Source organism: Halopiger aswanensis (assembly GCF_003610195.1).
GTDB lineage: Archaea > Halobacteriota > Halobacteria > Halobacteriales > Natrialbaceae > Halopiger > Halopiger aswanensis.
On sequence record NZ_RAPO01000002.1, the window covers coordinates 552,590 to 606,551 of the forward strand.

A 53,962-nucleotide genomic window follows, 5' to 3' on the forward strand; every position below is an offset into this window, starting at 1 on the left:
GCCCGCGGGGTCGGCCGCCGAGCCGACCGACGAGCCGATCGCCGAGTTCGAACCCGACGTTCCCGGCGAGTACGCGCTTACGCTCGAGGCTCCCGACGGGACCCACGAGTTGACGGTTCGCGTCTTCCCCGAGGAAGACGAGGACGATCCCCGACCGCAGGTCTCGCTGGACGCGACGGTCGCGGACGACCGAATCGAACTCTCGGCGACCGCGACCGTGGTCGGCGGGGCCGACGACGCTCTCGAGGTCGAGTTCTACGTCGACGATCGCGACGACGCGGCGGTGTCGCCGGACGGGACGATCCCGCTCTCGGACGTGACGGAACCGGTACGCGTCTACGCGGTTGCCGTCGGGGATCGGCACTCAGTGCCCGACGCGATCGAACTGGTTCCCGCGGACGACGGCGGGGGCGAAACGACGGTCCGCGTCGAGCACCCGTTCGAACCGCCGTCGTGGGTCGAGGACGCCGTCGTCTACGAAATCTTCACGCGCCGGTTCCCCGACCAAGATGACCCAACGTTCGAGACGATCGCCGACCGGCTCGATCACCTCGAGGCGCTGGGCGTGGACGTCCTCTGGCTGACGCCGTTTCTCGAGGCCGAGAGCGGATTCGGGACGCCGATGGATCACGGCGGCCCGCACGGCTACAACACGCGGGACTACTTCGCTCCCGATCCGGACCTGGGGACGCTCGAGGATTTCGAGGCGCTCGTCGAGGCCTGCCACGAGCGCGACATTCGGGTCGTGTTCGACCTCGTGATCAACCATACCGCCGATACCCATCCCTTCTACGAGGCCGCGGTCGACGAGGACCACCCTGAGCACGACCGGTACCGCGACTGGTACCGCTGGGAAGACTTCGACGCGCGCGATGCGGACACCTACTTCGGCTGGGCCGACATTCCGAACCTCGATCACGGCAATCCCGCGGTCCGCGAGTACCTGCTCGAGGTGATCGACTACTGGGCGCCGACGGTCGACGGCTTCCGGACGGACGTCGCCTGGGGCGTCCCGCTGAGTTTCTGGACCGAAGTTCACGACCGCGTGACCGGCGCCGACGCCGAGTTCTTCCTGCTCGACGAGACGCTCCCCTCGGACGTCGAGATGGGGGGCGGCCGGTTCCACATGCACCACGACGACGTACTCCACGACGTCCTCGAGGCGATCGGGCAGTGGGCCGGCGACGGCGGCGTGTCGGAGGCGACAGCCGACGCGGACGGGGCTGCGGGCGCGACCAGCCAAGAGGAGGATGAGGACGAGGGAGAAGACGCCGTCGCCGACGAATTCACCGACTCCGCCGCGGGCCTCGACACGACGTCCGCGGACGCGATCCTCGAGGCGATCGCCGAACGTGACCGCCGCGGTGCGCATCCGGACTCGCTGTGGCTCCAGTACGTCGAAAACCACGACACCGATCGCTACCTCGAGCGGTACGGCCGGGAAACCCAGCGAGCCGCCGGCGCGGCGACGTTCACGCTACCGGGCGTGCCGATGTACTACTACGGCCAGGAGACCGGCTTAACCGGTCGCCGAGAGCCGATGAACTGGGACGAGTTCGACGACGACCTGTTCGAGTACTACCGAGGGCTAAGCGACCTCCGGCAGTCCCATCCGGCGCTCCGAACGGCGGCCGCCCTCGAGCGGATCGCGTACGAGACCGACACGGACGCTGCGGTCGCGTACGCCCGAGACGATTCGGCCGGGAACCGCGTCGTCGTCCTTCTCCACTTCGGCGACGGATCGGCGACCCTTCGGATCGACGAGTCGGTCGCGGCGACGGATCTCGTCTCCGGCGAAGCGGTTCCGTGCGTCGCTCTCGAGGACGACGAGTCGTTCGACTACGAACTCACCGTCGAGACGGCGGCCGTGCTCGAGGCGACGGCCGAGTAACAGCGTAGGGGAGCGGCGGCTCGAGGAGTCGTCGCCCGAGTGCTCGGGATGGGCCGAGATGGAGAAACAGGGCGAAAGGAACCGTCGATCGCGTCTCGATTCAGCCTTCCATGCCGCCGAACGAGAGCCCGCTCTCGACGTAGTTCTGCGCGGCGAAGTAGATGATCGCGACGGGGAGCGCGAACATGATCGCGAACGCCGCGAACTCCGTCCACGGCGTCTCGTACTGCCCGCTCGTCGCGAGCGCGTAGAGTTCGACCGAGAGGGTGTAGTTCTCCGGGCGGAGCAGTCGCTGGGCGACGATGAACTCGTTCCAGCCCGCCAGGAAGGTGAAGATGAGGACGACCGCGATGCCGGGTTTCGACAGCGGGAGGATCACCTCGCGGATGACGTCCCACCGGCTCGCGCCGTCGATGAGCGCGGCCTCCTCGTAGGAGACGGGGATGTTGTCCATGAACGTCTTGAGCAGCCACGTGTTGAACGGAATCGCGCTGGCGGCGTAGAACAGCCCGAGGGTGACGAGACTGTTGCTCAGCCCGAGGTTGCTAAACAGCGCGTACAGCGCGATGAGCGTCGCGATGGACAGCCCGGCGCCGACCTGCGTGAACAGGACGTACCCGTACAGGATCTTCGACCGACCCGCGAACTGGCGACGCGACAGCGCGTACGCACCGGGAATCACCATGGCCATCGAGACCGTCACGGTCACCGTCACGACGATGAGACTGTTGACGAGCGCGTCGGTGAACGAGGATTCGTAGATCACCCAGCGGTAGGCGTCGAGATTGTAGGTCGACGGATCGGCGAACACCCCTTCCGAGCTCATCAGTCCGGCCCCCTGCGAGAGGGAGGTCGTGAAGATCCAGTAGACGGGGAACATGAGCACGAGCAGCAGGCTGAGCGCGCCGCCGGTCGCGACCACCGTCTTGAGGACGTCGGCGGGATCCAGTTTCCCGGCTTTGACCTGTTCGATCGTTTGGCGGACGCTCATCAGGCGTTCACCCCCTCGGCGAGGTCGCCTTTCTTCACTGCGAGCCACATGAACATGCCGATGAATGCGATAGCTGTTACCATGATTGCGGACGCGAACGCGTACTGATTGAGTTCGATAGCCTCGCGGTAGCCGTACACGAGGAGGAGTTCGTTACTCCGGGCGGGGCCGCCGTTGTTGAAGACCCACGGGATGAGGAACTGCTGGAACGACGTCGCGGCCGTCAGGATCGATCCGAACATGACCGGCCGCTTGATCGACGGCAGGGTCACGTGGCGGAAGCGGTGCAGGAACCCCGCGCCGTCGACCTTCGCCGCGTCGTGGAGTTCCCCCGGCACGTCCTGCAGCGCGCTGACGATGATGATCACGAGGAACGGGTACGCCAGCCACACTTCGGTCGTCACGTACGCGATGAACGCGCTCCAGCGACCGCTGAGCCAGCCGACCGGCAGCGTTACCAGCAGGAACTCGGGAGCCCCGCTTCCCAGCACCGTCGTCACCGCGTCGTTGTACATCGCGAGGAATTCGTTGAACGGCGCGTATCGAGCACCGCTAAACATGCCGCGCCAGACGGTGATGACGAAAATCCCCGGGAACCCCATCGGAATGATGACGATCGCACGGAGGAACCGCTTCCCCCGAATCCGGTTGTTCGTCAGCAGCACCGCGAGACCCAGCGCGAGAGTCACCTTACAGACGAGGCTCACGCCGACGAAGAACCACGTCGTCCCCAGCGAGTTCCAGAACTGGGAGTCGGTGAACATCTCGACGTAGTTATCGAAGCCGATCAGGTTCGCGCCGCCGATGACCGTCCCGGCGTGAGTCGCGTCGGTGAGCGAGAGGTAGACGAGAAACGCGATCGGGAACAACATGAACGACAGGAAGAGGACGACGCCGGGTGCGACGAGTAACAGGCCGAACAGGCCGATCTCGTCCGCGTCGACGGAGAGGCGGCGCTGACCGCGGCGGGAGACTCGGTCGAGGAATGACGTTGACATAGGCGATAAGGTAGTACGGCGTCGATTACTCCCAGCGGCCGCGGATCTCTTCGGCGGCCGATTCCATCGATTCCGTCGGCCCGGCCTGTCCCTGGAAGACCCGCTCGAGGGCTTCCTCGAACGGTGTCCAGACCTGATCCATCATCGGATGCGACGGCATGGGGACGCCCATCCCGACGGTTTCGGCGAACTGCTGGACGTCGTCGCCGAGGTCCTCGTGCTCCACGTAGTCCTGGTGGACCGGGATGGCTCCGTGGTTCTGGGCGTTACCGATGATCACGTCCTCGTTCGTCGTGTACCACTCGGCCCAGTCGATCGTCGTGCCGAGCGCCGCCTCCTCGGCGTCCTCGAGTTGCGACGTGAAGTACCACGTCTGGATCCCCGTGTAGGGGGACGGTTCGCCGCCCTCGACCCCCGGCAGCGGCGCGACCTGCGCGTCGATTCCGGCGTCGCGGAAGCCGGCGAGCTCCCACGGCCCGTTGATGGCGAACGGCGCGTTGCCGTCGTTGAAAACCGGCACCTGGGACTCGTAGGACGGGTCGTTCGGCACGTACTCCCAGATGGAGTTTTGAACCAGTTCGACTCCCTCGATGAACTCGTCGGCCTCGATGCCCAGCTCCTCGTTTTGCTCGTCGAAGATGTAACCGCCGAACGCCTGCAGGTAGCCGCTCAGGAAGTACGGGTCGATCGCCGGACACGAGAGCCCGTACTGTCCGTTTTCGGGATCGTGGTGCTCCTCCATGATCGACACCATCTCGTCGATCGTCTCCGGCGGCTGGTCGACCATCTCGGCGTTGTACATGAGCGAGACGGTTTCGGCCGCGTACGGAAGGCCGTACACCGCGCCGTCCCACTGCACTGCTTGTGCGGCCGCCTCAGTGTACTCCGAACCGAGGTCGACGCTGACGTCGTCACTCGCGTCGTAGACGAACCCCTGGTCGTCGTAGACGCCGATCCAGTCGTGCGCCCACGCGAACGTTTCCGGGCCGTCGCCCGCGGCGAGGGCCGTATCGAGCTGGTCTTCGATCTCCGAGATGCCCTCGGCGTCCAGCGTGTCCTCGCGCCCCTCGTTGAACGTCTCGAGGTAGGTCTCGAGATCGCTCTCTTCGGCGTCGGTGAAGTCGTGCCAGAGCGTCGTTCCGCGTTCGTCGCCGCCGAGACAGCCCGCGACAGCAACCGTCGTTAGCCCCCCGATCCCGGTCAGAACTTGCCTGCGTTCCATTGACATGGCGTAATCGGTGATGAATTATGTATTCATATATTTAACCATTGGGATATCGAAGTTAGACGGTCCAATACTGGAAGGTTGAGGATAAAATACGAATTTTGCTGGTGGATCTACACTGCCGCTCCGAACATTACATGAACTCGAGAACTATAATGGTTATCCAAGGACATTCGTCAACCTCCTTCGACACGTGTGTTGTAATATTACTTCGTGAATTGGGAAAGGATTTTATGGTCGCTCGCCGAACTCCCGAGGAAATGGCACGTGTTAGGGTGGATTCCCTCCGAAAGGAATACGATGTCGGGACGGTCGTCGCTGTCGACGATCTGGATCTCGAGATCGAGGACGGCGAGTTCGTGACCGTAGTCGGACCGTCGGGTTGCGGGAAGACGACGACGCTTCGCATGCTCGCCGGCCTGGAGGAGCCGACGGACGGACGCATCGAGATCGGGGGCGAGGACGTCACCGACGTTCACGCGAAGAATCGAGACGTCGCGATGGTGTTCCAGAACTACGCGCTGTACCCGCACAAGACGGTCTTCGAGAACATGGAGTTCGGGCTCCGGATGAGCACCGATCTCGAGGAAAAAGAGCGCCGACAGCGGGTCGTCGAGACCGCCGAGATGATGGACATCGAGGAACTGCTCGAGGACAGGCCGGACGAACTCTCCGGCGGCCAGAAACAGCGCGTCGCGCTGGGGCGGGCGATCGTCCGGGAACCCGACGTGTTCCTGTTCGACGAACCGCTCTCGAACCTCGACGCCAAACTCCGGACCTCCATGCGCGCGGAGATCCAGCGGCTGCAGGACGAACTCGGGATCACGTCGGTCTACGTCACCCACGACCAGCACGAGGCGATGACCATGGGCGACCGGATCGTCATCCTCAACGACGGCAAGCTCCAGCAGCAGGGCGAGCCGACCGAGGTGTACGAGAACCCCGCCAACGAGTTCGTCGCCGGCTTCATCGGTTCGCCCTCGATGAATTTCATCGACGTCGACGTCGAGCGGACCGGCGATTCCCTGCGGCTGGTCGGCGCCGAAGGCGGGTTCGCGTTCGACCTCTCGACGTCGTTCCTCGCCGACCGCGGAGTCGACCTCGAGTCGAGTCGGTACACGCTCGGTATCCGGCCCGAGAAGGTCTCGATCGCCGACGCGGGTGCGGACAACTCGCTCACGGCGACGATCGACGTCGTCGAACCGGTCGGCTCGGACAACTACCTCCACCTCGATCTCGGCGCGGAGTTCATCGCCCGCGTCGGCACCGACGTCGACCTCGAGCCCGGCGATCAGGTGACGCTGACGTTCGACGAGGCCGATATCCACCTCTTCGACGCCGAGACCGGCCGCAACGTCTTCGCTCGAGAGCGAACCGCGCCGGCGGCGACGCCACCGTAGCCGGCTCGCGACATTTCCCACCGCGTAGCGGAGTCGATTTTCAGTACGGTTTCGCCGCAGAACTCGTTCTTTCGTCCGCAGAACCCGCTCGCCGTTGCAGTGCGGCCGCGAAAATACCCGTGACTCGTTACTCGCGAAGCGGCACAGTCCCCTCCGCACTCTCGCTCGCGACCGGATCGGCGTCTCGTTCCGTCGCCTCCAGCGCGATCGCCGTCGTCAGCCGCAGCGCGTGGGGCCAGCCCAGCGGCGTCGCGCTATCGGGCGTGCCGTCGTCGAAAAACTGCTCCGGCAGGTACTCGCCGTCACCGCGCAGCGTCCCGCCGGGTTCGACGAGCGCGAGCAACGCCGTCGCCCACTCGTCGAACGCGTCGGCAGCCTCGTGATCTCGAGCGGCCAGCAGGTCGCCGAACTCGGCGGCCGCGTGGGCGCCCCACGCGGTCGTCACCGTCCAGACCTTCGGCTCGGCCTGCTCTTTCACGCGCCACGGGTCGTCCTCGAACCGCGCCAGGCCCTCGATCGGACCGTCAGGATCGCGGTACAGCCCCTCGAGCGTCGTCTCGAGGTGGGAGACGAGTCGCTCGATGCGCTCGTCGTCGATCGTCGTATCCTCGAGCGCCGCGTACTCGGCGTGGGCCGACGCGAGCGCGAAGGTGCTGCCGTCGAGGCGCTCGTCCAGGTCGTCGCCGTCGAGCCGCAGCGCGTAACACGCGCGGTCGGGCACCCACAGCCGATCGATCGCGTCGTAGACGATCCGGGCGTTCTCGGCCGCACGCTCCCGGTACTCGGCGGCGATCGGCGCCCGAGCGATCGCGGCGTAGGCCTCGAGGTAGGTTGCCGCGGTGTGGGTGAACCGGCCGGTCATGTTCTCCCAGGCGTTCTGGACGCGTTCGGGGAGCCCGTCGTCTGCCAGGGTCGCGTCGAGCCCGTCGAGCGCCGCGAGCAGCGCCTCGCGGACCTCGTCGTCCGCGTCGTCGACGACGCGAAGGTACGTCGCGAGGAAGGTCGCGACGCTCGCGCTCTGGTCGGCCTGGTAGTCCGTCCCCGCGGAATCGCCCTCGAGGCGACCGTTCGCCCAGCCGGGTGCGATCTCGCCGTTGTGGGCCCAGACGCGGTGGGGCCACGTGCCGTCCTCGAGTTGCGTCTCGACGTAGAAGCGGGCGCTTTGCCGGTGCCACGCCTCGAGGCCGAGGTCTGCCTCGCGGTCGGCGGCCAGCAGGAAGCCGGCGATCTCGGCGTCGTCGCGGAACCACGTGTAGCCGTAGCCGCCGGAGTACCGGAAGAACGGATCGAACTCGGGGCCGGCGATCCGGGCGCCGTTCGACGCTCGCAGCAGGGACAACGTGCGCAGGTCCTCGACGATGCCGTCAACGCGACCGCCGGTCGCCCCTGCCACGTCGGGTAGTCGCGTTTGCACTTGCGTTCGGCCCGCCTCGAGGATCGACTCGCGGTCGCCGTGATCGGCCGCACCGGTGCGGACCTGCTCGAGGGCGTCGCTTCGACTGCTCCCATCGGCGTCGGTAAGCAGCGTCGCCACCGTCGTGCTCGGCTGTGCGCCGGTCAACTCGATTTCGGCCGTCGCGATCGGGCTGAGCCGCGTCTCCTCGTAGCGACCGTCGCCGTCCGAGCGGGGGAGTTCGATCGGCTCCCCGTCGAGCAGCTCCTCGAAGTACGGCGGCACCTGCCCGTCGATCTCGAGCGCCGTCGACGCGGTGACGTAGTCGCGCTCGCGGTCGTGGTAGATCTCGACGGTGTCGTCGTGGCGGAGTTGCCCAGTGCGCTCGACTCGTCCCTCAGGGGCGAAGCCGAGACAGGCGTAGAGCGTTCCGCCGGAGTCGTCCGCATCCGCACCGTCACCCTCGAGTTCGAAGTGCGTGAGGTGCAACGCGCCGACCGTGACGTCGTACTGGCGAAGCGTCCGGTCGCCGACGTCGTGGACCGTCTCCACGACGGCCGTCTCGTCGACGTAGCGTTGCTCGCCGCCCTCGAGCCAGTGCATGCTGCCGTCGAGTTCGATTCCGAACCGCGAGCGCTCGATTCCGACGAGCCCCGAGAGCGGATAGGAGTAGTCTCTGACCGACCCGTCGGGAGCGACGTGAACGAGCCGTTCGTCGAGCCCCGAGAACAGCCCCGTCGTTGACCGGCGTTCGCCGGGGAACCGACGGGGGTCGCCCTGCGACCGTTTGACGTCGTTCAGGGCGCTGTGAAGTGTCATCGTACGCAGCCGGTACGACCCCCACCGATTAAAATTTGTTGTAATATGTATTCTCACTTTTCGTCAGCCGGCGAACGGGTCGGGACGCTGCGAACGCGCGACGAAGAACCTTTTTACCACCCCCGCCGATGCCGTACGTACTGGGAACTCATGGATACAGACGGGCTCGCCGGACTCCTCGAGCGGTTCGGTCTCTCTGAGAAGGAAATCGACACGTATCTCGCGATTCTCGACCACGGAGAGTCGAAAGCGAGCACGATCGCGGACGCCGCGGACGTCTCCAAGCGCTACGTCTACAGCATCAGCGAGGAACTCGAGGAACGCGGGTTCGTCGAGGTCGACGATCACGCGGTGCCGACGGTGATCCGCCCGGTCGATCCGGAGACGGTCGTCGAGCGGCTCACCCGCAGCGTCGAGGAGATGGAGCCGGAACTGCGATCGCGCTACACCACGACTGAGCGGCCGACCGAACAGTTCGAGGTCATCAAGTCGCGCCAGACCGTCCAAAAGCGCATCGAGAGCCTGCTCGCCGAGGCCGAGACGGAGGTCACGCTCTCGATCCCCGCGTCGGTGCTGCCGCAGGTCCGCGAAACGCTCGAGGAGACCGCCGAGCGCGGCGTACTCGTCTTGCTCCTGCTCGGGACGGCCGACAGCGACGTCGACACGGCGTCGCTCGCCGGCGTCGCGAGCACGGTTCGGACCTGGAACGCCCTCGTGCCGACGATGGTGACGGTCGACCGCCAACACGGCCTGCTCTCGCCGAGTCAACTGCTGACGACCTCGACGAGCGACACGAAGGCGATCGCGCTCTCGCAGGAGCAACTCGTCCCCGTCCTCGCCGGCTCGTTCCTGGCGAACTACTGGCCGATCGCGGAGGAACGGTACGTGACGACGGCCGACGACCTCCCCGCGACCTACGAGGGGTTCCGCCACGCGGTCTTCCAGATCGCGCTCCATCTGGCGACCGACACGCCGCTCGAGGTCGACGTCACGGGCTCGCCGGTCGGCGACCGCGACCTCCCGTCGACGCTGACCGGCGAGGTCGTCGACGTCCGGCAGAGCCTCGTTCGCCCCGCCACGTCGACCGTCCCGATCGAAAACGCGTTCGAGATCGACGTCGACGGCGACCGGTACACGATCGGGGGCGCCGGCGCCTTCCTCGAGGACTTCGAGGCGCAGTCGGTGACGATTCGGCCGCTCGAGGAGTAGCCCGGCCGCTTTTGCTCGCACGCGCATTCCGCCCCGACCTTCTTGCGGATGGGCGGTGGACACCGATTCGATGACCACAAACGCGCTGCGCACAGCGGCTCACGAGTCGAATCGGACGCGAGTTACCGGTGCCGGACGGAGGTGTCGCCGATGACCGATCGCCGGACGGTCGAGGAACGGATCGTCGAGAGCGGCGTCATCGCGGTCATGCGCGGAATCAGCACGGAGCGGATCGTCCCCGTCGCCCGCGCGCTCCACGAAGGCGGGGTCGACGCCCTCGAGATCACGGCCGACGAACCCCACGCCCGCGACAAGATCGCCGCGGTCGACCGGGAACTGGCCGATCCCGACGTGGTCGTCGGCGCCGGCACCGTCCTCGACGCCGCAACTGCCCAATCGGTGATCGACGCGGGCGCGACCTTCGTCGTCTCGCCCCACGTCGACCGGGAGATTATCCGCACCTGCAACCGCCACAACGTGCTCGCCTCGCCCGGCGTCATGACCCCGACGGAGGCGGTCACCGCGCTCGAGGCCGGCGCGGACATCCTCAAGATGTTCCCCGCCGAAACGGTCGGCCCGGGCCACATCGGCGCGCTCAAGGGGCCGCTGGGAAACGTCGAGATCATTCCGACCGGCGGCGTCTCCGCGGACAACGTCGCCGACTACTTCGACGCCGGCGCGCTGGCCGTCGGCGCCGGCAGCGCCCTGATCGATTACGACGCGATCGCGGACGACGACATGGACGGCGTCCGAGAGCACGCCGAATCGTTCGTCGAGGCGGTCGAAGACGCCCGCAGCGAGTAACTCCGACCACCGACTCGAGCCGTTTCCGTAGCGGACGAACGGATCGTCGGTTCGTTCTTGCTGACTGATGACCGGAGGTCCGGTTGCTGGTCCGCTGATACGAATTTCCCGGTAGTCGGAACCAGGGCGTGTGAATCACAACCATACTCGATTATTGTACCTGTGGATCCGAATTAGCGCCTCGAGCGGCGCTGATACGACCGATACCTGATCTCGAATTCTTTACTACGGACTAGGTAAATCTTTTATCCGAGGCGAACCTTGGGAGACGTATGCAAGCGATCGCAGTCGAACCGGGGGCCGGCGAACCGACGCTCGTCGAGCGGCCTCGACCCGAACCCGAATCCGGGGAAGCGCTCGTGCGCACCCTTCGCGTCGGCGTCGACGGAACCGACCACGAAGTCATCGCGGGCCACCACGGCGACGTACCGAACGACGATACGCAACTCGTCCTCGGCCACGAAGCCGTCGGCGTCGTCGAGGACCCCAACGGCACCGACCTCGAGGCGGGACAGATCGTCGTACCGACGGTCCGACGGCGACCGAACGGGCACGGCAACGAGTACTTCGAGCGCGGCGAACCCGACATGGCGCCCGACGGCGAGTACGTCGAGCGCGGGATCGTCGGCGCCCACGGCTTTATGGCCGAGTACTTCACCAGTCCCGCGGAGTACCTCATTCCGATTCCGGAGGAGCTCGCCCACCTCGGCTTCCTCGTCGAGCCGATCAGCATCTCCGAGAAGGCGATCGAACACGCGGTCGCCTCCCGCTCGGCGTTCGACTGGGACCTCGAGTCGGCGCTGGTGCTGGGCAACGGCTCGCTCGGGCTGCTGACGCTCGGGATGTTCGCGGACGTCCTCGATATCGAGCGGACCTACTGTCTCGGACGGCGGGATCGACCGGATCCGACGATCGACATCATCGAGGAACTGGGCGGGACCTACATCGACTCCCGCGAAACGCCAGTGTCCGAAATTCCCGCCGCCTACGAGGGGATCGACCTCGTCTACGAGGCGACCGGCTACGCGAAACACGCCTTCGAGACGGTCGATGCGCTCGCCCCGAACGGCGTCGGCGTCCTGCTCGGCGTCCCCGAACCCTGGGAGTTCGAGGTCGACGGCGGACGGCTCCACCGCGAGATGGTCCTGCACAACAAGGCGCTGCTGGGCACCGTCAACTCCCACCGCGGCCACTTCGAGTCGGCCGTCGACACCCTCTCGCAGCTGCCGACGTGGCTCACGGGCGACCTCGTGACCGGCGTCTACGGCCTCGAGGAGTTCCAGCGGGCGTTCGAAACCGGCGACGGCGTCATCAAGACGGCCGTCGAGTTCTCGGCGCTCTGAGACTGAGTGCGCGCAACGCGGACCCGTTTTCGACCGACCGGATACTCACGAGATAGAAACTATTACTACCGTCGGAGTAAGGGTTCTTCCCATGGGAGTCGATTACTCGCAGTTGCACGATCCAAACGCCGAGTATACGATGCGGGACCTCTCGTCGGAAACGATGGGCGTGACCCGCGACCGCGGCGGCGACCGCGACGTCGAGATCACCGACGTCCAGACGACGATGGTCAACGGCAACTTCCCGTGGACCCTCGTGCGCATCTACACGGACGCGGGCATCGTCGGGACCGGTGAAGCCTACTGGGGCGCCGGCGTCCCCGAACTGATCGAGCGGATGAAGCCGTTCATCGTCGGCGAGAACCCGCTCGACATCGACCGACTCTACGAACATCTCGTCCAGAAGATGTCCGGCGAGGGGTCGATCGCCGGCGTCACCATCACCGCCATCTCGGGTATCGAGGTCGCCCTGCACGACCTGGCGGGCAAGATCCTCGAGGTGCCGGCCTACCAGCTGCTCGGCGGCAAGTACCGCGACGAGATGCGCGTCTACTGCGACTGCCACACCGAGGAGGAAGCCGACCCCGACGCCTGCGCCGACGAAGCCGAACGCGTCGTCGAGGAACTCGGCTACGACGCCCTGAAGTTCGACCTCGACGTTCCCTCGGGCCACGAGAAGGACCGCGCGAACCGCCACCTGCGCGAGCCCGAGATCGAACACAAGGCCGAGATCGTCGAGAAGGTCACCGAGCGCGTCGGCGACCGCGCCGACGTCGCCTTCGACTGCCACTGGACGTTCTCCGGCGGCAGCGCCAAGCGACTCGCCGAGCGCCTCGAGGAGTACGACGTCTGGTGGCTCGAGGACCCCGTCCCGCCGGAGAACCACGACGTCCAGCAGGAGGTTACCCAGTCGACGACGACGCCGATCACCGTCGGCGAGAACGTCTACCGCAAGCACGGCCAGCGCCGCCTGCTCGAGGAGCAGGCCGTCGACATCATCGCGCCGGACATGCCCAAGGTCGGCGGCATGCGCGAAACCCGGAAAATCGCCGATATGGCGGACACCTACTACGTGCCCGTGGCGATGCACAACGTCGCTTCGCCGGTCGCAACTATCGCCGGTGCCCACGTCGGTGCCGCGGTGTCGAACTCGCTGGCCATCGAGTACCACTCCTACGAACTCGAGTGGTGGGAAGACCTCGTCGAGGAAGACGTCATCGAGGACGGCTACATCGAGATCCCCGAGGAGCCGGGTCTCGGCGTGACGCTCGACCTCGATACCGTCGAGGAGCACATGGTCGAGGGCGAGACCCTCTTCGACGAGGCGTAAGCCGCCACAGCGCCTCGAACCTTCTCTCTGCAGTTGTTGCAGCCTCGTCAGCCGCCGCTCTCGACAACGACAACCGTAATTCGTCGGGCTGACGGTGCCGGGACGTGTTTTAATACCGTCGTTGGAGTCGAACGCCGTGATGCCCGACCAACAGCAGACGCGATTCTCTCGACGGCAGCTCATCAGCGCCGCGGGTGCCGCGTCGATACTCGGCGTTGGCGCCGCGAGCACGGCCGCACAGAACGAGTCCGACGACTCGAGCGACATCGGCGGGAACGAGAGCGACGGAGCCGGGACGGACGATCAAACCGGATCGGCTGACGAGAGCCAGTACACCGCGGTGTACCGCGACGTGATCGATTCCGTCGTGCTGGTTTCCGTCTCCCTCGGGCCGACCGACGGTCCCGGTGGCGGCGGCGGGAGCGGCCTCGGCTCCGGGTTCGTCGTCGACGACCAGTACATCGTCACGAACAACCACGTCGTCCAGGGCGCGACCGAGGGCGGCATCGAGGTGCAGTTCAGCAACGAGGAGTGGGCGACGGCGTCGATCGTCGGCACGGATCCGTACAGCGACATCGCCGTGTTGAGCGTCGAGGAGATGCCCGACGAGGCCGAACCTCTGTCGCTCATCGACTCCGAACCCGCAATCGGCCAGGAGGTCCTCGCGATCGGCAACCCGCTCGGCCTCGACGCGTCGGTCTCGCAGGGGATCGTCAGCGGCACGAACCGCGTCCTGCCCAGCCCGGTGGGCACCTCGATCCCGGCGACCATCCAGACCGACGCGCCGATCAACCCCGGCAACAGCGGCGGCCCGCTGGTGAATCTCGAGGGCGAGGTGCTGGGAGTCGTCTTCGCCGGCGCGAGCCAGACGATCGGGTTCGCGATTTCCTCGCGCCTCGCCACCCGGGTCATCTCCGCGCTCGTCGAGGACGGCACCTACGAACACTCGTACATGGGCGTCGGCGTCGTCCCTGTCGGCCCGGAGATCGCGGAGACGGTCGGGCTCGAGGAGGCGACCGGCGTGCTGGTCGCCCAGGTCGTGCCGAACTCGCCCGCGGACGGCGTACTGGAGTCGGCCAGCGCGGGCCAGCCGGGAACCGGCGACGTTATCGTCGCGATCGACGGCCAGGAGGTGACGACGCAGGCCCAACTCCTCTCGTATCTGGCGCTCGAGACCTCGCCGGGCGACACGGTCGAACTCGAGGTCGTCCGCGACGGCGAGCGACAGACCGTCGAGTTGGAACTCGCCGCACGACAGGAGTTCGACCGACAGCAGACCCCGATCGGCGGGCAGCCCGGGAGACCGCCGGGTGAACAGCCGCCGTTCCCCGACTCGTAGCGATGACTGACGTCGGCTACAAACTCATCTGCGAGGAACACGGCCCGAACGATCTCGTCGAGTACGCTCGACTCGCCGACGAGTCGGCCTTCGACCACGCGCTGATCTCCGACCACTACCATCCCTGGCTCTCGAGCCAGGGCGAGAGTCCGCTGGTCTGGAACGTGCTCGGCGGGATTTCGCAGGCGGTCGACGACATTCCGCTGGGGACCGCGACCACCTGCCCGATCATTCGGGTCCACCCTGCGATCGTCGCGCAGGCGGCCGCGACCGCCGCCGCGATGGCGCCCAGCCGGTTCTCCCTCGGTCTCGGCACCGGCGAGAAACTCAACGAGCACATCACCGGCCAGCGCTGGCCGGAACACGAGGTCCGCCTCGGGATGCTCGAGGAGGCGCTCGAGATCATTCGCGCGCTCTGGACGGGCGAGACGACGAGTTACCACGGCGAGTACTACACGGTCGAAAACGCGCGCCTCTACACGCTGCCCGACGAGACGCCGCCGATCCCGATCGCCGCGGACGGCCCGAAGACGGCCAGATTTGCGGGCGAGATGGGCGACGGCCTCATCGCGGTCCGGCCCGACGAGGAGTTGATCGAGGCGTTCGAAGCCGGCGGCGGCAGCGACAAGCCCCGATACGGCGAAGTCGGTGTCTGTTACGCCGACGACGAGGCCGACGCGATCGAACAGGCCTACGAGAACTGGACGATCGAAGGGCTGCCCGGCGACCTGATGTGGGAACTGCCGACGCCGGCGCACTTCGAGCAGGCGACGCAGGCGGTCTCCGAAGAGGACATCGCGGACCTGCTCACCTGCGGGTCGGACCCCGACGAGCACATCGAGACGATTCGGGAGTACGTCGACGCCGGCTTCGATCACGTCGTCGTCCACCAGATCGGCTCGAATCAGGCCGAGTTCGTCGAGTTCTACGAAAACGAGGTGTTGCCGGCGATCGAGTAGGGCGGCAAAAAGCGGGGTAGGGTGTGACGCCGGCGTTCAGGCTTCTTCTTCCTCCTCTTCCTCCCCTACCGGTTCTGCCTCCTCGAGATCCTCGAGGTCCTCAGCCTCTTCCCGCGGGGCGTTCTGCGTGCCGAGGTCGCTGTCGCCGTCGTCGACCTCGTCCGGATCGCGGTCGACGCGCTCCATTTCCTCCTCGATTTCGGCCTCGTGCTCCGCTTCCTGTTCGTTCGTGCGGTCGACGTTGTCCTCTGCCATGGCCGGTCGTTCGCGCTCCGACGGTTTGGCCCTCGGGCCGTCGCATGCAACGTCGACCGGCAGATCGGGTGGCGCCCTCGAGCAGTGCGGGCGACCGGCGTGGCCGATCGAACCGATAGTCCGCAAAACACGAAAGACAGATAAAAGACGCCGCGTTGTGAACAGACAGATATGGATATCCCCTACGACCTCTCCTCGTACGTCCGGGTGCTGAAGATGGCGACGACACCCACGACCGAGGAGTTCACGCAGGTAGCGAAAATCGCCGGTGCCGGAATCCTGTTCGTCGGTCTCATCGGGTTCGTCATCGGCGCGATCATGCTCCTCCTCCCGGCGGGTGGTGGCGTCTAATGGGCATCTACGCTGTCAAGACGACGGCGAGTCAGGAGCGCACCGTCGCGGACATGATCATCAACCGCGAGGAGCCGGAGATCCACGCCGCGCTCGCGCCCGACTCGCTGACGTCGTACGTGATGGTCGAAGCCGACGGCGACGCGGTCCTGAACCGCGTCCTCGAGGATATCCCACACGCGCGGAGCATCGTCCCGGGCGAGTCCGACATCTCGGAGGTCGAGCACTTCCTCTCGCCGAAGCCGGACGTCGAGGGCATCGCCGAGGGCGACATCGTCGAACTCATCGCCGGCCCGTTCAAGGGCGAGAAGGCGCAGGTCCAGCGCATCGACGAGGGCAAGGACCAGGTGACCGTCGAACTGTACGAGGCGACGGTCCCGATTCCGGTCACGGTGCGTGGGGATCAGATCCGCGTGCTCGACAGCGACGAACGCTAATGCGCTCGTCGAGCAGTCAGCGCGGCGCCGCCGCGCTGAATACAGCGACGAACGGTAGTTCGTCGGACCGTGTGAACGGGAATTTATGCCCGTATACAGACAGCGACGAGCGCCGTGCTCCCGCCGTTCCATTCGCTCAGCAGTTCGGAGCTACCGGCAGGAAACTCCATATCGCGGCTGCGTCCCGAGTCGAGTGCAAATCGGCGTTCCATCGTGACCGCCGAATGGTCGTAACGGTCGGTGAGGAACGTGTCAGCAGTCGCGTCGATGCTGGCCTGGACCCGCCCTATCGCAGTTCCGTGACGATCGACTCTAGATCCGCAACCTCCTCGATCTCCTCGAGGAGTTCCTCCCGTTTGCGGACGTCTTCGGAGTTCGCGCCGTAGGCGCGGACGTACTCGGCGCGGCTGTGTTCGGTGAACGCGTGGCGGATCGCGAGGTAGCCGTCGGGAACGACGGTGCCACAGACCTTGCACTCGCGGCGCTCGTGTTCGGTCGCCTGGTGGATGACTGCCGACTCGACGTCCGCAAACATCGACCCGCAGCCGCTGATTCCGCATTCCCACGCCATTTGATACGACATCGAGCGGCCGTCCTAATGGTCTTTTCGCCGCGGTCGTCGGTGGACAATACCCCAGCAAGCTGGTATCTCCCGACAGAGCGTCTGTCCCGTTCGGATACAGAATCAGAATGCATAACTCGCCCGTCGCGAAAGGGGCGACTGTGAGCGACGGCACGACGTCGGCGGTCGACTGTCACGTGAAGGCGCTCGACGAACGCGTCGTCGAGCGAGCGACGCGAGCCGGCCTCGACGCGATCGTCTACGCCCCCCACTTCACCCGTCTCCCGGATATCCGCGAGCAGGCCGCCGCGTACTCGAGCGACGACCTCCGAGTGATTCCCGCCCGCGAGGTCTTTACCGGTGCGTGGCACGAGCGCAAGCACATCCTCGCCCTCGGCCTCGAGGAGCCGGTGCCGGATTTCATCCCGCTCGAGGCGGCGATGGCCGAGTTCGAACGGCAGGACGCGGTCGTTCTCGCCCCGCATCCCGGGTTTCTGAACGTCAGCCTCTCCGAATCGGAGCTGCGGCGGTACCGGGACGTGATCGACGCCGTCGAGATTTTCAACCCGAAACACCTGCCACACCACAACCGTCGCGCCCGCCACCTCGCCGAACGGCTCGAGTATCCCCCCTTCACGTCGTCGTACGCCCACATCTCGCGCACGGTCGGCGTCGCCCACACCGAATTCGACGCCGCCATCGAGAGCGAAGCCGATCTCTGTCGGGCGCTCGAGGACGACGTTTCGCGGCGCATCGTCCACGAGAACGGCCTCGCACACTGGGGAGCAACGGCGGGCGAACTGGCCCACCTCGGCTACGAGAACACCTGGAAGAAAGCGGATCGGTTCTTCCTCTCGGGGACCGAACCGACGCATCCGCGACACATCGCCTACGACGGTCGGTTCGACGACGTCGCGGTCTACTAACCTGTCTCGTTCTCCGTGTCCGTCTCCGATTGTGTCTCTTCGAGCGCGTCCGCGATCCGCTCGAGTTGGATGCCGACGTAGCAAAGCGCCTGCGTCTGCATGATCGCGGGGTCGTCGCTCCACTCGTTGGTGATGTACGCCGCCTGACGGCCGGCACGGTCGAGGGGGTCGTTGTCGTTCGGCATCGTCCCCCGTTCATCACAGAGGGGTGAAACGGTTGTGCTGGGATGTGTCGGGGTAGCATGGTCCCGAGGAACTGGCCGACCGGCGGGGGATTTCCTTGTTACTCGTCCTCGCGGCCCTCATCGCGTTCCTCGAGCCCCGACAGCGTCGCTGCGACCCGATCCCAGTGGCTGCCGCGCCAGAAGTGCTGCCCGCAAGACCGACACGTCCAGACAGCAGTTTCGGCCGGATCGGGCGCGTACTCGGGCGTCGACGCCGTCGAGCCGACCGGCTCGAGCCGTCCGTTACACCGGCCGCAGAATCGCGGCTCGTCGGCCAGCGAGAGGTCGACGCCCGCTGCGGCGAGTTCGGCGAGTTGGTCCTCGACGTCGCGCGACTCGAGCAGGATCGACCCCGTCGATTCGTCGGCGCGGTTCGCGAGTTCGACGTCGCGCGTGACGACCGTCCGCTCCTCCTCGCGGGCGACCGCCAGGAGAGCGTCGTCGGCCTCGAGGTCGCGATCGCCGGCGTAGACCGTGTCGTGGTTGCACATTCGGAGATACGAGACGGGACCGCCGCACATGACGTCGAGGAGCAGTTGCATCGTTCTCGAGTTCGAAGAGGAGAAGAAGCTGAAGCGGTCAGTGGAGGAACTCCCGGATCTCCTCGAGCTCCCAGGTGTTGATCACGTCGTCGGCCTCGACCCAGCCGCGCCGGGCGGTGTGGACGCCCCAGCGCATGTACTCGAGCGTCGACGGCTGGTGGGCGTCGGTGTTGATCGCGATCGGCGCGCCCTCCTCGATGGCCGCCTGAACGGCGCTGCCCCACAGATCGAGCCGCCGCGGGTTGGAGTTGACCTCGAGGGCGGTGTCGTGCTCGGCGGCCGCGCGGCCGAGCGCAGTCGCGTCGAAGTCCAGCCCGGAGCGCTCGTTGAGCAGGCGGCCGCTCGGGTGGCCGAGCACGTCGATCGCGGGGTTCTCGATCGCGCGGACGAGCCGCTCCGTGGCGGTCTCGGCGTCCTGATCGAGCGCGCTGTGGGTCGAGGCGACGATGACGTCGAGCGCGTCGATGACCTCGTCGGAGAGGTCGATCTCCCCCTCGGCGTCGACGTTCGCCTCGATACCCGCGAAGACCTCGATGTCGCTCGCGGCGTCGACCTCGCGGATCTGTTCGACCTGCTCCAAGATTTCGGTGTCCGAGAGGCCCATCCCGCCGACGATGCCGGGGCCTTCAGCGTGGTCGGCGACGGCGTAGTAGTCGTACCCCATCGATTCGGCGCCTGCGACCATTTCTTCGATAGTGTTGTTGCCGTCGGACCACTCGGTGTGGCTGTGTAGGTCGCCGCGGATGTCCTCGCGCGTCAGCAGGTCAGGGAGGTCGCCGTTCGCGGCGGCTTCAATCTCGCCGCGATCGGTGCGCAGTTCCGGCGGAATCCACTCGAGGCCGAGCGCTTCGTACATTCCCTCTTCAGTCTCGCCGGCGACGCGCTCGCCGACGCGCTGGCCGGCGTCGGGGTCGTCGATCTCGCTCACGTCGAAGGCCCCGTACTCGTTTAGCTTCATCCCGCGATCGATCGCGTAGTTGCGCAGGCTGACGTTGTGGTCCTTGCTGCCGGTGAAGTACTGGAGCGCGGAGCCGTACTCCGCAGGGACGACCACGCGCAGGTCGACGCGGATCTCGCCGACGCGGACGCTCGCTTTTTCGGGGCCGGACTCGATCTCGCTGTCGACCGAGCCCCAGCCGAGGAATGCGTCGATCACCGCCTCGCCGTCGTCGGTCGCGACCAGCACGTCCACGTCGCCGATCGTCTCGCGCCAGCGACGGATCGAGCCCGCCACCTCGCAGCGCTCGACGGCGTCGACCGACTCGAGAAACTCGAGCACGTCGTCGGCCAAGGGACGTGCCTCGCCCAGCAGCTGGCGCTGGCCGACCTCGCGGGCGAATTCGATGTTCTCGAGGATGTTCTGCTCGGTCTTCGGGCCGAAGCCCTTGACCTCCTGCACCTCGCCGGCTTCCGCGGCCTCCTCGAGGTCGTCTAAGGTCTCGACGCCGAGTTCGCGGTAGAGTTTGCCCGCCGTCTTCGGGCCGACGCCCTCGATGCGGGTGATGTCGGCGATGTCGATCGGCAGCTCCGCGCGCAGCCCCTCGAGTTCCTCTATCTGGCCGGTTTCGACGTACTCGACGATTTTGTCCGCGATGGCCTCGCCGACGCCGTCGATGTCCTCGATGGCCTCGCGGTCGCCGTCCTCTACGTAGCCCGATATCGGCCGGGGATGGCCGCGGATGTGCTCGGCGGCCCGCCGGTACGCGCGGGGTTTGTACTCGACGTCGTCGGCCTCGAGTAGGTCGGCGAACTCCTCGAACCGGCCGGCGATTTCGGCGTTGGTCGCCATTAGAGCCCCCTCCGCGCGTTATTGGCGTCTTCCTGGCCCAGCGCCTTCTTCAGGAACGACATCCAGCGCTTCTTGTCGGCGGCCTGCTGGGCCTTCTGTTCGCGCTCGAGATCGGTCGGGCCGAGGTTCTCCAAGGCGTTCAGCGCCCGGTCGATCCCGATGATGCTCCGGGCGAGTTCCTCGCCGCGCTCGCGGGAGATGTCGCCCTCCTCGATCTGCTCGAGGCGCTCGAGGCGCTCCCGGCGCAGGTTTCGCTTGGCCTGCTCGACGCGCTCGCGTTCGCCGGGCGGGACCGTCTCGCGGCGCTTGATCTCGAAGACGAAGGTCTGGAGATCGATCTCCTCCCCCTGGACCTCGATGGTGTCCGGGATGTCCGCGCCGACGGTCGCGCCCTCGCGCTCGACGCGCTCGAGCAGTTGCTTGCGCTCGTACTCTTGCACGTCCGTTCGTTGGGGGCTGACCGGCAAAAATGTAGTCACGTTTCGCGCTCGAGTTCGGCGTCGGACGACGGCCCTGTCGACGGTTCGCGAACGGGTGTGGGACTCCAGCGTGCGATACGGAACCCCAAATCCCTTAGCAACGCCGCACTTACCCCCCACCAATGGCCAAATGCGACGTGTGTGGGAAGGACGAAAACATGCCGTACAACTGTCGGCACTGCGGCGGCACCTTCTGTGCCGACCACCGGCTTCCCGAGAACCACGACTGCACGGGGTTGCAGGACTGGAACGACCCCAGCGGCGTCTTCGACAGCGGCTTCGACGACAGCGTCAACGGCGGCACCGGTAGCGCGTCGGCCTCCTCGAGAGTGCTCGATAAGTTGCCGATCGACACCGGTCCCGGCGGCCCGCTGGCGTACTTCCGCGGGAACATGACCTACACGTTCCTCGCGCTGATGTGGCTCACGTTCGGACTCCAGCTTATTATCGGTGCGGTCAGTGCGGAGCTAATGCGGAGCCTGTTCATACTCCACCCGTACTACCCCCAGTACGTCTGGACGTGGTTCACCTCGATATTCGCCCACGGCGGTCTCTACCACATCGTCGGGAACAGCATCGTGATATTCTTCTTCGGCCCGCTCGTCGAGCGCTACGTCGGCTCTCGAGACTATGCGATCCTGTTCCTCGTGAGCGGTGCGCTCGCAGGGCTGGGACAGATCACCATCCAGATCATTCAGGCCGGCGGGGCATCGCCGTTCATGGGCGGCGTCCTCGGTGCCAGCGGCGCCGCACTCGCGATCCTAGGCGTTTTGACCGTCCTGAACCCGGGGCTCAAGGTGTACCTCTACTTCATCCTGCCCGTTCCGATCTGGCTGCTCGCGGCCGGCTACGCGGTCTTCAGCGTATTCTTCCTCGGGACCGGCGGCGGCGGTAACATCGCCCACGGTGCGCATCTGATCGGCCTCCTGCTCGGCCTCGGCTACGGCGAGTACGTAAAGCGAACCCAGAACGTCCGCGCGCCGAATCAGTTCCAACTCGGCGGCGGCCCTGGCGGTCCCGGCGGCCCGGGCGGTCCGGGTGGCCCCGGCGGTCGTCGGCGGTTCTAACGCGCCGATCACCGACCCTCTACGCTCCCTGTATCGTTCCGCTGCGTCGCAACCCCGGAACTGATTTTCGCGCGCTGCCAACCGTTCCCTATCGATGCACGTTTCCCGACCCGATCTCGTTCCCGACGCCGGACTCTCGCGCGAGGAGATGGAAGCGCTCCAGCGCGAGATCGCCGCCGCTGCCGTCTTCGAGGACGATTTCGCGTTCGACCCTCGGGCCGTGGCCGCCTCGTCGTCCGGACTCGAGGAGGGGACACAGACGACCCTCGCGGATTCGGCGGCCGGTTCCTCGAGCGCCTCGAGCGGCGATCCGACTGACGCCGAGCCCCCGGTAGTCGTCGGCGTCGACCAATCGTTCCTGACGAACGACGACGGCGATCAGGACCGCGCGCTGTCCGCCGTCGTCGCCACGCGGGGCGGCGAGGTGATCGAGCGCGCCTACGCCGTGACCGACCTCGAGATTCCCTACATTCCCGGCCTGCTCTCGTTCCGCGAGGGGAAACCGATCCTCGCGGCGCTCGAGGGGTTGTCGGTCGATCCCGACCTCCTGCTGTTCGACGGCAGCGGCCGGATCCACTTCCGCCAGGCCGGCATCGCGACGCACATGGGCGTCGTGCTGGACGCCCCCAGCATCGGGGTCGCGAAGAGCCTGCTCTGCGGGACGCCGACCGAGGAGGCCGACAACCTTCCGGAGGGAACCCGCGTCCCGATCGAGTCGAACTCGCGGGTCGACGCGCCCGACGGGACGCTGCTGGGCTACGCCGTCCAGACGCGACAGTACGACTCGCCGAACCGCTACATCAATCCGCTGTACGTCAGCCCCGGCCACCGCGTCGGGCCGGAGACGGCCGCCGATATCGTCCTCGAGTGTGCCACCTCGTACAAACTGCCAGAGCCCGTGCGACTGGCGGATAACTACGCGGGCGAGGCGAAGCGGGAGCTACAGGACTAATCGGGAAACGGCCACGAAGCGATGCAGTAGCACCGGCCGGTATCGATACGCTGATACGACGCATGCCCGTTCTGCTCGCGTATGCGGCTGGCCGAGCGGGTCGATCGACGGCGGGTGCTCGTGCTCTGGCGGCGCACGGCTGCGCTCTCGTGGCCGATCGCGCTCCAGCAGACGTTCAACACGCTGATGCGGACCGTCGACGTCGTCGTCACCGGGCTCTTCTCGCCGGCGGCCGTCGCCGCGATCGGCCTCGCGGATCTGTACGCGCAACTGCCGCTGCGAGTCGGACTCGGACTCGGCACCGGCGCGATCGCCCTCTCGAGCCAGGACACCGGCCGCGGGGCGACGGCGACCCGCGACCGGGCCATCACGCAGGCGTTTTGCATCGGCTTCGCGCTTGGACTCCCGCTGATCGCGGTCGGGTTCGCGATCTCGGAACCGCTGATCGCCGTGCTCGGCGCCGAACCCGCGGTCGTCGCCATGGGCGGACAGTACCTCGCGCTCGTCTTCGCCGCGGCGCCGATGCGCATCGTCGGCCTCGTGGGCGCGCGGTCGTTACAGGGGACCGGCGACACGCGCACGCCGATGGTCGTCAACGTGATCGCGAACGCGGTCAACATCCTCGCGACCGTCGGCCTCGGACTGGGACTCGTCGGCCTGCCGCGCCTCGAGATCGTCGGCGTCGGCCTCGCGACGGCGATCAGCCGAACGCTCGAGGCCGGGCTGGTTACGGCAGCAATTGCGAGCACACGAACTGACCTCGGCTTCGCCCGGCCGCGGTCGCTGACGATCACTCGTCAACTCGTCGCGGTGAGCCTGCCCAACTTCGCCGAGGGGATGAGCACCTCGCTCGCGAACTTCCCGTTTAACGCGCTCTTGCTCACGTTCGGCACCGAGGTAACGGCGGCCTACCACATCGGACGCCGGATCTACCAGCAGCTGACCGGGCCGCTGTACCGCTCGTTCAGCGTCGCCGCGAGCATCATCGTCGGCCAGACGCTCGGCGAAGGTGACCCCGCGGACGCGCGGTTCGCCGGGCTGGCGATGACCGCGCTCAGCCTCGTCACGCTCGGGGCCGCCGGCGCCGTGCTGGTCGCCGGCGCGACGCCGATCGCCCGCGTGTTCACGAACGACGCCGCGACGCTCGAGCACGCAGCCGCCTTTACCCGCGTGTTCGGCGTCTCGATGGTCTTCTTCGGGCTCTTCTTCCCGATCTCGGGAAGCCTCAAGGGCGCCGGCGACACGCGGACGCCGTTCTACGCCCGCCTCACCGGAACGGTCGCGTTCATGCTCGGCCTGTCGTACCTCGCCGGCGTGACGCTCGGCTTCGGCCTGCCGGGCGTCTACGCGGGTATCGTCTGTAGCTACGCCTGGTGGTCCCTCGTCGTCGCGGTCGGCTTCCAGTGGGGCGACTGGGCCGACAAGGCCGCGGACATGATGGCTGAACGGGCAGGGGCGTGACGCGTCTGCGGACAGCGTGCTCAGACTCCCGCTCGGGTTCTCGCTCGAGCCCGCAAGCCCGCAAACTCGTCCCGCCACCGAACAGTTCGGCGAGCGAGACAAACCGTCGCTACTTAGGTGTCGTCGCACGAACGTCTCCCACATGGCCACCGCTGAGGAAGTCGAAGACGGCGATTCCGACGGCGCCGTCGAGGCGGACCGCGATACTGGAACTGGGACCGCGAGCGCAACCGACCGCGAGCGCGCCGCCGCCGAGACCGGGGACGACCGCTACACCCGCAAGAAGAGCGTGCTGATCACCGGCTGCTCCTCCGGCATCGGCCGCGCGACCGCGCGGGCGTTCCTCGAGGACGACTGGCAGGTGTTCGCCACCGCGCGCAACCCCGACGACATCACGGACCTCGAGCAGGCGGGCTGTACGACCTTCGAACTCGACGTCACCGACCCCGATCAGGTCGCGCAGGCCGTCGAGCGAACCGTCGATATCGCCGGCGCGATCGACTGTCTGGTCAACAACGCCGGCTACGCACAGATGGGCCCGCTCGAGGACGTGTCGACGGCCGACCTCCACCGCCAGTTCGACGTCAACGTCTACGGACCTCACCGACTCGTCCGCGCGGCGCTCCCGCACATGCGCGCCCAGGGCGCCGGCCGGATCATCAACGTCTCGAGCGTCGCCGGCCGCGTCTCGTTCCCGGGCTCGGGCGCCTACTCGGGCTCGAAGTACGCACTCGAGGCGATGAGCGACTCGCTGCGGGCCGAAGTCGAAGAGTTCGGCGTCGACATCGTCGTGATCGAACCCGGCCCGGTCGAGACGAACTTCACCGACCGCGTCGACGAGGAACTGCCCGAATCCGAGCGCACGCCGGCCTACGAGACGCTGTACGAACTGTACGACGAGATGCAACTGATCGGCGGCGGCAGCGGCGGTCCCTTCGCCTCCCAACCCGAAGACGTCGCCCGGGCGATCCTCGAGGCCGGCACGACGCCCGAACCGCCGGCGCGCTATCCGGTCGGCCCGCTCGCCCAGTACGGCGTCTACGCGCAGTACCTCCCGGACTGGCTCCGCGACGCGGGATACGGACTGCTCCGGAAGCTCGTCTGACTCGCGGGACGCGCAACCGCGGGACTCTCGAGGGTGGCTACCGGTAACCGACTCAAATCGCGGCCGAATTCTCGTACGAGGACCGACGACCGTCTCGTAGCCGCGCATGCCGATCCTCCGTCCTCCGTTCGACACCGTCCGATCGAGGACAGCTCAGGTCGTCTCGAGAGCAATCGGCGGCGGTCCGCACTCCCGGCTTTCGGACTCTCGATGAGAGTAGTAACTCCAAAACCGGTTGACGCATCCGCGGCGCGCTGTGACGCTGCGCGAAGAATCAGTCAGCAGCCATCGATTCCGCTCGTCGCTGGCCCTCCTCTGCGAGGGTGTACGTGCCGGCGATACCGCGCCGGACGTACCCCTCTCGCTGGAGGAGCCGACACTGTCGCTCGATCGTCATCGGATGCGTCTCCAGCGCCGCGGCGAGTTCCGCAGCGGTTGCTTGATTCGTTCGGTCGAGGACCTCGAGGATCGAACGGTCCCACCCCTGTGCGGTTGGTTCGCTGTGATCGCGGTACGACATTACCCCTCACGCTACGTTTCGACAAGACGCCTATCAAGGACTCCACTCATTCCCGAATTTCGAGAATGGGCGTACAGGCACGTATCCGGCCCGAGAACGATCGAATTCGAAATACCATAACGATCGATAGCTTATAATAGGGGCGGGCAGCGATGCCGATTGCGATCCGGAATCACGGCCGCCGACTCACCCCGACCACGCCTCGACGAACTCCGTCGGGAGCGTCCCGAGGTCGATCCCCCAGGCCAGCGGCAGCCAGACGAGCGCGACCAGCGTGATCAGCGCGATGCCGATAACGTTGAGCCCGACGCCGACGCGGGCCATTTGGGGCAGCGTGATGTAGCCGCTGCCGAAGACGATCGCGTTCGGCGGCGTCGCGACCGGGAGCATGAACGCGAACGAGGCCGCCGTCGCGCCCGCGATCATCAGGCCGTAGGGGTGGACGCCGATCCCGACCGCGACCCCGGCGAGGATCGGCATCAGCATCGCCGTCGTCGCCGTGTTCGACGTGACTTCGGTGAGAAAGACCGTCATCACGACGACGGCGAGCAGGAGGACGATCATCGACACGCCCTCGAGTAGCTGGAGCTGTTCGCCGATCCAAGCGGCGAGGCCGGTGTCGCCGAAGCCGCTGGCGATCGCGAGGCCGCCGCCGAACAGGAGGATGACGCCCCACGGAATGTCGACCGCACTGGCCCAGTTCAGCAGGAAGGTGTGTTCACCCTCCTCGGTCCTCGTCGGCACGGTAAACAGCACGAGCGAGCCGCCGATGGCGACGATCGTGTCGACGTCGTCCGGAATCGGCGCCGTGAATATCGGCTCGAGCAGCGACGTCAGTGCGCCGGGCACGATCCCGGGGACGGACTCGAACTGCCCGAGCAAGCTGCCGCCGATCCAGGACAGCGCCATCGCGACGAAGACGACGAGCACCAGTCGCTCCTGTCGACCCATCGGACCGAGCTCCTCGAGTTCGCTGTCGATCGTGCCGGCTCCGATGGGGAGTTCGTCGAACTCCGGGGCGACCGCCAGCCGCGTGACGTAGACGTAGACGGTCGCTATGCCGACGATCGCGATCGGAACCCCGTAGAGCATCCACTCGGCGAAGGAAATCGTCGCGTCGAACAGTTCGCTGGCCTGGCCGGCGAAGAGGATGTTCGGCGGCGTCCCGATGAGCGTCCCGACGCCGCCGACCGACGCGCCGTAGGCGATACAGAGCATCAGCGCGATGCCGAACGAGAACTCGCCCTCCCGAGTATCGATCTCGAGGCCGGCTTCCGCGGCCAGGTCCGCGGTCTGGTAGATGACCGCCAGCGCGATCGGGACCATCATCATCACCGTCGCGCTGTTGGAGACCCACATCGAGAGGAACGCGGTCGCGATCATAAACCCGAGGATGAGTCTCGAGGGCTCGGTGCCGACGGCCTTGATCGTCCGGAGGGCGATGCGCCGGTGGAGCCCCCACCGCTGCATCGCCATCGCGAGGAAAAAGCCGCCCATGAACAGGAAGATGATCGGGTCCGCGTAGGACGGCGTCGTGTCTTCGACGGGGAGCGCACCCGTCAGCGGAAAGAGGACGATCGGCAGCAGCGACGTTGCGGGGATCGGAATGGCTTCGGACATCCACCAGACGGCGACCCAGGCGGTGACGGCGGCGACGGCCTTTCCCGCCGCGGTCAGTCCCTCGGGCGTCGGCGAAAGGTAGATGAGCGCGAACAGGGCTGGGCCGAGGACGAATCCGACCTGCTGGCGGCGGCCGTACGCGCCGCTGACGTCGAACGAGGAGCCGTCGCCGTCGTCATCGTCGTCGTCGCCGGCGTTGCTACTGCCACCGTCGGTGCCACCACTACCAGTGCCGCCGGAATCACCTGCAGCCGTCCCGGAACCACCCGAATCACCGGTACCGGATCGGGAACCGGAATCGTCACCCGGTCCGCGACCGCCGTCCGGGAACGCCGCTCGAGCGAGCTGTCGTTCGTCGTCCGAGAGACACTCCATGTCCCTCGCGATCGCCGGCGCGTCGAGGGAGAGATACGATTTCGTCTGCGCGTTGTATCGCCACAGGGTCGCCCACAGCCTGCGAACGGCGGACAGGACCGTCTCTCGGAACGAAGACGTCATCGATCCGTCGCTTCCAGCGACAGGTAGTAAATAGCAATCCTGTAAAAATGAACTAAAGCAAGGTAAGAGCGGCTTACAGCGAGTGTTACGGCCAATCAGTCCGCCGAGCTGCCCGCAACGGCGTCGACGCCCTCGTCCTCGATGTACTTCTCCTTCCAGGTGCCCCGGGTGAACCACGCGACGCCGACGAGTGCCCCGAGAACGTTCCCGACGGCCATCCCGATCCAGACGCCGGTCGCGCCCCACCCGAGAATGAACACGAGCGTGAAGACGGTGCCGACGCGACCGACCCACAGCGTGATGATCGAGATGACCATCGCGGTCTTCGTGTTGCCGGCCCCGCGGAACGCGCCGAGCATCACCTGCGAGACGCCGATGAAGGCGAACTCGACCGACCGGACCCGGACGTACTCGACGCCGTACGCGATCGTTTCCGCCGCGCCGTCGACGTCGCCGAGGAACGCGCTCACGATCGGCTCGGTGAACGCGACCGCGACGACGGCGACCAGCAGCATGATTCCGGAGCCGGTCGCCGCGGCCAGCCAGGTCGAGCGGGCGGCCCGATCGGCCCGATCCGCACCGAGGTTCTGGCCGACCATCGTGTCGATCGCGCGGCCGAGGCCCATCGCGGGCAGGAAGACGATCGAGATCAGCCGGTTCCCGAGCCCGTAGGCTGAGACGATCGGCGGCGAGAAGGTGACGACCATCGCCGTCAGCGAAATCATCGCCAGCGCGCTCATGCTCTGCTCGACCATGCTCGGCGTCCCGAGGCGAACGATGTCCTCGATCAGGTCGAGATCCGGCTTCAGGTGCTCGAGACTCGCCCGCGGGCCGAGGTCGGTCCCGAATAACAGTCCGAGCCCGATGGCGGTGCCGACGCCCCGTGCGAGGATCGTCGCGAGCGCGGCACCCTCGATGCCCATGCCGGCGAAGCCGGTCGTCGCGTAGAGGCTCTCCTCGAGGCCGGTCATCCCGACCCAGCCGAATAGCGGGTTCTCCTGAAAGCCGAAGATGAAGAACGGGTCGAGGACGACGTTGATGAACACCGAGACGACCATGACGAGCATCGGCGTTCGCGTGTCGCCGTAGCCCCGCATCAGCGCGGAGAAGACGAAGAAGCCGAACATCAGCGGCAGCCCGAGGAAGACGATCTCCATGTAGTCCGCCGCCAGCGGGATGACGGCCGCGGCGGTCTCCTGATCGCTGGGCAGGATCTCGAGCGCCGGCCGGGTGTAGAAGTAGCCGACGACGCCGAGGACGATCGAGAGCAGGCCGACGAAGGAGACGGTCTGGCCGGTTACGACGCCCGCGGAGCGGTCGCCCGACGCGCCGGTGTACTGGGCGACCAGAATCGCACCCGCCGTCGTGAAGCCGCCGGCGACGGCGATCAGCAGGAAGATCAGCGGAAAGGCGAGGCTGATCGCGCCGACGGCGTCGGAGGAGAGCCGGCCGAGATAGAGCGTGTCGACGACGTTGTAGGTGACCTGCAACAGCTGGATGACGACGATCGGCCAGGCGAGGTGAAAGAGCGGCCGCACGAGGCTGCCCTCGGTGATCGAGCCGCTCACGTCGCCGAGGGTCGGCTCGAGGTCGGGACCGTCCGGTTCGCCCGGGTCGTCGGATCCATCGGAACCACGGGGGTCGTCGGAGTCGCCGGCCTCGGTATCCGATCCGATCCTCGAGTCCGGATCGCCGTCTGCCGCCGAATCGGCGTCGTTCGCGGACGGGTCCGGCTCGTCGGAGGGGCTCCCGGGACTCATGTGTCGCCGGTAGACGGGGCTCGAAGCCGGCGGCCGTCGCCGGCGCTGGCGGTTGCGGGGACGAATCGCGGTCGGAACGGACGGCGCTCGGAGCCGTGTCGAGGGCCCGCTCGGGCCGCGACTGCTCCGCTACCGTTGGCTGGAATGGGCTCGATACTCACTGACTGCCTAGTCAGTCATTGCAGCTAAAGACCTTTCGAATCCGGAACACGTTCGGCGTCCAAACGCGACGGTACCGGCAACGTAGAAGGCGGCGGGCCGCCAAGCCGACGTATGCCCCTCTTACAGTTCGACACGACCCTGTCACTGTCGCCCGACCAGAAAGAGGCATTCGCCGACCGCGTGACCGCCATCTACACCGAGGAGATGGCGACGACCGCGGGCCACGTCGCCGTGACGATCCGGGAACACGAGTCCGCGGCGCTGCACCTCGGGCGCGCCGTCGAGGGGCCGCTGTGCTTTCTCGACGCCGAGATCCGGCGAGGACGGCCGTTCGAGCGCAAGCGCGCGTTCGCCCTCGAGACGATGGCGTTCGTCGGCGATCGGTTCGACGTCCCGGACGAGAACATGAAGGTGGTCTTCACGGAACACCGCGGCGAGTCGATGATGGGCGTCGATCGAGTCGGCGGCGAGTGGGATGGGAGTGGCGGTGGAGACGGCGCCAACGGGGGCGAGTAACCGAACCGACCGCCGCGCCTGCGTCCGATTGCGCCACAGTAAAGCGACTCCTCGGCAAACGTCGGCTCGACGCGATGGCACGGTCGCAATCGGACTCGCAGTCCCACTCCGGGTCGCGGTCCTCCTGGCGGACCGTCTCGCTCGTCACGCTCTGGCAGGTCGCCGCCAGCATCTGTTACTACACCGTCTTCGCCGCGACCGCGCTCTTCCGCGAGGAGTTCGGCCTCTCGAGGTTCTCCGTCGGGTTCGTCGTGACCGCGCTGACGCTCGGCTACGCGACCTTCCTGCTGCCGGTCGGCGCGCTGATCGATCGCTACGGCGAGCGCCGGACGCTCGTGATCGGCCTGTTGGGACTCTCGAGCGGCGCCGCTCTGGTTGCCGGCGCGCCATCGTACGCGCTCTTGCTCGCCGCCGCGTTCGTCCTCGGCTCGCTGTACGCGACGGCGATTCCGGGCACGAACAAGGCGATCTACGACAACGTCGCGGCCGGTCGCCAGAACCTCGCGATGGGGATCAAGCAGGTCGGCGTCACCGCCGGCAGCGGGATCAGTTCGCTGCTCGTAACGGGGCTGGCCGGCCTGTTCTTCTGGCAGGCCGGCTTTCTGGTCGCGGCCGGCGTCGGGCTGGTCGTCGTCGCGCTTTTCGCCGCCCTATACCCGGGTTCGGACGACGCCGGCCGGGCGGACTACCCCGACTTCCGCGCGCTGTCCCGGAATCGCCCGTACCGGGTTCTCGTCGCCGCCGGCTTCTTCCTCGGGGCCGCGCTGTTCACGACGACCGGCTACACCGTGTTGTTCGTCGCGGAGGAGATCGGCACCTCGGTCGCGTTCGGCGGCGTCGTCCTCGCGCTGGTCCAACTGACCGGCAGCGGCGGCCGCATCGTCACGGGGTGGCTGAGCGACGCGCTCCCCGGCGAGCCGCGGGTCCGGATCGGCGCAATCTTGATCGTGCAGGCGCTCAGCAGTGCCGCGCTGTTCGTCGCCGTCGCCGCCACCGCGACGCCGCTGTCGGCGACGATCGTCTTCGCGGCGCTCGGCTTTTTCGTCCTCGGGAACACCGGCGTCTACTACTCCTGCATGGCGACGCTGGTCGGCGCCGACGAGATGGGCGGCGCGACCGCCGGCGGGCAACTGGCGCTGGTCGCCGGTTCGATCCTCGCGCCGCCCGCCTTCGGCTACCTCGCCGATACCGTCGGCTATCGGGCCTCGTGGTGGCTGCTGGCTGCCGGCTGCCTCGCCGCCGCCGGGCTGCTGGCGTACGCGATCCGCCTCGAGCCGCCGATCGACGAGCCGGCGATGGTCGAGTAACGCCGGCGCTCGGCGGCCGAACAGCCGCCGGCCCCGCGAACGACTTTACGTCCCGGCGTGGAACGATCCCGCATGTACCGCGTACTGCTTCCCGTCGCGGACGACCCGGCTCGAGCGCGCGGGCAGGTCGAAGCGGTCCTCGAGCTGCCGCAGGCTGCGTCCGAGGTCTTCGTCGACGTGCTCCACGTGCACGACGAGGCGGCGACGGCCGACGCCGAGTGGGCGGCCGGCGGCTTCGCGGAGTCCTACGAGGCGGAGATGGACGAACTGCGGGAGCTCCAGCGCATCCCGGAGGCCGTCGAAACGGCGATCGATCGCCTCGAGGACGCCGGTCTCGAGTACGCCGTCCACGAGGCGACGGGCGATCCGGCCGAGACGATTCTCGCGCGCGCCGACGAGTACGACAGCGACGCGATCGTCGTCGGCGTCCGCAAGCGATCGCCGGTCGGGAAGGTGCTGTTCGGCAGCGTCGCGCAGGCGGTCATCCTCGACAGCGATCGGCCGGTGACGGTCGTGCCGGCGGCGTCCGAGGCGGCGTAGCGGCGGGCGGGTCCGCCAGCCCGCGACTCGGTCACTCGAACAACTGGTCGTGTCGCTGCGCCAGATCGGTGTACTCGCCCGAGGAGAACGACTCGAAGATGGCCTCGGGATCGATCGTCGTCTCCTCCAGGGGCGTGATTTCGGCGGGAACGCCCCGAACGAACGATTCGGACGGGATCTCGTACTCGTCCGGAACGACCGTCCCGGCGGCCACGACGGAGCGGCTGCCGACGGTGACGTCGGTGTTGATCGTCGCGTTGAATCCGACGAGCGCTCCTTCCTCGACGACGGCGTCGTTCAGGACCGCCCCGTGGCCGATCATGACGCGGTCCGCGAGCCGCGAGGCGTGGATCGTCGCGTTGTCCCCGACGTGGGTCTGCCGGCCGATCCGGACCGGTCCGATGTCGCCCCGCAGCACGACGCCGGGCCAGACGCTCGCCTCAGCAGCTACCTCGACGTCCCCGACGAGCACCGCCTCGCGACTCACCCGCGCCGCGTCGTCGATCGACGGCTCCGCCCCCTCGAACGGATACGTTCTGCTGTCGACCATGCCAAAACCTACCACGAGGAACGGGATAACAGTAGCTTCGCCGCGGCTGACAGTCAGTTCAGGCGACGGCTGGCCGCCGATCGCCTGCGTCGGTCGCTCGAGACTCGAGGCGCGTCCGCCGTCCCGTCCTTACCGCAGACAGGCCGCGACGACCTCGAGCATCCCCTCGCCGCGGACCTCGTCGGCGAACAGCGGGACGCGGCGGACGTCGGTGCCGCGGAACAGGTCCTGAGCCTCCGCGAGCGCGCCCTGCTGGACGTCCCAGCGACGCTGGCAGAACTCGCAGTCCTCGAGGTTCGGCTGGAGGAACTCACCCTGCACGTCGTCGGTCACGTCCGAGAGGGGTTCCATCACGCGGTTGACGACGATCGTGCCGACGGGAATGTCGAACTCCTGGAGTTGTTGGCGCAGGCGCTTGGACTCGAAGACGCTCATCTCCTCGGGGATCATGACGATCCGAAAGTCCGTCCGTGCAGGATCCTGCAGGACCGCGCGGAGCCGCTCGATCCGATCGCGGAGTTCGTCCAGATCCTCGAGGTCGCTCTCGTCCTCGGGCGGCTCCTGGCCGCCGAACAGTCCCTTCATCCCCTCGAACATGCCGCTGAGCCGCTGGCGGAGTTTGATGATGCGCCCCATCATGGTGTCCATCAGTTCGGGCAGTTTCAGCAGCCGGAGGGTGTGGCCCGTCGGCGCGGTGTCGACGACCACGCGCTCGAATCGAGGGTCGTCCATGTACTCGAGCAGGAGTTGCATGGCAGCGGCCTCGTCGGCGCCGGGCATCGCGCCGCCGAACAGCGCTTCCATGGGGGACTCGCCGCCGAGCATCTCGCCGAGGCCGCCGAGGTCCCCGAGGGGGCCGCCGGCCCCGGGTCCGGCGCCGGCGCCGGGGCCTGAATCGGCGCCCGCTCCCATCCCCATCGGACCCTCGCCCGCGGCGTCTCCCTCGCCGGGACCGCCAGATCCGCCGAACATCGCCGTCTTCCCCTGCTCCATCGCGGCTTCGGGGTCGATCTCGGCCGCGTAGAGGGGGATGTCGTCGCGGATCCGGCCGGGCTCTGCGGGGACTTCGGTCTCGAACGTATCCGACAGCGAGTGCGCGGGGTCAGTCGAGACGACGAGCGTGCTGGTGCCGCCGCGGGCGCTGTCGAGCGCGGTCGCGGCCGCCATCGTCGTCTTGCCGACGCCGCCCTTCCCGCCGTAGAGGATGTAGTCGGGCCCTTCGATGGGCTCGTCGGACGGCTCGACGTCGATCGTTTCGCGGTCCGCATCGTCGACCGAGTCCGTCGGCGTCACCTCGATCGTGTTGTCGTCGCCGTCCGTGGCCGTGTCGTGCGCCTCGCTCTCGTCGACCGGCTCGACGTCGATTCCGCTCATACCGCTCCGTTCCAGCGCCCGGCACGAGTATTCGTCGGTCTCGAGCGGTCGTCGCGCGTCGCAAACTCCGAGCGATCACGCGAAGTACGTCGCCAGCCGCTCTGCCGCCTCCTCGACGCGGGGCGTCACCAGCGCGAAGCGCAGCCAGTCCGACCGCGACTCGCCGAAAGCGTTGCCGGGCATCCCCGCGACACCGGCCTCGTCGATCAGTTGGAAGACGTTCTCGAGCGTCCCGGGGTAGTCCTCGAAGCGCGCCAGCACGTAGAACGAGCCCTCGGGCGTCGTGTACTCGGCGCCCGCGGCGTCCAAGGCGTCGGTGAACGTCTCTACGCGCTCGCGCAGGAGTTCGCGGTTCGCCTCGTAGTACGCGGGGTCGGTCTCCCGGAGCGCCCGCAGGACCGCGTACTGGGCCGGCCGGCTCCCGGCCACGTTGACCAGCATGTGGCGGCTCCTGGCCGCCTCGACCAGCTCAGGCGGGAAGATCGCGTAGCCCACCCGGAAGCCGGTGATCGCCAGGGACTTCGAGAAGGCGTTGGTGACGATCCGGTGATCGGAGTCGACCGCGAGCGCGCTCGAGAAGGTCCCCGAGAGGTCGTAGTGGTCGTACACCTCGTCGCTGACGAGGATCGCATCGTACTCCTCGGCGATGGCGACGAGTTCCCGGATCGTTTCTTCGGGGTAGACTGCACCCGTGGGGTTGTTCGGCGAGTTGACCACGATCGCACCCGTCTCCTCGCTCGCGGCCGCGCGCACGTCCGCCGGATCGAGTTGCCCGTCCTCGTCGGCGGCGACGAACCGCTGGGTCCCGCCGAGCATCGTCGTCTTCCCGGGGTAGTAGGGGTAGACGGGGTCGGTCAGCAGGACTTCGTCCCCGCGGTCGCGCTCCAAGGCCCGGGCCATCGCGAGGTAGTTGGCCTCGCCCGCGCCGTTGGTGACGACGACCTGCTCGACGTCGACGCCGCGTCGGGCGGCGATCTCCTCGCGCAGCTCGCGCAGGCCGTCGCTGGGCGGGTACTGGAACGCCGAGGACTCGAGGTCGGCGTACTCGTGCAGTCCCTCGCGCAGCGCTTCGGGCGGGTTCCAGTCGGGGTTCCCGCTGACCATGTCGATGACGTCGCGGTCCGCGCTCGAGGCGTACTGCATGACGCGAAAGAACAGCGGCGTCTCGTACTCCATGGGCGCCACTGCGCGGGGGACGGTCGTCGGTTTTTCGCTTCCGACGGCGACGCCGGAGACGCCGGAGACACCGGAGACACTGGAACATTCACAACGGTACCGCTCGTTGCCCCGGGTATGCACGAGGATATCGATCTCGAGTACGCGCGCGACGTCGGCGACGCGCTGCGGGAAACCGACGGCACGCTCGCGGTCGCCGAGTCCTGCACCGGCGGGCTGATCGGCGCGACGATCACGGCGGTGCCGGGCGCGAGCGACTACTTCGACTCCGGGGCGACGACCTACGCCTACGACGCCAAGCGCCGCGAACTCGGCGTCAGCCGGGAGGCGCTGGACGAACACGGCGCGGTCTCGGCGCCGGTGGCCCGCGAGATGGCCCGCGGCGTCCGCGACACCGCGGACGCGACCTGGGGCGTCGCCGCGACCGGCGTCGCCGGCCCCTCCGGCGGGACCGAGGAGACTCCGGTCGGAACGGTCTACGTCGGCATCGCCTACGCCGGCCCGTGGGGCAGCGAGTCGTCGTACGCCACCGCCACCCGCTACGAGTTCGACGGCGATCGGGCCGCCGTTCGAGCGAAAACCGTCGAACAGGCGCTCGCGGATCTGCTCGAGGCGATCGAATCGCGACCATCCGTTTGAGGTCGATTGACACACCGCCGCAGCCCGGTCTTTGACCGTTTGACCTCGGAGAGTAAACAGCGATGCTGAGAGTCTCGAGAGTAAACTATTCCACTCTCGGCTCTCGAGTATCGGGTGATGAACAAGAAGGGACACGTGTTGAACGCCGTGCTGTTGGGTATCGGGTTGGGGTATCTGCTGGAGCCGACGGGGGATCTGACGACCTTCCGAACGATCGTCGAGATCGGCGTGCCGGTCACGCTCGGGGCCATGGTTCCGGACATCGACACGGCCTTCGGGAAACACCGCAAGACGCTGCACAACCTCCCGCTGCTCGCAGGGTTCGTCGCCTTCCCCTACTTCTTCGGGAACCTCGAGTACGTCTGGATCGGAATTCTGACGCACTACGTCCTCGACGTTGCGGGGAGCAAGCGCGGCATCGCGCTGTTCTACCCGGTCTGGAAGAAGGAGTTCGGCCTCCCGATCGGCGTCGCGGTCAGCAGCAAGCGCGCGGACCTCATGATGGTCGCCGTCACGGTCGGCGAGCTGCTGATCGCGGCTGCGATCGTCTATCAGTTACCACCGCTGCTTGATGCTGGACGACAGGCGTTCGGGCTGTAGCTGGTCGCTGCGGTGAGGGTGGTTCGGACCTGGTTTTCGACGGAATCCGTAGAAAACGAGCGCCGAGTCGGAGAAGCCGACTGAATCTGACTACTCGCGTCGATTCGGCGTCCACTCGTCGCAGGCGTCCATGTCGTCCATCGCCGCGTCGTGTCGGGCGCAGTAGGGAACCATCCCCTCGGAGGACGAGCGGACGTACTTGAAGTGTCGGCAGTTGCCGCAGTAGCGGTCGGCGTGATCGTCGGGAGAGCCGCCGGTGGCAGCGTCGGCGGGGGCGCTCAGTCCCGTCCCCGCGGACTCGACGATTTCGGCGTCGAACTGTTCGGCGCTCGCCTCGGTTGCAGCGCCACCGTCGAGCGGCGAGGAGATGTCCGAGGCCGCCGTTCCGCCGTCACTCGTCGGCGTCGTCCCGGCGCCGGACATCGGCGACTGTGTGCCCCCGGTCGATTGTCTCGCGCCAGAGGGCTCGTCGAACGAGAGCGTCGTTCCGTCGTCGCCAGCCTCGCCGCCCCCTTCGGCCGCGTTCGTCTGCGTCTCGACGTCGCCGTCCGGCGTCCCGCCGAGGAAGCCGATCCCGCCGAGTCCGCCCGACGAGTCGTCGTCCTCGTTGACCTCGACGATCGTCTGGTTTCGGCGAGTGACGTTCATCTCGAGCATGCCGCCCGGATCGTTGCGCGTCTTGAAGTTGACGACGGCGGTGAACAGACACCAGACGGCCGTGAAGAGCCCGAGGAGGTAGATGGCCGAGACCTCGAGCGTGAGGGTCTGCTCGCCGTAGCGCCAGTTTTCGGGATAGGCGTGCCAGAACAGGACGACGCCGAGCAGGCAGAGGCTGGCGCTGATCGCGGCGGCCGCTCGGACGCGACGGCCCGCCGGCAGGACGATGAAGACGCCGACGAGGGCGGCCGGGACGCCCATGCCCGCGAGGACGCCGGCGACGCGGACGACCGTGAACTGCTCGGCCATTCCCCAGTCGGTGAACCCGACGACGAGATCGGCGAAGAGATCGGTCGTTGCCACGAGCACGGCCACGACGGCGAGGACGGCGCCGCACAGGACGAGACCGGAGCCCGCGTACAGGCGCCGGCGGCTCACGCCCCGGCCGTTCCCGTCGTAGACCTCCGTCAGGCTTGTCATGCGCGGGCATTCGACCTCCCACCACAAAACGCTACGTCAGACACATCTCGACGGTTGGAGAGGTCCGGTCCGTCGGCGCCGATTGCGTCGATCCACCGGCGGAAGCGAAACCTTGAATCGACGCGCTCGCGAATCGCCGTCCATGAGCGACGACGAGGACGAGGAACCGGCCGTTTCGCTCGGAGAGCACACGCCCGTCGAGGGCGCCCCCCTCGCTCGGGTGACGTCGCGGCTGACCTGGCCCAAGGAAAAGAGCGAGATCGATCGCCTCGAGGGCGACAGCGTGATCCGCACGCCCGACGGCCCCCGCGAGCTATCGGCGGTTCTCGAGGCGGTCGACGAGACGTACTTCCAGCGCCACCAGGAGTTCGAGCGTCACGTCCGCGACGTGATCGGGACGGGCCCGATTCCGACCGCGGACGAGTAACCCGTGGCGGCGGAAGCGGGCCGCGGCGTCGGCTGGCTTCGCGAGCAGTTCGACCGCCTCTCGTGGGTCCAGAAGTCGCTACTGGCGGGTGCCGTTCTGACGCTGCTGTGGATGTACTTGGTTCCCGCCGAGCTGGGGCCACGAACGGTCGTCGACAGCGTTCTACTGATCGGTGGCCCCCTCGCGCTGGGCCTGTCGCACGGGCGCCACGTCGGCTGGAATATCAACCGGGTCGCCGTTCGGAACGCCGTCTTGCTCGCGCTGTTCGTGCTCCCCTTTTATCTGGTAGGCTCGACGCTCCCGCCGATCCGCGCGTTCTACCCGATCTGGGAGACGTCGGCGGCGCCGTCCGAGTTCGTGCCCCACGCGATCAAGCTGTTCACGCTGGCGCTGGCCGCCGAGACCTACTACCGCGGACTGCTCTGCGTCGGCGTCAAGGAACTGGGGTTCAAGGCGGTGTTCATCAGCCCCGTCGTCTACATGCTCCACCACGCCTCGAAGCCGACCCTCGAGTTCGTGCTCTCGGGGCCGACGGACGTCCTCTTCGGCGCGATCGACTACAAGTCCGACTCGATCCTTCCCTCGGTGATCGCCCACGGCGCCGGCCTCGTCCTGCTGGACTGGCTGGTGCTCCACGAGCCGCTGTTCGATCCGACGCCGTTCCTGCGGGCCCTCGAGTGGCTGCCGCTGTTCTGACCGGGCTCGTGCGGATGTCAGGCACGACGGGACCGATTAAGGCCCGCGGGCGCGAATGGACGCCTATGAGTCTCCCCATCGATCCCGCGACGATCGACCCCGAGGCGTTCGGCGAGAAGCAGGCCGTCCTCGAGATGGACCACGAGGCGGCGATCGAGCACGTCCGCGAGGTCTGCGAGGACGTCGGGTTCGGTATCCCCGTCGAGTTCTCGCCGTCCGAGTTGCTCAACGAGAAGGTCGACGCCGACCGCGACCCCTACTACGTGCTCGGCGCCTGCAACCCCGAAATCGCGGACCGGGCGCTCGACGAGACGCCCCGCATCGGCGGGCTCTTTCCCTGTAACATGATCGTCTGGCAGGAGGAGCCGGGCCGCCAGCGGGTCTACCACGTCTCGATCATGAAGATCGCGCGCCTGCTCGGGACGGCGCCGAACAACGAGGAGTGGGCCGACATCGTCGACACGACGGGCGATCTCACCGAAGAAGCGTTCGAGCGGTTCGACTCGGTCGAGACCGAGACCGAAGACGCGGACTGACGGCCGATCAGCGCGGACAGACTGCTTTTCGCTCGCGCTCGCAGATCGAACTCGAGTCGGGAACGTACGAAACCGAAAACAGGACGTCAGCAGGGGTATCGGGCGATCAGTCGGCGTGTTGCACGCGCTCGGTCCGACTCGTCGTCGGAATGCCGAACCCGGACAACGCCATGGCAAATAGCACCAGCGGCGAGAGGAAGCCGAACAGGTAGAACGGCGCGTACTCGAGCGTGGGAACGCCGGTTGCGCCGGCCATGAAGACGCCGCCGGCGTGCCACGGCAGGAGCGCACCGGTCGGCGTCCCGGCGGCCTCGACGGCGCGGGACAGTTCCTCGCTGTCGAGTCCGAACTCGTCGTAGAGGTTCCGCAGCGTCACGCCCGGCAGGACGATGCTCATGTACTGCTGGGCGGTCAATGCGTTGATGACGATCGCGGAGACGCCGGTGCCGGCGATCAGACTGCCCGAACTTCGGACGCCCTGCGAGAGCCGGTGCGCGAGCACCGCGAGGACGCCGATGCGCTCGAGCAGACCGCCCAGCGCCAGCGCCGCGACGACGACGGTGATCGTCCAGGCCGAGCCGGTGAGCCCGCCGGTGGCGAGCAGGTCGTCCACGAGCTCCGACCCCGTCTCGGGTGCGGTGCCGCCCATGAAGACTTCCCAGGCGGGGACGAAGCCCGTTCCCTGGACGAGGATCGTGGTGATAATGCCCGCGAAGACGCCGGCGACGAGCGTCGGCAGCGCCGGGTAGCCCCGGAGCGCGAGGCCGAACGTGACCACGAGCGGCACGAACGCGAGCACGGACAGCGAGTACGTGTCCGCGAGCGCGGTCTGAATCTCCGCGATCTGATCGGCCGGCACGGCGCCGCCGAACTGGAGGCCGAGCGCGGCGAAGCCGAGCACCGAGAGGCCGAAGGCGATCACGGTCCCCGTCCGCATGCGGTAGATGTGGTCGTACAGCGGCGTGTTCGTTACACCGGCTGCGAGGTTCGTCGTGTCCGAGAGCGGGGACTGCTTGTCCCCCGCGTAGGCGCCCGAAATGACCGCGCCGACGGTCATCGGGGCGGGAACGCCGAGTCCGGCGCCGATGCCGACGAACGCGACGCCGAGCGTTCCGACCGTCGTCCACGAGGAGCCGATCGAGAACGCGACGACGGCCGCCAGGATCGCCGCCGCGGGCAGGAACACCTGCGGCGAGAGCAACTCGAGGCCGTAGTACATCATCGCCGGGATCGTGCCGGCGTCGACCCAGGTCGCGATCAGGGCGTAGATGGTGAAGATGATCAGCAGCGCTTGCATCCCCATCACCAGCCCGTTCGTGATCCCCTCGGAGAGGTCGTCCCAGGTGTAGCCGAGGTAGCGGCCGAACGCGCCCGTCGCAACGATGCTCCAGAGCAGCGGTCCGTGGGGGGCGAGGCCGAGCACGGCCGAGCCGATCCCCAGAAAGAGGACGACCGCGAGCACCGGAACGAGCGCCAGCCGGAACGAGGGGCGCCGATCCGGATCGAGGTCGTCGATCGTCGTCGGTGTAAAGTCGAGTGCCATCGGTGGCGATATGCACTTGGTGAATAAAAATACGACGATGTATTACCCAAGAGCATGCAGTCCGGTACCGAGAGCCACGGGGACACCGCTCAAATTCACGGACGGCGACGGGTCAATCCGATAAGGGATCGAAACCCTAGCGACTAAGCCGCCCGATCGCCTCCATACGGGTATGGCGTTCGACCCTGTCGCCGCCCTCGCGCTGGCACTCCTGACGCCGAATCTCCTCGGCGTGATCGGCATGCTCGTCTTGCTCGTGGGCGTCCCGCTGCTCGTGATCGCCGTCATCGCCGTCCTGACGGGGTACGTCGAGCAGGATGCCGCGCAGTTCCTCGAGAAGTTGGAGCGAGAAGACGTGGACGACTTCGACCTCGAGCCGGATCTCGAACCGGAAGACGACTGACGACGGAGCCGCAGTCTGCTGTGTCAGGCGGCAACAGGCCGCGTCAGGCGGTCGTGATACCACGACTCGCGGAACCCTTATACTCGTCTCACCCCTCTCTCTGGTTGTAATGGCAACTGGTACTGTTGATTTCTTCAACGACACGGGCGGTTACGGTTTCATCTCGACTGAGGACGCGGACGACGACGTGTTCTTCCACATGGAAGACGTTGGCGGCGACGACCTCGAGGAAGGACAGGAACTCGAATTCGACATCGAACAGGCTCCCAAGGGCCCGCGAGCGACGAACGTCACTCGCTTCTAACGACGACGCAGTTCTCGTCGCCTAACGGCGACTGATTCTCGTCTACCGTTTTTCAAGTACAATAGATCCCAGTCCGCGGAGCGCTGCCGACGATCGGTCTCGGTACTCGATGCTGGTCACCTGAGGCTCGTCACTCGAGGCTCGTCACTCGATACTCGAGAACGCGCTGAGGTTCGCCTGCAGCCCGGCCGCGAGTTCCGACTTGCGGCGGAGTCGCTGGCGGGAAACCGGCAGTTGGGTAGCGATTTCGGCGACCGCGCCGTGGAACGTTTCGGCCTCCCCGTACTCCCCGTCGAAAGCGTTGCGGACGCTCTCGCGGACCTGCCAGACGCCGACCGGCGCCCAGTAGTCGTCCGACACCTCCCGGAGCACGAGACACTTCGCCTGGCGGCCGATCGACTCGAGGTGCTCGAGGACGCCCAACCGAGCGGCGTAGTAGGCGCCCGCAGTCTCCTCGACGTAGCTCGAGCGACCCTCGTACCCCTCCGAGGCGCTGGCCATCCACGTGTTGCCCTCGGGATCGGGGTTCCAGATGCTGCCGGGCGCCTTCATCTCGACGAGTTCGAACTCCCAGTTGCCGGGCGCGAGGACGACCCAGTAGCGGTTGCCCATGTACTCGTTGGCCCAGACCTGTACCTCGTCGATGCTCGGCGCGTTGCGGATGCGCCCGCGAAGGAACTGGCCGACGGTGTCGTCGACGGCCGTGATCGACCACCGCGTCGGGACGAGCCGACGCTGTTCGGCCTCGCCCAGGGCGCCGGCCGACAGGATCGAGTTGATCTCGTAGACGTCGAACCCGCGCCGGTAGAGGTAGGTCATCGCGCCCTGAGCCTGCCAGTCGTCGTCCTCTAAGGTCTTCTTGACCGGCTTCGGCACGTAGGGATTCTCCCGGAGCTCGGCGTTGCGGGCGTTCGCGCGCGGGCCGCGGGGCGTCGCGACGTCCGTCCCTGCGTCGAGACCGAGGTCCGGCGTATCGTCGAGCCCGATCTCTAAGTCGACCGGCCGGTCCGCGATCGCGACCTCGCGCTGGACGCCGACGAAGCCGTTCCAGGCGTCGTGGACGTTCGGCGTGAGCCGGCTCGCGATCGAGGGCGAGTCGACGTTCGCGCGCTTGTTCGAATTCAACAGCCCCGTCCGGCGCTGGAGCACGTCGTTGATCGCGTATCCCTGTTGGTACCACTCGCCGTCGGTGACGTAGTCCTCGGCGTCGTCCTCGTCGCCGACGGGCGAGAGCAGGCCGACGGGGATATCCGGGTAGTTCGACCGCCCGACGAAGATCGAGGGCGAGGTCGAGCCGACGAGCGTGTCGCCGCTGAGCGCGTCGTCGAACCGCTGCTCGAACTCCTCGAGGTGGTCGGTGATCTCGTAGGACTTCTCCTTGGCGAGGCGGCGACGCTGGGCCTCCTCGTCGGGCTCTAAGTCCTCGATGTACTCGTCGAGGCGCATTCACCGGAAGTAGGAGTGCGGCCGGTTTGAATGTTGCCGACCGCGGTGTCAGAGGCACGGCCCACCGGCGTTCGGGCAGTTCACCAGTATCGGGCCGCACACGTTCGTACCGGCCGATCGGTAAAATACCCGTCAGCGCGTTTTCCGAGCCAGAAAATCCGGTCCGCAACCGGTGGTGATCCGTCCTCGCGGGAAACGGTTGCCGTCGCTCTCGAGCCGAGCCCTCGAGTCGAAGTCCTCGAGTCCTCGAGACCGAGTCGCACGCGCGAGCCCTCGAAAGACAACCGTTAAAAACGGCGGGCGGGAAAGGACGGGTATGAGTACGACCGACGACCGCGAGACGCGCTCGTGTGTCTCCTGCGGGCTCAACATCGCGGGGACGAACGCCGCAGCGTTCAAGTGCCCCGAGTGCGGCCAGCAGATCTACCGCTGCGCCAAGTGTCGCAAGCAGAGCAACCTCTACGAGTGCCCCGACTGCGGGTTCACCGGACCATAACACTACCGCCATGGGTAAAGTAGCCGCCAAAATCAAGGTCATGCCGAACAGCCCCGAGATCGACCTCGACGCGCTCCAGGAGCGCCTCGAGAGTTCCCTCCCCGAGGGCGCGAAGATTAACGGCGTCGAGCGCGAGGAAGTCGCGTTCGGCCTCACCGCACTCTACCCCACCGTGATCGTCCCGGACGGCGCGGGCGGCACGGAGACCGTCGAGGAGAACTTCTCCGAGGTCGAGGGCGTCGAGAGCGTCGAAGTCGACAACGTCGGCCGCATCTAAGCGTCGACGGCCGCTCTCGAGCGTTCTCGAGCGATTTTCACCGTTCTTCAGTTCGAAACCGAGACGATCCCGTAGCTGGAGTGCCGCGGGTTTCGAACGTATCACAACGCTTACCGTACCGAACGGGGAATGACCGCCTGTGACCGTACTGTCGGATCCCGCGAAACGTCGCTGGGTCGCGTGGGGGGCACTGGCGACGGTCTTCCTGCTGGTCAACCTGCACCGGCTCTCGACGGCAGTGCTATCGGAGCGACTGACCGCTGCCTTCGGAACGTCGGCCTCGCAGTTGGGAACGTTACACGCCGCCTTTTTCCTCATCTACGCCGTCGTCCAGATTCCGGTCGGCGTCCTCGTCGATCGAATCGGGCCGCGACGGATCGGTTCGATCGGCGGGATCGTTCTGAGCGTCGGCGCGATCGCCTTCGCCCTAAGCGAGAGCTACGTCGTCGCGTTCGCCGCACGCGCGCTCATCGGCTTCGGGAGCGGCGCCATCTTCGTCTCGATCCTCCGCTTTTGCGCGAACTGGTACCGGGCTGACGAGTTCGCGACCATGACCGGCCTGACCGCCGGCGTCGCCGGGCTCGGGGCGATCCTCGCGACGACGCCGCTCGCCGTCGCCGTCGATGCGGCCGGCTGGCGACCGACCGTCCTGAGTCTGGGCGTGGTCGGCCTCCTCGCAGCCGTCGCGGTCGCCGCCCTGGCCCACGACTCGCCGGCAGCTGCCGACCTCGAGCCGATCGCGGGCGTCCCCGAGCGCGCGACGACGTCGCTTGCGGAAACGCGCGAGCACCTCCGGACGCTCCTGCGAGACGGCGACCAGTGGCTCCTATCGATCGCCTTCTTCGCGGGCAACGGCACGGTGCTGACGCTGATCGGCCTCTGGGGCGTCCCGTATCTGGTCGTCGTCTACGGCCTCGACGTGACGACCGCGTCGTACTTCACGCTGCTCGGCTCGATCGGGATGTTGGTCGGCTCGCCGGCCGTCGGTTGGCTCTCGGATCGCCTCGAGCGCCGGCTGGCGTTGCTGTCAGCCGGTCTCGCGATCTTCGCGGTCGCGCTCGCGGTCATTCCCGCGTTCGGCCGACCGCCGCTGCCGGTCGTCGCGGGCGTCTACTTCGTCTGTGGGTTCCTCCTGGGTGCCGTCATGCTCTCGCTGTCGGTCATCAAGGAGCGGTACCCCGCGAGCGCGAGCGGCGTGGCGACGGCGACCGTCAACGCGGCCGGCTTCGTCGGTGGGACGGTGCTTCCGACCGTTCTGGGGATGGCGCTGGACGCGTACCGAACCGGCGATACCGTCGAGGGGACGGTCGTCTACACCCAGTTCGGCTACCGCGTCGCGTTCGGCATCCTCGCCGTCGGCGTCGGCGTCGCCTTCCTGTGCTCGCTCGCGCTGCTCGCGCGGACCGGGCGGCGCGGAACGGAAGCGCCGGAGCGGTCGCTCGAGGGGTGAGCGCCGAACTACCAAAAGGGCCGCGTCGCTGAGCGCTGCTCGTCAGTCCAGCGTCCGCTTTTCTTCCGGATCGACCGTCGCGAGGTACTGCTCGAGCAGGTCGGGAAACTCCCGGCCGCGGATGTACCGCAGGCCGAAGTCCTCGGTCCAGGCGATGATTCCCCTGTCTTCGGTGACGACGCCGGCCTCGAGTTCCCGGGCGAGGATCAGCAGGTCGAAGTCCTCCCGCGAGTCGAGCACGCCGGTTCGCATCGCGCTGCGGTACTTCTCCCGCAGATCGGAGATCACCGCGTCGATCTCGGTCTTGTACTCGTGGTCCTCGAGTGGCTGCTGGCCGTTGGTTTCCTCGGCGCGTCGGACCGCCTCCTCGGAAACGCGGAGTCCGCGGTCGACCCGATCGCTCATTTCGTCGACGAAGCTGTAGACGACGTTGGCCGGAATGGACACCTCGTACCGGTCGGGATGTTTCCGCACGACCCAGGTGTTGAGTTTCGCGTACACCTCGTCGTCGACCTCGCGGGCCTCGAGTATCGTCGTGAGTTCGTCGTGGATCGTCGGCGGCACGTAACAGGAGATGCCGAGGTTGAGCCGCGCGTGGGCGATCAGATCGAGCAGTCGGCAGACGGCGTCCTCGAGCGATTCGTCCTCGCGGCGGATCTCCTCGGTGACGAACAGCGACGTGTCGAGGACGAACCGCTGTTTAAACGCATCGGCGGACATCTCGTTCTCGAGTTGGTGCTGAACGGGGAAATAACTGGCTCGCGGTCCGCGGCAAGCGGGACCACCGCCGTCGGTACGTCGGCGCCGCCGTTACTCTGCCGGTTCCGTATCGTCCTGTATCCACGGCTCTCGGCCGCCCCGGGAGGCCCGCGGGCCGCTCTCGAGCGGACCGACGACACCCCTCTCGAGCGCCTCGAGACACTCCGCGACGGTGTAGGTCCGCTCGCCGTCGGCGCAAGGCGTGACACACTGCAGCCGTTCGCCCTCGTAGACGGCCACGGAGACGATCGGAACCTGGATTTCGGCGGCGTGGCAGTCCTCGAGCCGGGACGACGTTTCCCGCCGTGCGAACCCGGGTTCGAGGGAGTACCCCTCGCGGTCGGCCCACGAGCGGAACGTCGCCACCGTCGGCGCCACCGACGGGCCGTCGTCGCTGAGTTCCTCGAGCGTGGGGCAGACCGGCGCCCAGTTCGTCACGCGGACGTCGGTCACCGAATCGGTCGCTTCCAGCCGGCGCGCTCGCGCGACGAGGTCGCGAAGCCGTTCGACGACGCCCGGCGGCGTCCGCGTTCGGAGGAAGACTTCGACGCGAACCGGGTCCGTCGACATGGTAGTGGATTCTGTCATAGGCATCAGGGCGGGGATGCAAGTTGCATCCGTTACTGTCGCCGGCACTGCCGCTTCGCTTAAAGCTAACAGTCTGTCAGCGAACGCGAGTCTTGCCGTCGGTGGACGGGTTCCGTTCCGACGATCGATGCGAGCGGCGAGAAGTGCGAGCGGGCGCGGGATGAGACCGGGCGCGTCGGCTCGAGTCGTTCGGGACGCCGTTCAGGTGGGGCCCCGAGTCAGTAGTCGGGCTGGCGCTCCGGATCCGCGCCGAGATCGGCCTGCGAGACGATTTCGGCGCCGGCGTCCGAGAGGTCGACGGTCACGTCCTCGTCGACGACCTTGCTGATTTCGTCGATGTTGCCGGCCAGCACGGTCAGAATGTCGTTCGGGTTGACGTAGAGGAGCATGTTGCCGTCCTGACCTTCCGCGACGAGTTGCGTGTCGTTCAGGACGACCTGATCGTTCTGGATCGTCGCGGCGACGACCGGCAGTGCCTCGGGCTTGCCCGGTTCGTCGTCGCGGACCCGACGGATGTGGACCGCATCGAGGTCGAGGACCTCTTTGTGCTCTTGAATCCGCTCGGCGCAGTTGACCATGTCCTGCAGCAGCGCCGTCTTCTGCGGGCTGCTGTCGTGATCGCCGTCGAGACAGTGCTGGCAGACGCGGAGTTCGAGTCGCATTACCCCTCGCTTATCGCTGGACGCCGATGAGAATTCCGTTTCGGGACCCGCAGAACGGTTTCGAAGCGTCCGCTCGAGCGCGGCGACAGCTCAGACTCGATTTGCGGGTAACGTGCCGAGACAGTTGCGACAGTACGTGTAGAAGCCGTCGTTTTCGGTGCCGCAGACGCGGCAGCTCACTCGGTTCCGGGACTGGGGCTGTCGTCGAGCCATACCCGCTACTAACGATACCAGCCGGAAATCCGCACGCCTGACGTTCGCAAGTCTCCGCCGGGTCAGCGCCGATCGATCTCGGGCAGGGTCCGAGACGGAGCGGGCATGGTCGGCTTTCTTTGCCCTGTCAATGGTATCCGCACACATGACCGACACCGGTGCCGACGCCGACGGCGAGGAACGCACCGAGTACCACACGCTGCTCGGGATCGGAGCGGAAGCCTTCGAGAGCCTCGAGCCCCACCTCGAGACCCGGTCGTACGAGGACCGGGAGTACCGCCACGTCCCCGACTACCGCCGCGGCGTCGAGCGCGGTACCACCCTGCTCGAGGGAACCGTCGTCCGCGGGTTCCCGAAGGTCCCCCGCACGCTCGTCCTCGAGGAGGGGATCCCCGAGCAGTTCGGCGACCGCGAGGAGATCGCCGTCGAGGAGAAGCTAAACGGCTACAACGTCCGCGTCGCCCGCGTCGACGGCGAGGTCCTCGCGTTCTCCCGTAGCGGGATGATCTGTCCGTTCACGACTCGCATTCTCGATCGGCTCGTCGACCTCGAGCCGTTGTTCGACGAGTATCCGGCGGCGATGGTCTGCGGCGAGATGATCGGGCCGGAGAACCCCTACACCGCCCACGACTACCCCGACGTCGAATCGATCGCCTTCCGCGCGTTCGACTGGCGGGACCGCGAGTCCGGCGAGCCCCTGCCGGTCCGCGAGCGCCGCGAGCGCTACGAGCGGTTCGACGTCCCGCAGACGCCGCTGCTCGGAATCTACGCCGTCGACGAAGCGGCCGACGAGGTGCGCGAGCTCATCGCGGATCTAAACGAACGGGGTCGCGAAGGGGTCGTGATGAAATCACCCGACGGCGACGTGCAGCTAAAGTACACGACCTCGGCGGCGAACCGGGGCGATCTCGCGTACGCCTTCTCCTTTCCCTTCGACTACGGACAGCCGTTCATGTTCCGGCGGCTCATCCGCGAGGCGTTCCAGTCCGTCGAGTGGGGTGAATCCGATGAGCAGGCTCGCGAGCGGGCGCACGACCTCGGCGAGGCCATCCTGCTGTCGATGCGCGACACCGTCGAAACCGTCGCCGACGGCGACCGCGTCGGCGAACGCCACACCGTCCGCGCCAGTTCGGACACGATCGACGTCCTGTTCGAGCACCTCCGCGGACAGGGACTGGATATCGAAATAGAGGACGACCGGCGCGAGGACGGGGACCGCGTCGTCACCTTCCGCAAGCGGACGCAGTCGACCAACGACAAGACGCGAAACTACCTCGAGGGGCAGATCGTCCGCGAGTGACCCCGTACCGACGCTCCTCGACGCCGCTCGGCGACGGGAAAGTTTAAAGTTAACACAATGACATCTTCACGTCGACACCGATGAGTCCCCTCCTAACCGCTCTCCGATCAGCGTCACGCGGTTTTCACGGCGTCGCTACCGCTCGGGGCCGATTCGATCGTCGCGCGAGCGAGAACGTTCCGTCCACCACTAGTGACGGTCCGTTACGTCACGGTGCATGATCGACGATCGGTTCGTCGCGCTCGCCGTCGCGCTCGTCTGTCTCCTCGCCGCCTCGACGGTCGCCGCGACGTTCGAAGCGATCGAACTCGAGGGCGGATTCGACGCGCCCGGCGGCCCCGCAGAACCGATCGAATCCGACTACGGCAGGACGGTCGGTTCGAGCGCCGACGACGGCGACGGGGGCGTTCCCGTCGTGTTCCGGACGCTCCCGATCGACGATTCGACGGCGGCGTCGGCGGAACGAACGGCCGATCCGCCCACCGGGGTAGCGGTCGCCGCGTTAGTGCTGGTCCTCGCGGGGATCGTCGGAATCGGTTATCGCTTCACTCGCGGCGAGTCGGTCGACCGAGATGGGGACGAAACCGGAACCGAGGACGGAGACGACTGCGAGGTCGCCAGCCTGGCTCGCGGCGATCGAATTCGGGAGCCGTCGAACGACGTCGTCCGTGCCTGGCTGCTGTTCGCTCGGTCGACGGTACCCGATCCGGAGCGCAGGCGAACGCGAACGCCCGGTGAAATTCAGCGGCGAGCGATCGGAAACGGCTACGATCGGACGAGCGTGCGCGAACTGACGGGCCTCTTCCGTGATGTCCAGTACGGCCCGATCGAGGCCGACCCCCGCCGCGAACGACGTGCGGCCGCGCTACTGACACGAATTGCCGAGTCGAACGTCGGCGAGGGTGATTCGGCGTGACCGGGACGAAACCGTCTCACGATGGCAAGCACGCCGCGGGACGTAGTCGCGGGCTCGCGCTCGCGTTTTTCGTCGTACTGGGCGGCGTGATCGTGCTGCTCGAGCCGACGCTCGTTCCCGACGTCGGCGTCCCGATGATCGCCGTCGCGGCGCTGGCCGTGCTGGCGTTCGGACTCGGTGCGTTCAGGCTCCGTCGCGGACTCCGGAACCGATCGGTCGACGGTCGCGGGTGGCTCGACGAGTCGACGAGCGACCGCACGGCGCCGGCGCCCGGCGACGACTGGTACCGACGGCTCCGATCGGTCGCGGTCGGAGCGGCGACCGAACGGAAGGCCGTTTCCCCGGAAGCGATCACCGCGGACCTCGCGGAGCTCGCCGGAACCGTTCTCGAGACCGAGTCGACGTCGGACCGCCGACCGTCGCCCCGTGACGATTCGTGGACGGACGATCCGTACGCGAGGGCGCTCTGTACGGGTGAGCCGTACTCGCTGCGGGAGCACCTTCGGTGGTGGTTGACCCGGACGTCGCCGTTCTCGCACCGCGTCGTCCGGTTTGCCGACGAACTGTCGGCTCGAGCCGCGGATCGCGGCGACCGCGAAGCGAGCGGGTTCGAAGACCGATCTCTGCACCGGTCCGACCCGGACGCGGACCCGGTCGACGGGGTTCGATCGAAACCGGCGGACCCGTCCGACCGCGCCCCATCCGAGCGGGATGACGTCGACGTCCTGGTGCAGCGAACCGGTCGATGGAACGGGGTCGGGGCGACCGCCGTCGCGTTCGGCCTCCTCGCGCTCGGCATCGTCGCCCGAAACCCCGGACTGTTGCTCGCCAGTGCGTGTGCCGTCGTCGCCGCCGTACTCGTTCGGTTCGCGTCGCCGCCACCGGCTGCGCTCGAGATCGAACGCCGGTTCGAGCCGCCCGAGCCCGAGTACGGCGACGAGGTCGACGTGACGGTGACCGTTACGAACGCCGGCTCTCGGATCCTCCCCGACGTTCGACTGGTCGACGCCGTTCCGCCGGGGGTCCCGGTTCTCGACGGCGTCCCCCGGGCCGTCGCGGCGCTTCGTCCGGGGGCGTCCACGTCGTTTACGTACACCGTCAGCGCCGGCCGCGGCCGACACCGGTTCGGCCCCCTCCGCGTCCGATACCGCGACTGGACCGGCGGATGGGAACGGCTCGAGCGGACGACCGTCGACTCGAGCGACGGCGCGTCCGAACGGGAGTTCGCGTGTCTCGCCTCGATCGAGCCCGCCGAAGGGTCGCTCGAGTCAATTCGAGCGACGGGGTATCCCGGGACGACGACGGTTTCGGCGGCCGGATCGGGGACGGCATTCCACTCGCTTCGGGAGTACCGACGCGGCGACCCGGTAAACCGGATCGACTGGCGACATCGCGCAAAGACCGGCCGCCTCGCGACCAAACGCTATCACGACGACCGACGGCCGTCCTTCGCGTTGGCGGTGGACGCCAGGCGAGCTGCCCGTCGGACGGACTCGACGGGCCGGTCGACGGTCGATCGCACCGTCGCGATCGCGGGAACGCTGGCGGCGACGCTGCTCGCGGATCGTTCCCGCGTCGGAATCCAAATCCTCGGACCCGAGTCGGTCTCCGGCGTCCCGGTCGACCGGGGCCGCGTTCACCGCGAACGGCTCGAACGCGTGCTATCGTTCGACGAGACCCTCGTGCGAGGCGTCCCCGGCAACCACCGTGTCGACGCCGGTTCGGTCGCCGACACCGACCGCGAGGTACCGGAGCTCGATCTCGAATCGACTATCGCCGACCTTCTCGACGGGATCGCGCCCGGCACGCAGGTGATCGTCGTCTCGCCGCTGACCGACGACGGGGTCGTCGAGATCATCGAGCGGCTGTCGGCCCGAAACCGTCCGCTCTTCGTCGTCAGCCCGGATCCGACCTACTGGAACGATCCCGTGAGGGCGCTCGCCGGCCTCGAACGACTCGAGCGGCTCGATCGACTCCGAACAGCCCGCATTCCCGTGCTCGACATCGGCCGGGGGACGGCGGACGACATCGTAAATCGGCTGCGGACCCACCCGCGCACGATCGCATGACTGAGTATTCGGTTCCCCGGCTGTCGGCGCTCGCGTCCCTGATCGCCGGCGGACTGTGCGTCGTCCTCACCGCGACGTCGGCGGCCGGCCTCGGCATCGGTGCGGTCGCCGTCGGTGCGATGGGACTCGGACTGTACGCCGGCCGGGACGGACCGGTCGTACTCGGGACGGTCGGTCTGCTCGGACTGCTCGCCGTCGGCGCGGTTCTCGGGGTTGGAATCGAGTTCGTCCTCGTCGCTGCGGCCGCGATCGCGATCGCGTACGACCGGGCGCACACGGCGATCGGACTGGGGTACGATGCCGGGCTGGACGTTCCGACGCGGACGGTAGAGATCGTGGGGCTGAGCTACGCGCTCGGGGTCGTAACCGCCGTGATCGGCGGCGGATACGTCCTCTTTAGGTCCGTCCCCCGACAGCCGTCACCGTCCGCGATGGTGGTCATTCTAGTCGGCTTCCTGGCGCTCACGTACGTCGTCGGCTCCCGATGACGGCCGGGACTGCGAGACTATTCGTCGGCCGAGTGCTCGGCGATTTCCGCGATCCGATCGCTCCCTTCGTCCACGTAGCCGCCGTGGTAACAGACGGTGTGCTCGACCTCGAGGTCGGCCAACTTCCCGACGGACTCGAGCGCGCGGTCCATGTCGGGCGTGAACTCGGGCCGCGGGCCCGCAAGCGTCTCGTCGTCGACGACGAGCGCGTCGGCCGCCAGCAGCAGGTCGCTCTCGGGGAAGTGCAGGGAGGTGTGTCCCGGCGTGTGACCGGGCGTCTCGAGGACCTCCATCGGCCCGGCCAGCGTCGGAATCCGGACGCCCTCGACGAGTTCCAGATCGACCGAGACGGGCGGGTAGCGGTCGTCGCCGTCGCCCTTGATCGGGTCCCGTTCGCCGGCGACGTACGGCGCTTCGTCGCGGTGGGTCGCGACGGTCGCGTCCGTCCGCGCGAGGAGATCGTCGAGGCCCCCGGCGTGATCGGCGTCGTGGTGCGTGATCAGCGCGAGCCAGACGTCCTCGAGGTCGTAGCCGAGGCTGTCGATGTGCGTCTCGAGGTAGCGGATGCTGTCCTCGGGGCCGACGTCGATCAGGACCAGGCCGCGCTCGGTTTCGACGACCGCGGGGTTGAACGTGACCTCGCGCTCGCCGTACTCGACCGTGATCGGGAGCGCGTGCAAGCCGGGTTCGTCGTCTCGGGTGGTCATACGCGGCCGTTCGGTCGACAACGGGAAAGAACTGCAGGATCGTCGCTCGAGAGCGAACCGACCGGTCGAACCGCGATTACTCGAGGGCGGCGTCGATCGCCTGCTCCAAGTCGGCGATCAGGTCGTCGACGTGTTCGATGCCGACGCTCGCCCGAATGAGGCTGTCCTCGAGGCCGGCTTCGATTCGTTCCTCGCGGGGGATGGCGGCGTGGGTCATCGGCGCGGGCTGTTCGATCAGGCTCTCGACGCCGCCCAGGCTCTCCGCGAGCGTGAAGACCTCGGTGTTCGAGACGACCTCGCTGGCTTCCTCCATGGTGGCGTCGAGTTCGAAGCTCACCATTCCGCCGAAGTCGTCCATCTGCTCGCGTGCGATCTCGTGACCCGGGTGGGACTCGAGACCGGGGTAGTAGACGCGGTCGACGTCGGGGTGGT

At 67.3% G+C, this 53,962-nt stretch carries 57 protein-coding genes (2 of these 57 cut by a window edge); 32 read left to right on the forward strand and 25 right to left on the reverse strand.

The window, feature by feature from the left end; genetic code table 11:
* A protein-coding gene (locus ATJ93_RS09830; RefSeq protein WP_120244475.1) for an alpha-amylase family glycosyl hydrolase crosses the window boundary here: on the forward strand, positions 1–1,891 show its 3' portion. It extends 281 nt beyond the left edge of the window; only the last 1,891 of its 2,172 coding nucleotides appear in the window; its start codon lies beyond the left edge, outside the window; the stop codon is at positions 1,889–1,891.
* A 100-nt stretch (positions 1,892–1,991) separates the two neighbouring features.
* On the opposite strand, the gene ATJ93_RS09835 is transcribed toward ATJ93_RS09830, so the two are convergent.
* From ATJ93_RS09835 to ATJ93_RS09845, 3 genes are read right to left on the reverse strand one after another with little or no spacing between them, the layout of a single operon-like run.
* Positions 1,992–2,882 (reverse strand): sugar ABC transporter permease, encoded by an 891-nt coding sequence (locus ATJ93_RS09835; RefSeq protein ID WP_120244476.1) that lies wholly within the window; start codon positions 2,880–2,882, stop codon positions 1,992–1,994.
* A complete protein-coding gene (locus ATJ93_RS09840) occupies positions 2,882–3,880 on the reverse strand; it encodes a carbohydrate ABC transporter permease (RefSeq protein ID WP_120244477.1) in 999 nt (332 codons plus the stop codon). The genes ATJ93_RS09835 and ATJ93_RS09840 overlap by 1 nt, the downstream gene beginning before the upstream one ends.
* A gap of 25 nt (positions 3,881–3,905) precedes the next feature.
* On the reverse strand, positions 3,906–5,102 hold the full coding sequence (locus tag ATJ93_RS09845; protein ID WP_211334044.1) for an extracellular solute-binding protein: 1,197 nt from the start codon (positions 5,100–5,102) through the stop codon (positions 3,906–3,908).
* A 263-nt stretch (positions 5,103–5,365) separates the two neighbouring features.
* Between ATJ93_RS09845 and ATJ93_RS09850 the strand changes: the two genes are divergently transcribed.
* A complete protein-coding gene (locus tag ATJ93_RS09850; protein WP_120244479.1) occupies positions 5,366–6,505 on the forward strand; it encodes an ABC transporter ATP-binding protein in 1,140 nt (379 codons plus the stop codon).
* Positions 6,506–6,632: 127 nt separating this feature from the next.
* On the opposite strand, the gene ATJ93_RS09855 is transcribed toward ATJ93_RS09850, so the two are convergent.
* Positions 6,633–8,717, reverse strand: a complete 2,085-nt coding sequence (locus tag ATJ93_RS09855) for a glycoside hydrolase family 15 protein (protein WP_120244480.1) — start codon at positions 8,715–8,717, stop codon at positions 6,633–6,635.
* A 150-nt stretch (positions 8,718–8,867) separates the two neighbouring features.
* Here ATJ93_RS09855 and ATJ93_RS09860 point away from each other — a divergent pair, with 150 nt between their 5' ends.
* The 6 genes from ATJ93_RS09860 to ATJ93_RS09885 all read left to right on the forward strand — a co-directional run bounded on the left by ATJ93_RS09860 (position 8,868) and on the right by ATJ93_RS09885 (position 15,701).
* The gene (locus ATJ93_RS09860) at positions 8,868–9,926 is read left to right on the forward strand and encodes a TrmB family transcriptional regulator (RefSeq protein WP_120244481.1); all 1,059 of its coding nucleotides are present in this window, start codon (positions 8,868–8,870) and stop codon (positions 9,924–9,926) included.
* A gap of 150 nt (positions 9,927–10,076) precedes the next feature.
* A complete protein-coding gene (locus ATJ93_RS09865; protein WP_120245239.1) occupies positions 10,077–10,730 on the forward strand; it encodes a bifunctional 4-hydroxy-2-oxoglutarate aldolase/2-dehydro-3-deoxy-phosphogluconate aldolase in 654 nt (217 codons plus the stop codon).
* 272 nt (positions 10,731–11,002) lie between these two features.
* Complete coding sequence (locus tag ATJ93_RS09870; RefSeq protein ID WP_120244482.1) at positions 11,003–12,073, forward strand: glucose 1-dehydrogenase; 1,071 nt, start codon at positions 11,003–11,005, stop codon at positions 12,071–12,073.
* A 91-nt stretch (positions 12,074–12,164) separates the two neighbouring features.
* Complete coding sequence (locus tag ATJ93_RS09875) at positions 12,165–13,403, forward strand: mandelate racemase/muconate lactonizing enzyme family protein (RefSeq protein ID WP_120244483.1); 1,239 nt, start codon at positions 12,165–12,167, stop codon at positions 13,401–13,403.
* A gap of 139 nt (positions 13,404–13,542) precedes the next feature.
* Positions 13,543–14,742: a S1C family serine protease gene (locus ATJ93_RS09880; protein ID WP_170155555.1), complete on the forward strand. Its 1,200-nt coding sequence runs from the start codon at positions 13,543–13,545 to the stop codon at positions 14,740–14,742.
* A gap of 2 nt (positions 14,743–14,744) precedes the next feature.
* Positions 14,745–15,701, forward strand: a complete 957-nt coding sequence (locus ATJ93_RS09885) for a TIGR03557 family F420-dependent LLM class oxidoreductase (RefSeq protein WP_120244484.1) — start codon at positions 14,745–14,747, stop codon at positions 15,699–15,701.
* Between the two features lie 36 nt (positions 15,702–15,737).
* On the opposite strand, the gene ATJ93_RS09890 is transcribed toward ATJ93_RS09885, so the two are convergent.
* Positions 15,738–15,956 (reverse strand): hypothetical protein, encoded by a 219-nt coding sequence (locus ATJ93_RS09890; RefSeq protein ID WP_120244485.1) that lies wholly within the window; start codon positions 15,954–15,956, stop codon positions 15,738–15,740.
* Positions 15,957–16,127: 171 nt separating this feature from the next.
* Between ATJ93_RS09890 and ATJ93_RS09895 the strand changes: the two genes are divergently transcribed.
* Together ATJ93_RS09895 and ATJ93_RS09900 are read left to right on the forward strand one after the other, a co-directional pair.
* Positions 16,128–16,307 (forward strand): protein translocase SEC61 complex subunit gamma, encoded by a 180-nt coding sequence (locus tag ATJ93_RS09895; protein WP_120244486.1) that lies wholly within the window; start codon positions 16,128–16,130, stop codon positions 16,305–16,307.
* A complete protein-coding gene (locus tag ATJ93_RS09900; RefSeq protein ID WP_049991853.1) occupies positions 16,307–16,744 on the forward strand; it encodes a transcription elongation factor Spt5 in 438 nt (145 codons plus the stop codon). Before ATJ93_RS09895 ends, ATJ93_RS09900 begins: the two co-directional genes overlap by 1 nt.
* Before the next feature lie 286 nt (positions 16,745–17,030).
* On the opposite strand, the gene ATJ93_RS09905 is transcribed toward ATJ93_RS09900, so the two are convergent.
* Positions 17,031–17,315 carry a DUF7565 family protein gene (locus tag ATJ93_RS09905; protein ID WP_120244487.1) on the reverse strand — a complete coding sequence of 95 codons (285 nt, stop codon included), beginning with the start codon at positions 17,313–17,315 and terminating at the stop codon, positions 17,031–17,033.
* Between the two features lie 119 nt (positions 17,316–17,434).
* Here ATJ93_RS09905 and ATJ93_RS09910 point away from each other — a divergent pair, with 119 nt between their 5' ends.
* Positions 17,435–18,232 carry a PHP-associated domain-containing protein gene (locus tag ATJ93_RS09910; RefSeq protein WP_120244488.1) on the forward strand — a complete coding sequence of 266 codons (798 nt, stop codon included), beginning with the start codon at positions 17,435–17,437 and terminating at the stop codon, positions 18,230–18,232.
* Here ATJ93_RS09910 and ATJ93_RS09915 read toward each other — a convergent pair.
* From ATJ93_RS09915 to ATJ93_RS09930, 4 genes are all read right to left on the reverse strand, one after another.
* On the reverse strand, positions 18,229–18,417 hold the full coding sequence (locus ATJ93_RS09915; protein ID WP_120244489.1) for a hypothetical protein: 189 nt from the start codon (positions 18,415–18,417) through the stop codon (positions 18,229–18,231). The genes ATJ93_RS09910 and ATJ93_RS09915 overlap by 4 nt on opposite strands.
* Positions 18,418–18,515: 98 nt before the next feature.
* Positions 18,516–18,998, reverse strand: a complete 483-nt coding sequence (locus ATJ93_RS09920; protein ID WP_120244490.1) for a Mut7-C RNAse domain-containing protein — start codon at positions 18,996–18,998, stop codon at positions 18,516–18,518.
* 37 nt (positions 18,999–19,035) lie between these two features.
* The gene (polX, locus tag ATJ93_RS09925) at positions 19,036–20,787 is read right to left on the reverse strand and encodes a DNA polymerase/3'-5' exonuclease PolX (RefSeq protein WP_120244491.1); all 1,752 of its coding nucleotides are present in this window, start codon (positions 20,785–20,787) and stop codon (positions 19,036–19,038) included.
* Positions 20,787–21,227 (reverse strand): DUF5788 family protein, encoded by a 441-nt coding sequence (locus ATJ93_RS09930; RefSeq protein WP_120244492.1) that lies wholly within the window; start codon positions 21,225–21,227, stop codon positions 20,787–20,789. The genes polX and ATJ93_RS09930 overlap by 1 nt, the downstream gene beginning before the upstream one ends.
* 161 nt (positions 21,228–21,388) lie before the next feature.
* Between ATJ93_RS09930 and ATJ93_RS09935 the strand changes: the two genes are divergently transcribed.
* The 4 genes from ATJ93_RS09935 (at position 21,389) to ATJ93_RS09950 (ending at position 25,851) form a co-directional block, all read left to right on the forward strand.
* Positions 21,389–22,333, forward strand: a complete 945-nt coding sequence (locus ATJ93_RS09935) for a rhomboid family intramembrane serine protease (RefSeq protein ID WP_120244493.1) — start codon at positions 21,389–21,391, stop codon at positions 22,331–22,333.
* Between the two features lie 94 nt (positions 22,334–22,427).
* A complete protein-coding gene (locus ATJ93_RS09940; protein WP_120244494.1) occupies positions 22,428–23,285 on the forward strand; it encodes an endonuclease V in 858 nt (285 codons plus the stop codon).
* Positions 23,286–23,366: 81 nt separating this feature from the next.
* Complete coding sequence (locus tag ATJ93_RS09945; protein ID WP_120244495.1) at positions 23,367–24,746, forward strand: MATE family efflux transporter; 1,380 nt, start codon at positions 23,367–23,369, stop codon at positions 24,744–24,746.
* A 142-nt stretch (positions 24,747–24,888) separates the two neighbouring features.
* Positions 24,889–25,851, forward strand: coding sequence for an SDR family oxidoreductase (locus ATJ93_RS09950; protein WP_120244496.1), 963 nt, complete (start codon positions 24,889–24,891; stop codon positions 25,849–25,851).
* Positions 25,852–26,125: 274 nt separating this feature from the next.
* Here ATJ93_RS09950 and ATJ93_RS09955 read toward each other — a convergent pair whose 3' ends face one another.
* The 3 genes from ATJ93_RS09955 to ATJ93_RS09965 form a co-directional block, all read right to left on the reverse strand.
* Positions 26,126–26,371, reverse strand: a complete 246-nt coding sequence (locus ATJ93_RS09955) for a winged helix-turn-helix transcriptional regulator (RefSeq protein ID WP_120244497.1) — start codon at positions 26,369–26,371, stop codon at positions 26,126–26,128.
* Between the two features lie 186 nt (positions 26,372–26,557).
* The gene (locus tag ATJ93_RS09960; protein WP_120244498.1) at positions 26,558–28,489 is read right to left on the reverse strand and encodes an SLC13 family permease; all 1,932 of its coding nucleotides are present in this window, start codon (positions 28,487–28,489) and stop codon (positions 26,558–26,560) included.
* A 95-nt stretch (positions 28,490–28,584) separates the two neighbouring features.
* On the reverse strand, positions 28,585–30,249 hold the full coding sequence (locus tag ATJ93_RS09965) for an MATE family efflux transporter (protein ID WP_120244499.1): 1,665 nt from the start codon (positions 30,247–30,249) through the stop codon (positions 28,585–28,587).
* Positions 30,250–30,522: 273 nt separating this feature from the next.
* Between ATJ93_RS09965 and ATJ93_RS09970 the strand changes: the two genes are divergently transcribed.
* From ATJ93_RS09970 to ATJ93_RS09980, 3 genes are all read left to right on the forward strand, one after another.
* Complete coding sequence (locus ATJ93_RS09970) at positions 30,523–30,927, forward strand: tautomerase family protein (protein ID WP_120244500.1); 405 nt, start codon at positions 30,523–30,525, stop codon at positions 30,925–30,927.
* Positions 30,928–31,001: 74 nt separating this feature from the next.
* Complete coding sequence (locus ATJ93_RS09975) at positions 31,002–32,234, forward strand: MFS transporter (RefSeq protein WP_120244501.1); 1,233 nt, start codon at positions 31,002–31,004, stop codon at positions 32,232–32,234.
* Between the two features lie 72 nt (positions 32,235–32,306).
* Positions 32,307–32,774 carry a universal stress protein gene (locus tag ATJ93_RS09980; protein WP_120244502.1) on the forward strand — a complete coding sequence of 156 codons (468 nt, stop codon included), beginning with the start codon at positions 32,307–32,309 and terminating at the stop codon, positions 32,772–32,774.
* A 31-nt stretch (positions 32,775–32,805) separates the two neighbouring features.
* On the opposite strand, the gene ATJ93_RS09985 is transcribed toward ATJ93_RS09980, so the two are convergent.
* The 3 genes from ATJ93_RS09985 to ATJ93_RS09995 form a co-directional block, all read right to left on the reverse strand.
* On the reverse strand, positions 32,806–33,324 hold the full coding sequence (locus ATJ93_RS09985; RefSeq protein ID WP_120244503.1) for a gamma carbonic anhydrase family protein: 519 nt from the start codon (positions 33,322–33,324) through the stop codon (positions 32,806–32,808).
* A 129-nt stretch (positions 33,325–33,453) separates the two neighbouring features.
* Positions 33,454–34,698 (reverse strand): ArsA family ATPase, encoded by a 1,245-nt coding sequence (locus tag ATJ93_RS09990; RefSeq protein WP_120244504.1) that lies wholly within the window; start codon positions 34,696–34,698, stop codon positions 33,454–33,456.
* A 75-nt stretch (positions 34,699–34,773) separates the two neighbouring features.
* Positions 34,774–35,874: a pyridoxal phosphate-dependent aminotransferase gene (locus ATJ93_RS09995; protein ID WP_120244505.1), complete on the reverse strand. Its 1,101-nt coding sequence runs from the start codon at positions 35,872–35,874 to the stop codon at positions 34,774–34,776.
* Between the two features lie 117 nt (positions 35,875–35,991).
* Between ATJ93_RS09995 and ATJ93_RS10000 the strand changes: the two genes are divergently transcribed.
* The gene (locus ATJ93_RS10000; protein WP_120244506.1) at positions 35,992–36,513 is read left to right on the forward strand and encodes a CinA family protein; all 522 of its coding nucleotides are present in this window, start codon (positions 35,992–35,994) and stop codon (positions 36,511–36,513) included.
* 117 nt (positions 36,514–36,630) lie between these two features.
* Positions 36,631–37,113 (forward strand): metal-dependent hydrolase, encoded by a 483-nt coding sequence (locus ATJ93_RS10005; protein WP_120244507.1) that lies wholly within the window; start codon positions 36,631–36,633, stop codon positions 37,111–37,113.
* A gap of 90 nt (positions 37,114–37,203) precedes the next feature.
* Here the strand turns inward: ATJ93_RS10005 and ATJ93_RS10010 are convergent, their stop codons facing one another.
* Positions 37,204–38,250, reverse strand: a complete 1,047-nt coding sequence (locus tag ATJ93_RS10010) for a DUF7139 domain-containing protein (protein WP_120244508.1) — start codon at positions 38,248–38,250, stop codon at positions 37,204–37,206.
* A gap of 142 nt (positions 38,251–38,392) precedes the next feature.
* On the opposite strand from ATJ93_RS10010, the gene ATJ93_RS10015 reads away from it, so the two are divergent.
* The 3 genes from ATJ93_RS10015 (at position 38,393) to ATJ93_RS10025 (ending at position 39,909) form a co-directional block, all read left to right on the forward strand.
* On the forward strand, positions 38,393–38,677 hold the full coding sequence (locus ATJ93_RS10015; RefSeq protein ID WP_120244509.1) for a DUF5789 family protein: 285 nt from the start codon (positions 38,393–38,395) through the stop codon (positions 38,675–38,677).
* 3 nt (positions 38,678–38,680) lie between these two features.
* Positions 38,681–39,373, forward strand: coding sequence for a CPBP family glutamic-type intramembrane protease (locus ATJ93_RS10020; RefSeq protein WP_120244510.1), 693 nt, complete (start codon positions 38,681–38,683; stop codon positions 39,371–39,373).
* 65 nt (positions 39,374–39,438) lie between these two features.
* Entirely contained in the window at positions 39,439–39,909 is a 471-nt protein-coding gene (locus ATJ93_RS10025) for a DUF302 domain-containing protein (protein ID WP_120244511.1), read from the forward strand.
* Between the two features lie 106 nt (positions 39,910–40,015).
* Here ATJ93_RS10025 and arcD read toward each other — a convergent pair whose 3' ends face one another.
* Complete coding sequence (arcD, locus tag ATJ93_RS10030; protein WP_120244512.1) at positions 40,016–41,452, reverse strand: arginine/ornithine antiporter ArcD; 1,437 nt, start codon at positions 41,450–41,452, stop codon at positions 40,016–40,018.
* A gap of 172 nt (positions 41,453–41,624) precedes the next feature.
* Between arcD and ATJ93_RS10035 the strand changes: the two genes are divergently transcribed.
* Both ATJ93_RS10035 and ATJ93_RS10040 read left to right on the forward strand, forming a co-directional pair.
* Positions 41,625–41,855, forward strand: a complete 231-nt coding sequence (locus ATJ93_RS10035; protein WP_120244513.1) for a hypothetical protein — start codon at positions 41,625–41,627, stop codon at positions 41,853–41,855.
* A gap of 109 nt (positions 41,856–41,964) precedes the next feature.
* The gene (locus ATJ93_RS10040; RefSeq protein ID WP_120244514.1) at positions 41,965–42,159 is read left to right on the forward strand and encodes a cold-shock protein; all 195 of its coding nucleotides are present in this window, start codon (positions 41,965–41,967) and stop codon (positions 42,157–42,159) included.
* Between the two features lie 144 nt (positions 42,160–42,303).
* Here ATJ93_RS10040 and nreA read toward each other — a convergent pair whose 3' ends face one another.
* The gene (gene nreA, locus ATJ93_RS10045; RefSeq protein WP_120244515.1) at positions 42,304–43,605 is read right to left on the reverse strand and encodes a DNA repair protein NreA; all 1,302 of its coding nucleotides are present in this window, start codon (positions 43,603–43,605) and stop codon (positions 42,304–42,306) included.
* 316 nt (positions 43,606–43,921) lie between these two features.
* Between nreA and ATJ93_RS10050 the strand changes: the two genes are divergently transcribed.
* The 3 genes from ATJ93_RS10050 (at position 43,922) to ATJ93_RS10060 (ending at position 45,828) form a co-directional block, all read left to right on the forward strand.
* Positions 43,922–44,101, forward strand: a complete 180-nt coding sequence (locus ATJ93_RS10050; RefSeq protein WP_013881574.1) for an HVO_2753 family zinc finger protein — start codon at positions 43,922–43,924, stop codon at positions 44,099–44,101.
* A 10-nt stretch (positions 44,102–44,111) separates the two neighbouring features.
* Positions 44,112–44,378, forward strand: coding sequence for an elongation factor 1-beta (locus ATJ93_RS10055; RefSeq protein ID WP_120244516.1), 267 nt, complete (start codon positions 44,112–44,114; stop codon positions 44,376–44,378).
* A 139-nt stretch (positions 44,379–44,517) separates the two neighbouring features.
* On the forward strand, positions 44,518–45,828 hold the full coding sequence (locus ATJ93_RS10060) for an MFS transporter (protein ID WP_120244517.1): 1,311 nt from the start codon (positions 44,518–44,520) through the stop codon (positions 45,826–45,828).
* A gap of 42 nt (positions 45,829–45,870) precedes the next feature.
* On the opposite strand, the gene ATJ93_RS10065 is transcribed toward ATJ93_RS10060, so the two are convergent.
* The 4 genes from ATJ93_RS10065 to ATJ93_RS24670 all read right to left on the reverse strand — a co-directional run bounded on the left by ATJ93_RS10065 (position 45,871) and on the right by ATJ93_RS24670 (position 48,197).
* Positions 45,871–46,548 (reverse strand): RNA ligase partner protein, encoded by a 678-nt coding sequence (locus ATJ93_RS10065; RefSeq protein WP_120244518.1) that lies wholly within the window; start codon positions 46,546–46,548, stop codon positions 45,871–45,873.
* Between the two features lie 90 nt (positions 46,549–46,638).
* Positions 46,639–47,175, reverse strand: coding sequence for an HTH domain-containing protein (locus ATJ93_RS10070; protein ID WP_147376640.1), 537 nt, complete (start codon positions 47,173–47,175; stop codon positions 46,639–46,641).
* 218 nt (positions 47,176–47,393) lie between these two features.
* Positions 47,394–47,837 carry a hypothetical protein gene (locus ATJ93_RS10075; protein WP_120244520.1) on the reverse strand — a complete coding sequence of 148 codons (444 nt, stop codon included), beginning with the start codon at positions 47,835–47,837 and terminating at the stop codon, positions 47,394–47,396.
* 90 nt (positions 47,838–47,927) lie between these two features.
* A complete protein-coding gene (locus ATJ93_RS24670) occupies positions 47,928–48,197 on the reverse strand; it encodes a DUF7577 domain-containing protein (protein ID WP_449405096.1) in 270 nt (89 codons plus the stop codon).
* On the opposite strand from ATJ93_RS24670, the gene ATJ93_RS10080 reads away from it, so the two are divergent.
* From ATJ93_RS10080 to ATJ93_RS10095, 4 genes are all read left to right on the forward strand, one after another.
* Positions 48,196–49,350, forward strand: a complete 1,155-nt coding sequence (locus ATJ93_RS10080; protein WP_120244521.1) for an RNA ligase — start codon at positions 48,196–48,198, stop codon at positions 49,348–49,350. The two genes, ATJ93_RS24670 and ATJ93_RS10080, sit on opposite strands and share 2 nt — an antisense overlap.
* A 217-nt stretch (positions 49,351–49,567) precedes the next feature.
* A complete protein-coding gene (locus ATJ93_RS10085) occupies positions 49,568–50,266 on the forward strand; it encodes a DUF4129 domain-containing protein (protein WP_120244522.1) in 699 nt (232 codons plus the stop codon).
* On the forward strand, positions 50,263–52,335 hold the full coding sequence (locus tag ATJ93_RS10090) for a DUF58 domain-containing protein (protein ID WP_120244523.1): 2,073 nt from the start codon (positions 50,263–50,265) through the stop codon (positions 52,333–52,335). Before ATJ93_RS10085 ends, ATJ93_RS10090 begins: the two co-directional genes overlap by 4 nt.
* Positions 52,332–52,823 carry a DUF7519 family protein gene (locus ATJ93_RS10095; protein ID WP_120244524.1) on the forward strand — a complete coding sequence of 164 codons (492 nt, stop codon included), beginning with the start codon at positions 52,332–52,334 and terminating at the stop codon, positions 52,821–52,823. The genes ATJ93_RS10090 and ATJ93_RS10095 overlap by 4 nt, the downstream gene beginning before the upstream one ends.
* Positions 52,824–52,840: 17 nt before the next feature.
* On the opposite strand, the gene ATJ93_RS10100 is transcribed toward ATJ93_RS10095, so the two are convergent.
* On the reverse strand, positions 52,841–53,530 hold the full coding sequence (locus ATJ93_RS10100; protein WP_120244525.1) for an MBL fold metallo-hydrolase: 690 nt from the start codon (positions 53,528–53,530) through the stop codon (positions 52,841–52,843).
* 76 nt (positions 53,531–53,606) lie between these two features.
* On the reverse strand, positions 53,607–53,962 hold the 3' portion of the coding sequence (locus tag ATJ93_RS10105; RefSeq protein ID WP_120244526.1) for a cystathionine gamma-synthase. Its footprint extends 832 nt past the window's final position; 356 of the gene's 1,188 nt are visible here — the last part of the coding sequence; its start codon lies beyond the right edge, outside the window; it ends in the stop codon at positions 53,607–53,609.

What these genes read in the sequence shown, in the direction of transcription:
- nreA (WP_120244515.1), bottom strand. Translation starts at nt 43,605, where the DNA reads ATGCGCCTCGACGAGTACATCGAGGACTTAGAGCCCGACGAGGAGGCC.
- ATJ93_RS24670 (WP_449405096.1), bottom strand. Translation starts at nt 48,197, where the DNA reads ATGTGTGCGGATACCATTGACAGGGCAAAGAAAGCCGACCATGCCCGC.
- ATJ93_RS09935 (WP_120244493.1), top strand. Translation starts at nt 21,389, where the DNA reads ATGGCCAAATGCGACGTGTGTGGGAAGGACGAAAACATGCCGTACAAC.
- ATJ93_RS09980 (WP_120244502.1), top strand. Translation starts at nt 32,307, where the DNA reads ATGTACCGCGTACTGCTTCCCGTCGCGGACGACCCGGCTCGAGCGCGC.
- ATJ93_RS10010 (WP_120244508.1), bottom strand. Translation starts at nt 38,250, where the DNA reads ATGACAAGCCTGACGGAGGTCTACGACGGGAACGGCCGGGGCGTGAGC.
- ATJ93_RS10085 (WP_120244522.1), top strand. Translation starts at nt 49,568, where the DNA reads ATGATCGACGATCGGTTCGTCGCGCTCGCCGTCGCGCTCGTCTGTCTC.
- ATJ93_RS09955 (WP_120244497.1), bottom strand. Translation starts at nt 26,371, where the DNA reads ATGTCGTACCGCGATCACAGCGAACCAACCGCACAGGGGTGGGACCGT.
- ATJ93_RS09990 (WP_120244504.1), bottom strand. Translation starts at nt 34,698, where the DNA reads ATGAGCGGAATCGACGTCGAGCCGGTCGACGAGAGCGAGGCGCACGAC.
- ATJ93_RS09960 (WP_120244498.1), bottom strand. Translation starts at nt 28,489, where the DNA reads ATGACGTCTTCGTTCCGAGAGACGGTCCTGTCCGCCGTTCGCAGGCTG.
- ATJ93_RS09945 (WP_120244495.1), top strand. Translation starts at nt 23,367, where the DNA reads ATGCGGCTGGCCGAGCGGGTCGATCGACGGCGGGTGCTCGTGCTCTGG.
- ATJ93_RS09985 (WP_120244503.1), bottom strand. Translation starts at nt 33,324, where the DNA reads ATGGTCGACAGCAGAACGTATCCGTTCGAGGGGGCGGAGCCGTCGATC.
- ATJ93_RS09950 (WP_120244496.1), top strand. Translation starts at nt 24,889, where the DNA reads ATGGCCACCGCTGAGGAAGTCGAAGACGGCGATTCCGACGGCGCCGTC.
- ATJ93_RS09975 (WP_120244501.1), top strand. Translation starts at nt 31,002, where the DNA reads ATGGCACGGTCGCAATCGGACTCGCAGTCCCACTCCGGGTCGCGGTCC.
- arcD (WP_120244512.1), bottom strand. Translation starts at nt 41,452, where the DNA reads ATGGCACTCGACTTTACACCGACGACGATCGACGACCTCGATCCGGAT.
- ATJ93_RS10035 (WP_120244513.1), top strand. Translation starts at nt 41,625, where the DNA reads ATGGCGTTCGACCCTGTCGCCGCCCTCGCGCTGGCACTCCTGACGCCG.
- ATJ93_RS09900 (WP_049991853.1), top strand. Translation starts at nt 16,307, where the DNA reads ATGGGCATCTACGCTGTCAAGACGACGGCGAGTCAGGAGCGCACCGTC.
- ATJ93_RS09860 (WP_120244481.1), top strand. Translation starts at nt 8,868, where the DNA reads ATGGATACAGACGGGCTCGCCGGACTCCTCGAGCGGTTCGGTCTCTCT.
- ATJ93_RS09940 (WP_120244494.1), top strand. Translation starts at nt 22,428, where the DNA reads ATGCACGTTTCCCGACCCGATCTCGTTCCCGACGCCGGACTCTCGCGC.
- ATJ93_RS10000 (WP_120244506.1), top strand. Translation starts at nt 35,992, where the DNA reads ATGCACGAGGATATCGATCTCGAGTACGCGCGCGACGTCGGCGACGCG.
- ATJ93_RS10050 (WP_013881574.1), top strand. Translation starts at nt 43,922, where the DNA reads ATGAGTACGACCGACGACCGCGAGACGCGCTCGTGTGTCTCCTGCGGG.
- ATJ93_RS10055 (WP_120244516.1), top strand. Translation starts at nt 44,112, where the DNA reads ATGGGTAAAGTAGCCGCCAAAATCAAGGTCATGCCGAACAGCCCCGAG.
- ATJ93_RS09865 (WP_120245239.1), top strand. Translation starts at nt 10,077, where the DNA reads ATGACCGATCGCCGGACGGTCGAGGAACGGATCGTCGAGAGCGGCGTC.
- ATJ93_RS10070 (WP_147376640.1), bottom strand. Translation starts at nt 47,175, where the DNA reads ATGACAGAATCCACTACCATGTCGACGGACCCGGTTCGCGTCGAAGTC.
- polX (WP_120244491.1), bottom strand. Translation starts at nt 20,787, where the DNA reads ATGGCGACCAACGCCGAAATCGCCGGCCGGTTCGAGGAGTTCGCCGAC.
- ATJ93_RS09835 (WP_120244476.1), bottom strand. Translation starts at nt 2,882, where the DNA reads ATGAGCGTCCGCCAAACGATCGAACAGGTCAAAGCCGGGAAACTGGAT.
- ATJ93_RS09970 (WP_120244500.1), top strand. Translation starts at nt 30,523, where the DNA reads ATGCCCCTCTTACAGTTCGACACGACCCTGTCACTGTCGCCCGACCAG.
- ATJ93_RS10080 (WP_120244521.1), top strand. Translation starts at nt 48,196, where the DNA reads ATGACCGACACCGGTGCCGACGCCGACGGCGAGGAACGCACCGAGTAC.
- ATJ93_RS10065 (WP_120244518.1), bottom strand. Translation starts at nt 46,548, where the DNA reads ATGTCCGCCGATGCGTTTAAACAGCGGTTCGTCCTCGACACGTCGCTG.
- ATJ93_RS09885 (WP_120244484.1), top strand. Translation starts at nt 14,745, where the DNA reads ATGACTGACGTCGGCTACAAACTCATCTGCGAGGAACACGGCCCGAAC.
- ATJ93_RS09855 (WP_120244480.1), bottom strand. Translation starts at nt 8,717, where the DNA reads ATGACACTTCACAGCGCCCTGAACGACGTCAAACGGTCGCAGGGCGAC.
- ATJ93_RS10040 (WP_120244514.1), top strand. Translation starts at nt 41,965, where the DNA reads ATGGCAACTGGTACTGTTGATTTCTTCAACGACACGGGCGGTTACGGT.
- ATJ93_RS09850 (WP_120244479.1), top strand. Translation starts at nt 5,366, where the DNA reads ATGGCACGTGTTAGGGTGGATTCCCTCCGAAAGGAATACGATGTCGGG.
- ATJ93_RS09995 (WP_120244505.1), bottom strand. Translation starts at nt 35,874, where the DNA reads ATGGAGTACGAGACGCCGCTGTTCTTTCGCGTCATGCAGTACGCCTCG.
- ATJ93_RS09890 (WP_120244485.1), bottom strand. Translation starts at nt 15,956, where the DNA reads ATGGCAGAGGACAACGTCGACCGCACGAACGAACAGGAAGCGGAGCAC.
- ATJ93_RS10015 (WP_120244509.1), top strand. Translation starts at nt 38,393, where the DNA reads ATGAGCGACGACGAGGACGAGGAACCGGCCGTTTCGCTCGGAGAGCAC.
- ATJ93_RS09965 (WP_120244499.1), bottom strand. Translation starts at nt 30,249, where the DNA reads ATGAGTCCCGGGAGCCCCTCCGACGAGCCGGACCCGTCCGCGAACGAC.
- ATJ93_RS09915 (WP_120244489.1), bottom strand. Translation starts at nt 18,417, where the DNA reads ATGCCGAACGACAACGACCCCCTCGACCGTGCCGGCCGTCAGGCGGCG.
- ATJ93_RS10075 (WP_120244520.1), bottom strand. Translation starts at nt 47,837, where the DNA reads ATGCGACTCGAACTCCGCGTCTGCCAGCACTGTCTCGACGGCGATCAC.
- ATJ93_RS10005 (WP_120244507.1), top strand. Translation starts at nt 36,631, where the DNA reads ATGAACAAGAAGGGACACGTGTTGAACGCCGTGCTGTTGGGTATCGGG.
- ATJ93_RS10025 (WP_120244511.1), top strand. Translation starts at nt 39,439, where the DNA reads ATGAGTCTCCCCATCGATCCCGCGACGATCGACCCCGAGGCGTTCGGC.
- ATJ93_RS09875 (WP_120244483.1), top strand. Translation starts at nt 12,165, where the DNA reads ATGGGAGTCGATTACTCGCAGTTGCACGATCCAAACGCCGAGTATACG.
- ATJ93_RS09920 (WP_120244490.1), bottom strand. Translation starts at nt 18,998, where the DNA reads ATGCAACTGCTCCTCGACGTCATGTGCGGCGGTCCCGTCTCGTATCTC.
- ATJ93_RS09840 (WP_120244477.1), bottom strand. Translation starts at nt 3,880, where the DNA reads ATGTCAACGTCATTCCTCGACCGAGTCTCCCGCCGCGGTCAGCGCCGC.
- ATJ93_RS10100 (WP_120244525.1), bottom strand. Translation starts at nt 53,530, where the DNA reads ATGACCACCCGAGACGACGAACCCGGCTTGCACGCGCTCCCGATCACG.
- ATJ93_RS09880 (WP_170155555.1), top strand. Translation starts at nt 13,543, where the DNA reads ATGCCCGACCAACAGCAGACGCGATTCTCTCGACGGCAGCTCATCAGC.
- ATJ93_RS10095 (WP_120244524.1), top strand. Translation starts at nt 52,332, where the DNA reads ATGACTGAGTATTCGGTTCCCCGGCTGTCGGCGCTCGCGTCCCTGATC.
- ATJ93_RS09905 (WP_120244487.1), bottom strand. Translation starts at nt 17,315, where the DNA reads ATGGCGTGGGAATGCGGAATCAGCGGCTGCGGGTCGATGTTTGCGGAC.
- ATJ93_RS09895 (WP_120244486.1), top strand. Translation starts at nt 16,128, where the DNA reads ATGGATATCCCCTACGACCTCTCCTCGTACGTCCGGGTGCTGAAGATG.
- ATJ93_RS09910 (WP_120244488.1), top strand. Translation starts at nt 17,435, where the DNA reads ATGCATAACTCGCCCGTCGCGAAAGGGGCGACTGTGAGCGACGGCACG.
- ATJ93_RS09870 (WP_120244482.1), top strand. Translation starts at nt 11,003, where the DNA reads ATGCAAGCGATCGCAGTCGAACCGGGGGCCGGCGAACCGACGCTCGTC.
- ATJ93_RS09845 (WP_211334044.1), bottom strand. Translation starts at nt 5,102, where the DNA reads ATGGAACGCAGGCAAGTTCTGACCGGGATCGGGGGGCTAACGACGGTT.